Origin of the sequence: Mesorhizobium sp. M0954 (genome assembly GCF_040319155.1) — a bacterium.
In the GTDB taxonomy this organism is placed as follows: domain Bacteria; phylum Pseudomonadota; class Alphaproteobacteria; order Rhizobiales; family Rhizobiaceae; genus Mesorhizobium.
On sequence record NZ_JAMYNR010000040.1, the window covers coordinates 1 to 48,660 of the forward strand.

At 57.6% G+C, this 48,660-nt stretch carries 44 protein-coding genes and 11 pseudogenes; 37 read left to right on the plus strand and 18 right to left on the minus strand.

Annotated features, from left to right (window positions below):
- Positions 1-217 (plus strand): annotated as a pseudogene (locus NKH93_RS34415) (hypothetical protein); the annotation flags it as partial.
- A 32-nt stretch (positions 218-249) separates the two neighbouring features.
- Here the strand turns inward: NKH93_RS34415 and NKH93_RS30995 are convergent.
- A pseudogene (locus NKH93_RS30995) lies at positions 250-532 on the minus strand (helix-turn-helix domain-containing protein); the annotation flags it as partial.
- A gap of 651 nt (positions 533-1,183) precedes the next feature.
- Between NKH93_RS30995 and NKH93_RS31000 the strand changes: the two are divergent.
- The 4 genes and pseudogenes from NKH93_RS31000 to NKH93_RS31015 form a co-directional block, all read left to right on the plus strand.
- The gene (locus NKH93_RS31000) at positions 1,184-1,459 is read left to right on the plus strand and encodes a hypothetical protein (RefSeq protein WP_352974926.1); all 276 of its coding nucleotides are present in this window, start codon (positions 1,184-1,186) and stop codon (positions 1,457-1,459) included.
- An 87-nt stretch (positions 1,460-1,546) separates the two neighbouring features.
- Positions 1,547-2,476 (plus strand): 2-oxoglutarate and iron-dependent oxygenase domain-containing protein, encoded by a 930-nt coding sequence (locus tag NKH93_RS31005; protein ID WP_352974927.1) that lies wholly within the window; start codon positions 1,547-1,549, stop codon positions 2,474-2,476.
- A gap of 410 nt (positions 2,477-2,886) precedes the next feature.
- Positions 2,887-3,280, plus strand: a pseudogene (locus tag NKH93_RS31010) (transposase); the annotation flags it as partial.
- 163 nt (positions 3,281-3,443) lie between these two features.
- Positions 3,444-3,638, plus strand: a pseudogene (locus NKH93_RS31015) (IS630 family transposase); the annotation flags it as partial.
- A 129-nt stretch (positions 3,639-3,767) separates the two neighbouring features.
- On the opposite strand, the gene NKH93_RS31020 reads toward NKH93_RS31015, so the two are convergent.
- Positions 3,768-4,565, minus strand: coding sequence for a CmcI family methyltransferase (locus tag NKH93_RS31020; protein WP_352974928.1), 798 nt, complete (start codon positions 4,563-4,565; stop codon positions 3,768-3,770).
- Positions 4,566-5,343: 778 nt separating this feature from the next.
- Here NKH93_RS31020 and NKH93_RS31025 point away from each other — a divergent pair.
- The 4 genes and pseudogenes from NKH93_RS31025 to NKH93_RS31040 all read left to right on the plus strand — a co-directional run.
- A complete protein-coding gene (locus NKH93_RS31025) occupies positions 5,344-5,703 on the plus strand; it encodes a hypothetical protein (protein ID WP_352974929.1) in 360 nt (119 codons plus the stop codon).
- Positions 5,704-6,238: 535 nt separating this feature from the next.
- Positions 6,239-7,153, plus strand: coding sequence for an NAD(P)/FAD-dependent oxidoreductase (locus tag NKH93_RS31030; RefSeq protein WP_352974930.1), 915 nt, complete (start codon positions 6,239-6,241; stop codon positions 7,151-7,153).
- Between the two features lie 12 nt (positions 7,154-7,165).
- A complete protein-coding gene (locus NKH93_RS31035) occupies positions 7,166-7,384 on the plus strand; it encodes a hypothetical protein (RefSeq protein ID WP_352974973.1) in 219 nt (72 codons plus the stop codon).
- A pseudogene (locus tag NKH93_RS31040) lies at positions 7,348-7,721 on the plus strand (integrase core domain-containing protein); the annotation flags it as partial. The gene NKH93_RS31035 and the pseudogene NKH93_RS31040, both read left to right, overlap by 37 nt.
- Positions 7,722-8,213: 492 nt before the next feature.
- Here NKH93_RS31040 and NKH93_RS31045 read toward each other — a convergent pair.
- A pseudogene (locus NKH93_RS31045) lies at positions 8,214-8,904 on the minus strand (IS6 family transposase).
- Positions 8,905-9,473: 569 nt separating this feature from the next.
- Between NKH93_RS31045 and proX (NKH93_RS31050) the strand changes: the two are divergent.
- The 7 genes from proX (NKH93_RS31050) (at position 9,474) to NKH93_RS31085 (ending at position 17,483) form a co-directional block, all read left to right on the plus strand.
- On the plus strand, positions 9,474-10,505 hold the full coding sequence (gene proX, locus NKH93_RS31050; protein WP_352974931.1) for a glycine betaine/L-proline ABC transporter substrate-binding protein ProX: 1,032 nt from the start codon (positions 9,474-9,476) through the stop codon (positions 10,503-10,505).
- Positions 10,506-11,074: 569 nt separating this feature from the next.
- Positions 11,075-12,187 carry a mandelate racemase/muconate lactonizing enzyme family protein gene (locus tag NKH93_RS31055; RefSeq protein ID WP_352974932.1) on the plus strand — a complete coding sequence of 371 codons (1,113 nt, stop codon included), beginning with the start codon at positions 11,075-11,077 and terminating at the stop codon, positions 12,185-12,187.
- 413 nt (positions 12,188-12,600) lie between these two features.
- Positions 12,601-13,542: a LysR substrate-binding domain-containing protein gene (locus NKH93_RS31065; protein ID WP_352974933.1), complete on the plus strand. Its 942-nt coding sequence runs from the start codon at positions 12,601-12,603 to the stop codon at positions 13,540-13,542.
- Positions 13,543-13,851: 309 nt separating this feature from the next.
- The gene (locus NKH93_RS31070; protein ID WP_352974934.1) at positions 13,852-14,700 is read left to right on the plus strand and encodes a 3-methyl-2-oxobutanoate hydroxymethyltransferase; all 849 of its coding nucleotides are present in this window, start codon (positions 13,852-13,854) and stop codon (positions 14,698-14,700) included.
- 5 nt (positions 14,701-14,705) lie between these two features.
- Positions 14,706-15,719 (plus strand): sterol desaturase family protein, encoded by a 1,014-nt coding sequence (locus NKH93_RS31075; protein ID WP_352974935.1) that lies wholly within the window; start codon positions 14,706-14,708, stop codon positions 15,717-15,719.
- Positions 15,720-15,853: 134 nt separating this feature from the next.
- Positions 15,854-16,177 carry a 2Fe-2S iron-sulfur cluster-binding protein gene (locus NKH93_RS31080; RefSeq protein ID WP_352974936.1) on the plus strand — a complete coding sequence of 108 codons (324 nt, stop codon included), beginning with the start codon at positions 15,854-15,856 and terminating at the stop codon, positions 16,175-16,177.
- Positions 16,178-16,244: 67 nt separating this feature from the next.
- Positions 16,245-17,483 carry an NAD(P)/FAD-dependent oxidoreductase gene (locus NKH93_RS31085; RefSeq protein WP_352974938.1) on the plus strand — a complete coding sequence of 413 codons (1,239 nt, stop codon included), beginning with the start codon at positions 16,245-16,247 and terminating at the stop codon, positions 17,481-17,483.
- A 41-nt stretch (positions 17,484-17,524) separates the two neighbouring features.
- Here NKH93_RS31085 and NKH93_RS31090 read toward each other — a convergent pair.
- Positions 17,525-17,967, minus strand: a pseudogene (locus NKH93_RS31090) (helix-turn-helix domain-containing protein); the annotation flags it as partial.
- A 326-nt stretch (positions 17,968-18,293) separates the two neighbouring features.
- Between NKH93_RS31090 and NKH93_RS31095 the strand changes: the two are divergent.
- Positions 18,294-19,424 carry an alcohol dehydrogenase family protein gene (locus tag NKH93_RS31095; protein WP_502896528.1) on the plus strand — a complete coding sequence of 377 codons (1,131 nt, stop codon included), beginning with the start codon at positions 18,294-18,296 and terminating at the stop codon, positions 19,422-19,424.
- Between the two features lie 12 nt (positions 19,425-19,436).
- Positions 19,437-20,552, plus strand: a complete 1,116-nt coding sequence (locus NKH93_RS31100) for a mandelate racemase/muconate lactonizing enzyme family protein (protein ID WP_352974940.1) — start codon at positions 19,437-19,439, stop codon at positions 20,550-20,552.
- A gap of 417 nt (positions 20,553-20,969) precedes the next feature.
- Here the strand turns inward: NKH93_RS31100 and NKH93_RS31105 are convergent, their stop codons facing one another.
- Positions 20,970-21,218 carry a hypothetical protein gene (locus NKH93_RS31105; protein ID WP_352974941.1) on the minus strand — a complete coding sequence of 83 codons (249 nt, stop codon included), beginning with the start codon at positions 21,216-21,218 and terminating at the stop codon, positions 20,970-20,972.
- Here NKH93_RS31105 and NKH93_RS31110 point away from each other — a divergent pair.
- Together NKH93_RS31110 and NKH93_RS31115 are read left to right on the plus strand one after the other, a co-directional pair.
- A complete protein-coding gene (locus NKH93_RS31110) occupies positions 21,151-21,348 on the plus strand; it encodes a proline racemase family protein (protein ID WP_352974974.1) in 198 nt (65 codons plus the stop codon). The genes NKH93_RS31105 and NKH93_RS31110 overlap by 68 nt on opposite strands.
- Positions 21,266-21,661: a proline racemase family protein gene (locus NKH93_RS31115; protein WP_352974943.1), complete on the plus strand. Its 396-nt coding sequence runs from the start codon at positions 21,266-21,268 to the stop codon at positions 21,659-21,661. Before NKH93_RS31110 ends, NKH93_RS31115 begins: the two co-directional genes overlap by 83 nt.
- Here NKH93_RS31115 and NKH93_RS31120 read toward each other — a convergent pair.
- From NKH93_RS31120 to NKH93_RS31145, 6 genes and pseudogenes are all read right to left on the minus strand, one after another.
- Positions 21,590-21,799, minus strand: a pseudogene (locus tag NKH93_RS31120) (IS21 family transposase); the annotation flags it as partial. The gene NKH93_RS31115 and the pseudogene NKH93_RS31120 sit on opposite strands and share 72 nt — an antisense overlap.
- Before the next feature lie 174 nt (positions 21,800-21,973).
- Positions 21,974-22,162: a hypothetical protein gene (locus NKH93_RS31125; protein WP_352974944.1), complete on the minus strand. Its 189-nt coding sequence runs from the start codon at positions 22,160-22,162 to the stop codon at positions 21,974-21,976.
- Between the two features lie 10 nt (positions 22,163-22,172).
- On the minus strand, positions 22,173-23,510 hold the full coding sequence (locus NKH93_RS31130) for an NAD(P)/FAD-dependent oxidoreductase (protein ID WP_502896526.1): 1,338 nt from the start codon (positions 23,508-23,510) through the stop codon (positions 22,173-22,175).
- The gene (locus NKH93_RS31135) at positions 23,510-24,397 is read right to left on the minus strand and encodes a dihydrodipicolinate synthase family protein (RefSeq protein WP_352974975.1); all 888 of its coding nucleotides are present in this window, start codon (positions 24,395-24,397) and stop codon (positions 23,510-23,512) included. Before NKH93_RS31135 ends, NKH93_RS31130 begins: the two co-directional genes overlap by 1 nt.
- A gap of 1 nt (position 24,398) precedes the next feature.
- Entirely contained in the window at positions 24,399-25,886 is a 1,488-nt protein-coding gene (locus NKH93_RS31140) for an aldehyde dehydrogenase (RefSeq protein ID WP_352974946.1), read from the minus strand.
- A 38-nt stretch (positions 25,887-25,924) separates the two neighbouring features.
- Complete coding sequence (locus NKH93_RS31145) at positions 25,925-26,629, minus strand: GntR family transcriptional regulator (RefSeq protein ID WP_352974947.1); 705 nt, start codon at positions 26,627-26,629, stop codon at positions 25,925-25,927.
- Positions 26,630-26,852: 223 nt separating this feature from the next.
- On the opposite strand from NKH93_RS31145, the gene NKH93_RS31150 reads away from it, so the two are divergent.
- The 8 genes from NKH93_RS31150 (at position 26,853) to NKH93_RS31185 (ending at position 36,116) form a co-directional block, all read left to right on the plus strand.
- Positions 26,853-27,815 (plus strand): GlxA family transcriptional regulator, encoded by a 963-nt coding sequence (locus NKH93_RS31150; RefSeq protein ID WP_352974948.1) that lies wholly within the window; start codon positions 26,853-26,855, stop codon positions 27,813-27,815.
- 96 nt (positions 27,816-27,911) lie between these two features.
- Entirely contained in the window at positions 27,912-28,898 is a 987-nt protein-coding gene (locus tag NKH93_RS31155) for a LysR substrate-binding domain-containing protein (RefSeq protein WP_352974949.1), read from the plus strand.
- A 305-nt stretch (positions 28,899-29,203) separates the two neighbouring features.
- Positions 29,204-30,190 carry an ABC transporter permease gene (locus tag NKH93_RS31160; protein ID WP_352974950.1) on the plus strand — a complete coding sequence of 329 codons (987 nt, stop codon included), beginning with the start codon at positions 29,204-29,206 and terminating at the stop codon, positions 30,188-30,190.
- Positions 30,191-30,204: 14 nt separating this feature from the next.
- Positions 30,205-31,233: a glycine betaine/L-proline ABC transporter substrate-binding protein ProX gene (proX, locus tag NKH93_RS31165; RefSeq protein WP_352974952.1), complete on the plus strand. Its 1,029-nt coding sequence runs from the start codon at positions 30,205-30,207 to the stop codon at positions 31,231-31,233.
- A gap of 71 nt (positions 31,234-31,304) precedes the next feature.
- On the plus strand, positions 31,305-32,354 hold the full coding sequence (locus NKH93_RS31170; RefSeq protein WP_352974953.1) for a quaternary amine ABC transporter ATP-binding protein: 1,050 nt from the start codon (positions 31,305-31,307) through the stop codon (positions 32,352-32,354).
- Positions 32,355-32,464: 110 nt separating this feature from the next.
- Positions 32,465-33,985: a trimethylamine methyltransferase family protein gene (locus NKH93_RS31175; protein WP_352974955.1), complete on the plus strand. Its 1,521-nt coding sequence runs from the start codon at positions 32,465-32,467 to the stop codon at positions 33,983-33,985.
- A gap of 169 nt (positions 33,986-34,154) precedes the next feature.
- A complete protein-coding gene (locus tag NKH93_RS31180) occupies positions 34,155-35,210 on the plus strand; it encodes a GlxA family transcriptional regulator (protein ID WP_352974956.1) in 1,056 nt (351 codons plus the stop codon).
- 288 nt (positions 35,211-35,498) lie between these two features.
- A complete protein-coding gene (locus NKH93_RS31185) occupies positions 35,499-36,116 on the plus strand; it encodes an FCD domain-containing protein (protein WP_352974957.1) in 618 nt (205 codons plus the stop codon).
- Positions 36,117-36,319: 203 nt separating this feature from the next.
- Here NKH93_RS31185 and NKH93_RS31190 read toward each other — a convergent pair whose 3' ends face one another.
- The 3 genes from NKH93_RS31190 to NKH93_RS31200 all read right to left on the minus strand — a co-directional run bounded on the left by NKH93_RS31190 (position 36,320) and on the right by NKH93_RS31200 (position 40,073).
- The gene (locus tag NKH93_RS31190) at positions 36,320-38,362 is read right to left on the minus strand and encodes a hydantoinase/oxoprolinase N-terminal domain-containing protein (protein WP_352974958.1); all 2,043 of its coding nucleotides are present in this window, start codon (positions 38,360-38,362) and stop codon (positions 36,320-36,322) included.
- Positions 38,363-38,492: 130 nt separating this feature from the next.
- Entirely contained in the window at positions 38,493-39,302 is an 810-nt protein-coding gene (locus tag NKH93_RS31195; RefSeq protein ID WP_352974959.1) for an SDR family NAD(P)-dependent oxidoreductase, read from the minus strand.
- Positions 39,303-39,311: 9 nt separating this feature from the next.
- Positions 39,312-40,073 (minus strand): SDR family NAD(P)-dependent oxidoreductase, encoded by a 762-nt coding sequence (locus NKH93_RS31200; RefSeq protein ID WP_352974961.1) that lies wholly within the window; start codon positions 40,071-40,073, stop codon positions 39,312-39,314.
- Between the two features lie 350 nt (positions 40,074-40,423).
- On the opposite strand from NKH93_RS31200, the gene NKH93_RS31205 reads away from it, so the two are divergent.
- The 6 genes and pseudogenes from NKH93_RS31205 to NKH93_RS31230 form a co-directional block, all read left to right on the plus strand.
- A complete protein-coding gene (locus NKH93_RS31205; RefSeq protein ID WP_352974962.1) occupies positions 40,424-40,606 on the plus strand; it encodes a tautomerase family protein in 183 nt (60 codons plus the stop codon).
- Between the two features lie 37 nt (positions 40,607-40,643).
- A complete protein-coding gene (locus NKH93_RS31210) occupies positions 40,644-41,891 on the plus strand; it encodes a M24 family metallopeptidase (RefSeq protein ID WP_352974963.1) in 1,248 nt (415 codons plus the stop codon).
- Positions 41,892-41,911: 20 nt separating this feature from the next.
- Positions 41,912-43,291 carry an amidohydrolase family protein gene (locus NKH93_RS31215; RefSeq protein ID WP_352974964.1) on the plus strand — a complete coding sequence of 460 codons (1,380 nt, stop codon included), beginning with the start codon at positions 41,912-41,914 and terminating at the stop codon, positions 43,289-43,291.
- The gene (locus NKH93_RS31220) at positions 43,292-43,759 is read left to right on the plus strand and encodes a response regulator (protein ID WP_352974965.1); all 468 of its coding nucleotides are present in this window, start codon (positions 43,292-43,294) and stop codon (positions 43,757-43,759) included. It begins immediately after the preceding gene.
- Between the two features lie 99 nt (positions 43,760-43,858).
- Positions 43,859-44,749, plus strand: a complete 891-nt coding sequence (gene purU, locus NKH93_RS31225) for a formyltetrahydrofolate deformylase (protein ID WP_502896527.1) — start codon at positions 43,859-43,861, stop codon at positions 44,747-44,749.
- A 370-nt stretch (positions 44,750-45,119) separates the two neighbouring features.
- A pseudogene (locus NKH93_RS31230) lies at positions 45,120-45,370 on the plus strand (DDE-type integrase/transposase/recombinase); the annotation flags it as partial.
- Between the two features lie 234 nt (positions 45,371-45,604).
- Here the strand turns inward: NKH93_RS31230 and NKH93_RS31235 are convergent.
- Positions 45,605-45,943, minus strand: a pseudogene (locus tag NKH93_RS31235) (IS66 family transposase); the annotation flags it as partial.
- Here NKH93_RS31235 and NKH93_RS31240 point away from each other — a divergent pair.
- From NKH93_RS31240 to NKH93_RS31250, 3 genes and pseudogenes are all read left to right on the plus strand, one after another.
- A pseudogene (locus tag NKH93_RS31240) lies at positions 45,934-46,071 on the plus strand (ATP-binding protein); the annotation flags it as partial. The pseudogenes NKH93_RS31235 and NKH93_RS31240 overlap by 10 nt on opposite strands.
- A 145-nt stretch (positions 46,072-46,216) precedes the next feature.
- Positions 46,217-46,489 (plus strand): hypothetical protein, encoded by a 273-nt coding sequence (locus tag NKH93_RS31245; RefSeq protein ID WP_352974968.1) that lies wholly within the window; start codon positions 46,217-46,219, stop codon positions 46,487-46,489.
- A 126-nt stretch (positions 46,490-46,615) separates the two neighbouring features.
- The gene (locus NKH93_RS31250; protein WP_352974969.1) at positions 46,616-46,843 is read left to right on the plus strand and encodes a helix-turn-helix domain-containing protein; all 228 of its coding nucleotides are present in this window, start codon (positions 46,616-46,618) and stop codon (positions 46,841-46,843) included.
- Here the strand turns inward: NKH93_RS31250 and tnpB are convergent.
- The 3 genes from tnpB to NKH93_RS31265 form a co-directional block, all read right to left on the minus strand.
- Complete coding sequence (gene tnpB / locus NKH93_RS31255; RefSeq protein WP_352974970.1) at positions 46,836-47,081, minus strand: IS66 family insertion sequence element accessory protein TnpB; 246 nt, start codon at positions 47,079-47,081, stop codon at positions 46,836-46,838. The genes NKH93_RS31250 and tnpB overlap by 8 nt on opposite strands.
- Positions 47,078-47,431, minus strand: coding sequence for an IS66-like element accessory protein TnpA (gene tnpA, locus NKH93_RS31260; RefSeq protein ID WP_352974971.1), 354 nt, complete (start codon positions 47,429-47,431; stop codon positions 47,078-47,080). Before tnpA ends, tnpB begins: the two co-directional genes overlap by 4 nt.
- A gap of 381 nt (positions 47,432-47,812) precedes the next feature.
- On the minus strand, positions 47,813-48,660 hold an 848-nt coding region (locus NKH93_RS31265), incomplete at its 5' end, for an IS110 family RNA-guided transposase (RefSeq protein WP_352974972.1).

The window sequence follows — 48,660 nt, forward strand, 5'->3', positions numbered from 1 at the left end:
GTGCTCCCGGTGCCCCTGTCCCGGATGGTCGCACCATACGCCGAAAATCGCTCATCTCCAGCGGGGATCGGATGGCACCGTCATGATCATACCGGTTACGAACGCTATCGAGGCGCTGAACTCTAAGCTGCGCCGCGCCGTCCGCACCCGGGGACACTGGTTCGAGGCCAAGACCCAGTTCGCCGTCGTCTTCGGCGAGAGGTTCGTCAGCCAATGACGAAATCGGCCTCGCGCACAGAATTCCTGACAGTCCCTCGTGCGCGGCCTGCCAGGGCGCGCTTCATCCAGCAGGCCGTTAACGCGCTCCTTCAAAAAGCGCCCACCGCCACTTGCCGACGGTATGCTCATGAACGCCGAGCTCGGCTGCCACCGAATTGCTGGGAAGGCCATTTGCGCACCGCAGAATGATCCGGCATCGTTCAAACATCGACCGCGCCACACGACGCCGGCGAACCTAACGCTCAAGATAGGCCCACTCATCCGCACTCAACACCAGCGGCGAAACCTTCAGTCGCGAGCACAACTCTATAATGAAATGAACTTCAGTCCCAGATGATTAGATACATTGGCGGTATCGTCCTAACAGCCTCGATGGCCACTGGCCGCGCGGTTCTCAAGACCGCCTCAGAACGTATCGCGCCTTGCATCATAGAACTGTGCGGCAAGTCGGCGCGGCGGTCCGTGCCGATGCGGATTTTTCGATTGCGTCTGGACGACAGGGACAGGAACCCTTGATGACGCACGCTTTCGGCATGTCCCAAAACTGCGATTGCCTTCCGTTCTGCGCTCCCCTCGAAAGAGGAAATCACGCGGCAACTGTAATAATGCGGCTCCCGTTTGTGAGTTCAGATCGCACGGTCAGCGTAAATTCGAACGAGTTGAGGCCGATCTTCGGCGTATCGTCCAGGATCTACAGGAAAGTTCCTCTAACGTCACCTTCTTGAGTTCGAGGGATTACGACTTGCTTGCAACGGCTATTAAAGCGGCGTAAAAAAACTGTAGCAATGATATAATAGTATTAACATTATTCTGTGTTGTAACTGGTCGAAAGTATGGTAAATGTTAGAAAGTTATATGGTGGCAAGATAAAATTGTATCCAAGAAAGCCATGGCTTTTCTTGTAAAATGAGGCTCATGCTTACTTCAAGCTAATAGGAGCAGCAGTTACGAGAGATGGCCAGAAATGTCCGACAAACCCACGTTTGTCGACAGGTCCGAGGCAATGTCGACCTTGATGAACCGCTCCAAATACACCAGGGCGAACTATCACAACACGGTCTGCGGCGGTGTCTTCACGCTCGGGCATGTCCGGCCGGATTGGCTGCTCGAACTGGCTCGCGTCACGCGCCCGAGCGGAATTTATCAGGGTAGTATTAAGAGCTATGGGGAGGCCGCATCCTTTGATGACGAGATGAGCCGTCTCCAAAATGCGACCGTGCCTTGCCAGCACAGTGTCTAGACGACGACTGATACATCGCGATCAAGAATGTGGACTGCCAGGTTTCCAGGAGCCCCATAAGGGCAAAGCACCAAAGGAGAAGCGACTATGACCACGCTACCGCAAATATCACTGGCGAAACTGTCATCCGATGCAACGCGACTTGAAGAGCAACAGCGTTTACGCATGGCCTGCGAGGAGTACGGGTTCTTCTACCTTGAGCACGGAATTCCGAAAGAACAGATCGCAGAAGCGATCGACGCTTCCCGGCGTTTCTTCGCGTTGCCGCAGGCTACGAAGGAACGCTACGGTCACGCCTCTCAAGACGTGTACCCCGCTACCGCCCGTGGATACATTCCGTTGCACGGTGAAATGCTACATCCTGAGGCCGGCACCGATCCAAAGGAAATGTTCGACCTCGGAATCGAGAAAGAGGGCGACCGGCGTCCGTTTGCCGGAATCACGCGCCTTCCGGATGACGCGTTGGCTCCTGGTTTCGCTCGAAGCCTACTTGCATTGCAAGCTACAGTGCTCAACGAGGTTGTGCCGCAGCTGGGGGGCGCGCTGGCCGACCTGCTCGATATGGGAAAGGGCTGGTTCCAACGCCATTTCAGCTCGCCGACGGTACTGCAACGCGTGATCCGGTATCCATCGACTGGCGGCACGGCCGGAAAGCATACCGACGGTGGCTTCTTCACGCTGCTGCTGCAGGAGGAACTCCCCACGCTCCCTTTGCAGGTGTGGTTCCGCGGGCGCTGGACGCCGGTGCCGAGTCTACCCGACAGTCTGGTGGTCAATCTAGGCGACATGCTTCAGGCCTTGAGCGACGACCGGTTCAAGAGTACGCCGCATCAGGTCGCGCACAATGGTCCGGCCGAACGAATTTCCCTTCCCTTCTTTATCTATCCCAACATCGACGCTCGCCTGACTTCGCGGCAAGGGAAGCATACCTTCAGCGTCGCAGAAATGATGCTGCGCAACTTCGAATCAGTCTGGGAAAAGGGGAATGGCGCCGGACGCGCGCGAGAGTTGCAGTAGGTGTTCGGCTTTCTGAAGCGTGAGCAAACTATGGCGACCACTCGGCACGTGGTGCCTTGGAAGAACTCTCCCAGAAGCAATTCGTCGCGCGTATAGCGCGGCGGGCTACAACGCCTCGGAGAGTCACGCTGATACCGGCGCATTGCTTGAAATGTGGCACACGAGATCCGCGCCGTACCTTTCAAGCAAGCGCAGCGCCACGGCTTCCATTTGTGCCGCTGCGCCAACGCGATGATTTCGGGCGTGGGAAGCGGAGCGATTAGCCCGGGATGGAACGAGATGATCAGCATGAGGGGAGTATTTCTCTGGGCTGCGGCGCCCGCACGAGTATTCGCGGACCCTGCGGTTAATGTTAGCGAAACCGCGCGAACCCCAGCTTTGTCTCTGGAATATACTCCGTGACTGGAAGGCTGGCGCAAGCGGCTGGCATCAGCGCAAGCGCTGTGCGTCGCATGTGGAAGGCGCACGGGCTGAGCCCAACCGCTGGCGCCAGTTCAAGCTCTCGAACGATCCGCAGTTCGTCGACAAACTGCGCGACGGCCTCTATGTCGATCCGCCGGCTCACGCCATCGAGCTGTCGGTCGACGAGAGGCGCTCGACCGCACCCAGCCCAGCCTGCCCATGAAGAAGGGGGAGGCTCGGCACCATGACCGCGACTACAAGCGGAATGGCACAACCACCCTGTTTGCCGCCCTCGTGCTCGACGGCACCGTCATCGGCAAGAACATGCAGCGGCATCACCATCAGGAGTTCATCCGCTTCCTCAACGTCATCGAGGCGCAAGTTCCGGCCAGCAGGGCCGTCTAGCGTCGTCCCCGCTTGAGATGCCGTGCCGATATAGGCTGTTCGTTCACAGGCGGCTATTCGGAACGAATACGTTTGCCTGATGGGAGCGGTGTGAATCGAGAGGTTCACGCGCCGTTCTGCGAGAGGCCGGTAGGTGAAATTCCTCCGGCCTACTCACCCCGGCCTCTCCACAAAGATGGCCCGCCTGCGTGGAAGAGCGCCGCGCGGCGAGCGCTGCCGGGCCGGCGTGCCTCATGGCCACTGGAAGACCACGACCTTCACCGGAGCGCTGCGGCTGACGGGCATGGCTGCGCCCTTCGTTTACGACAGCGCCATGAATGTCAACGTGTTCCTGGCCTATGTCGAGCAGGTGCTTCATCGATCACAGGACGTGCTCTAGACGGCGCTATCTCCGTGGATCGCACCGTCGATGGGCTCGCAAGTCCCGGCCGAACTGGCGCTGCCTGCGTTGCGAGCCCAACGAAGCTCTATATCAGAGCCAAGGTTACGACTTTCGAAGCCATGCATTTGGAGCACAAGTGACATTAATCCCGAACGCATCGGTGTAATAAGTATCGACTAAGAAACCAGATTCCTCTATCATCTGAAATCCATCGATAATCTCTCTGTTTACTTGGAAAGGATTATCCTCAATTACATAGTAGTCGCCTGGTTTCATAAATTTGTTCAAGTACGAAAATATAGAAAATATTTGCACGTGCGCGTCGTCGATCACAAGCCAAGGATGAGGGAGCCTCATCAGCAAATTCTCTTCGAAGTTGGCGGCATCAGAAAGATCGATTTGATGAAACGTAAGCAGTGGATGCTTTTTTGCGTTATCATGGACACACTTGGTGTACAAATCAAATGAGTGTACTTCACCTTGGTTATCACATAGCACCGACATATTGTCAGCAAACCACAGTCCGCTGCCGCCTTGATATGAGCCGAGCTCTATAATTGTCCTCGGCTGAAGTTCCCAAATTAGCCGTGGATACAGAGCGAGATCAAAAGGAGTCTTCAGAAGTATCAGCCCTTTATAAGTTCTGGCTAAGGCTCCAATTTTTGTGCGCTTGTCAGCACTCCATGGAAAGATAGATGACATCCATGTTCGATCGGATGGCTTTGCAAAGCGGCCAGAATCATCAGCATTTAGGACGTTGCTAATGGTGTCAAACATTCCCAGCCAGTCAGGAATGAACTTTCGCCACGCCTGATCAAGAAGTCCGTCGGGCTTCATCTGATCGGGGTAGTTCTCGTGGGCGGCATCCCAAAAAGCCTTGTACCCGGAAGCGAGTTTCATAGGTCTATCTCCATGTTGCATCTGCCTCCTAATCAAATGCAATCGGCGTGCCACTCGTGGAATGAGGTTGCGCGCGCTTAACGAGAGCGAAAAGCTGCCCGCATCCCCGCTGGAATGTCCGCGCGCTTGTCGGGTCCGGGACATCGGCGTCATCTTTAGCCCGTCTTATGCATTGCGCCCCGATGGCGCGTATCACCAGTGGAGGAAGCTTCCACCCAGATAGTAGTCGATTGGTCTGGTAGCTGACGAGCGGCTCGGTCGGGTAACTGGCCGGGTCGAAGCCTCCTGACAAAGGCCGCCTTGGGCGGTTAAGCAATCCGATGGGCCGTAACTGAGTGAAGCCTGAGCAGGCCTCGAAAGTGATAATGTGGATGCCGACCCGCCTGAATTTCAGGGAAGGCCGCGTGAGCGGGGAAGCAATCGACATGTGCACCCGTTCGATCCGCCGGGGTAATGGGCACGGCAGGTCGGAAGGGTGATGCGGGTAACGGGGGGCCGACGTTCCTGGACTGACAACCAGTCCGTTTGCACCTACAAGCCGGCAAGTGATGGTGGAGATGAACCCGAATATCAAACGTATTAACACGAGCGTCTGCCTGCAGGTCTACAAACGCGGAAGCGTAATCCCTACAGACTGATCGGAAAGCCGCACACGCTTATCCGCCGCGATAATGCAGTTCGGCCGCGAAGCGATCCCCCGAAACGCCCTGCCTGCGCGGTGCAAGTCGTAGACTGCTTGCGAAACGCCCGCCGTGGATTGACCGGACAGAGGGTTAAAATGGAGGCTCAGACATCTACCGTCGTGTTTTCGCCGAAAACTGTCCCGGCGGCGGTAAGCGCCCGGATCGGCTTCATCCTTTTGAATTCCGACGAAGTGGGTGAAGGCGCCTTCCAACTGCTGATGCCGGCAGATGTCGCGGTCTATACGACCAGAACAGCGTACAGCCATGCGGGTGGCGGCTTCACCACGCCGACCTCGTTTACAGAAATCGCCAATACGCTTCCTCCCAGCAACCGCTTCGACGTGTTGGCGTACAGCTGCACCAGCAGGCCGGTCGCGCTCGGCATACCGACGCTGCTCCGTGAGCTCGAGCGGGCCTGCCCAGATGTCAAGTATACGTCCCTGGAATCGCGATGATCGAAGCACTCAAGCACGTCAACGCGAAACGTATAGCATTGCTCACCCCGTACGGATTTGACTTCCACCAGAAGTTCTTGCCCTTCCTGGCCGGAGCCGGAATCCATGTCGTTGCGGATGGAGTCTTCGACTGCAAGACCGATGTCGAGGTTTGCGAGCTAGCGTGGAGGAGATCCTCAGCGCCGCCAAGGCGCTTGTCAAACCATCAGCTGCTGATGCGCTTTTCCTGTCATGCACGTCGATGCCGGTTGTTCCTCACCTTGCACGCTTCGAGCAGGAACTTGGTATTCCGGTAATGTCCGCGAGGATGGTCAGATAGCAGAGGCTTCCTGTCCGCTGATGACCATAAAGCAGGGTCGCACCTGCAGAAATCGCTTCCGCGACGCGTTCTTCCGCTCTTATACGGCGGAAATCATCGGCCCGATGTCGGTGTCTCCAAGCAGCGGATCCCCGACTTTCAGCCGTTTACTGCCGTCAACGCTTTATCCTGCAATTGACGCTTCGATGATCGAGGGCGCAGTGTTCATCCCCCGGGATGGGCAGACAAACCCGATCGACACCTGCATGGCGTCTGGCGGCGGGTGCCAAGCAGAATGGGGTCCGCATTTTCGAGAACCAAGAGGTAAAAGACCTTTGGCGGACGCCGGAAGGCCTTTACCAGCTCCAGACCGACCATGGGGTCATTGAGGCGGAAACCTTGGTTCTGGCCTGCGGGCTCTGGACACGTGACCTGGCAGCGCGGTTAGGCGCACGCGTCCCTCTGTACGCCGCCGAGCATTTCTACGTGGTCACCGAACCGATGGACTTCATCCGGCCCAAGCTCCCAGTCCTGCGCGATACCGACGCCCATGTGTACCTTAAGGAAGACGCAGGCAAGCTCCTGATCGGCGCCTTCGAGCCCTGGGGCAAGCCCGTCGCGATGGAGCGCCTACCGAACACGGCTTTTATCGAACTCTGGGAGGATTGGGACCATTTCGAGCTGCCGATGACGAAGGCCATCGAGATCGTGCCCGAGCTTGCCAATGCCGGAATTGCGAAGTTTTTCAATAGACCCGAGAGCTTTACGCCTGACCTGTTGTTCATGATCGGCGAGGTACCGGGTCTGAAAAACCTCTTTGTTTCGGCTGGCTACAACTCCGAAGGTATCGAGTACGGTGCCGGAGCTGGGAGGGCGTTGGCCGAATGGATCGTCGCCAAGTCGCCGCAGATGGATATCAGCTTCGTCGACGTGGCCCGGTTCCCACCCCCGTTCAGATCAACAAGCGCTATCTGCACGATCGCACGGCGGAGGTGCCCAGCCTGCACCATAAGATGCATTGGCCGAGTCATCAGCCGGACCTCGCGCGGGGTCCGCAAGAGCGCCCTCCATGATCGTTGGACGAGACTTGGCGCAAGTTTCGGTGAGGGTATGGGCTGGGAAGGTCCGATCTGGTTCGCCGGAGAAGGCTAGTCCTCCGAGAACATCCATTCGTATGAGGAACCCAACTGGTTCAAGCACACCGCTGAAGAGGGCCGTGCGGCGGGCGCCGATGCGGTGCCGTTCGACCAGAGTTCATTCGGCAAGCACTTTGTCCAAGGCCGGGACGCCTGCCGCTTTCTGCAATGGCTTTGCGCCGGCAATATCGACGTTGCAGTCGGCAAAGGCGGCGCTTCCGTGTGCTCAACATTGTCGACGACGTGACGCGCAAATGTTTCGCCGCGATTCCGGACACCTCGAACTCCGGCCGTCGGGTTGCTCGTCAGTGACGGAATTGATCGCCCAGCGCGGCAAGCCACGCATGATTGTCTCCGACCACGACACGGAGTTCACGTCGAACGCCATCCTCGCATGATCGAAGGATCACGGGATCGAATGGCATCACATCGTCGCGCCGGGCAAGCCGATGCAGGACGGTTAGGTCGAAACCTTCAACGGTCGCATGCGCGACGAGCTGTTGAACGAGAGCCTGTTCTTCGGCCTCAACCCCGCCCGCAGCGCCATCGCCGAATGGCGGGAGGACTTCAACACCGCAAGGCCCATTCCTCTTTCGGCTAACAGACCGCGACGGCATATGCCAAGGACATCACCGCACCGGCTCAGACGCTGTGATGATGGAAGGCTCTGCGCCTCCGCCGGTTGCTTAACCGCACCAAGTGGCGTAGCAGAAACGGCCCGGACTCTAATCGCCGCCGGATGACAGTTCAGTGCCAGATCAGGGCTAGAAATCCCGCGATGATCCCGACAGAAGGCATGCGTGTGTGGCTTGCCACAGGCGACACTGAGATGAGCTGCATTAAGCAATTATGCCGAATTTAAATGTCAATAAGACATGGCAGCGCACATCGCCAAAGATATTCCCGCCGCCCGAATTTCCTGCTATATCGGCATGATTCAAATCACTTCCGGGCGAGACTATTATCTTCGGCATATTAATAGCCCATGAAACGCATTCATTTAAATTGATGATAATATCGGAACTGGTTTTATTGCAACGGCTGAATAGGGGCGCAGAGGCCTGATGCGAGGTCAATCAGGCGGCGCGGATTTGGAACTGCTCGGCCAGGGACGGATTCGGATTGAAGGCGTACCTCGCCTGTCGGTTGCGCATCATGTGAATCATTTCGATGCCGGAAAGGATGGTGGAGGCGCTGGCCGTCGATTTGAAGCCGAGCATCGGCCGGACTCGGCGCTTGATGCGCCAGGTCCTGCTCGATCCGATTGTTCAAATACTGGCTCTTGCGGATGCGGATCGGCTTCAGCCGGCGCCGGGCGCGATCCTGCAAGCGATTTCTGGTGTCGCAGGAAACGATCGTCTCCTGGTTGGTCTGGCTCCCGTCGATGACGACGCGATCCGGTCGGCCATGACGCTCCAGCGCCTTTCTGACGAAGCCCTTGGCCGCCGGCAGGCCGCCCCGCTCGCTGAACCAAAACTCGACTGTGTCACCGACATGTCGATGGCGCGATAGAAATACATCCACTGGCCGCGGACCTTGATGTAGGTCTTGTCGACATGCGCTTTGACGGTCACGCTACGCTTGCGCCGGTTGAAGCGCTCGAGCAACAAGGGCGAGAAACGAACGGTCCAGCGGTGAATGGTCGTGTGACCATGATGCCGCGCTTGGCCATCATCTCCTCAAGATCGCGCAGGCTCAGATTGTAGGCCAGTACCAGCGCATGCAAAGCAGGATCATGGACTGGTCGAACTGACGGCCGTTGAACATTGTAACCCTCCGAAAATGATCAAAGGCTCCTTGCCACAGCGCTGGTAATCAAAAGGTTGCAACAGATCCGATCCACACCGTGCTCACCGACAACGGAAAACATCATTTGGTCATTCCGGATACTGCACTTGGGCGGGACGACGTCCAGGTCTTCCGCAATGCTGATGACACAGGTCGCAGATCTCAACCCGGTCGGCCAACGTCGGCTGGGGAAGACAGCAGGGCGACACCAGCTCCACACAGCGCGACACCAGGTGGCATCAAGGCCTGACATGCGCCTGATAACATTTAGTCCTGCGGCACATGACTTTTTATACCGTTGTCTCGCAGCCCCCCCGCCGCTAGCGTTTGAAAAACGTAAAGAGGGAATACCCTCGGGCTGAGGGCCCAGGCCTTACCCAATCCGCCATGGCGAAGAGCAGACACTTTGCCCACGTAGCCTGGCACAAGCGGAGTCCAGCTGCGCTCTTCACAGGTGTTATAAAGACCTTCAAAGGCCCTCCGGCGGGACGCGAAGGATTGAAAAATGGCCGGCAACGCGTGTCTAGATAACAACAATGGGAGCGATTATGAGCGATCGGCTTAAAATACAATGGGGCTTTCGGCGGCTTGCCGCCGCCGTGACAGTGCTTGGCACTTTGGCCATGTCTCCTGGATACGTGGCTGCCGAGGACCTACCGGGAAAAGGCGTGACCGTTAGGCCCGTCAATCAAGGCGTCGCAGAAGAAGCATTCGAAAATGACGTGGTAGAACTGGGTCTCAAAGATTTGGGCTATACCGTGGCCGAGGCCGCCCAAACCCAGGTTCCAGTTGCCCATATAGCGGTGGCAAACGGTGATGCGGATTACTTTTCGCCGCACTGGTATCCCTTGCATACCGCATTTGCTGAGAAGGCTGGCGGCGATGCCAAGGCTCATCGGGTCGGAACACTCGTAAAGGACTCAACCCAAGGATACAACATCGACAAGGCCACAGCCGACAAGTATGGCATCAAGACGATTGATCAGTTGAAGGACCCCAAGATCGCCAAACTGTTCGATGTGGATGGAGATGGTAAAGCAGACCTCTATGGCTGTGAGGCGGGCTGGGGATGCGAACGCATCATTGAACGCAACCTTGATGCATATGGCCTTCGGGCTACCGTCACGCACAAGCAGGGCTCGTATTTCGCTTTGATCGCTGACGCCATCCAGCGAATTCAGTCCGGTAAACCAACCTTATACTACACCTGGACCCCAGTGTGGATAAACGGCGTTCTTCGCCACGGCAAAGAGGTTGTGTGGCTGACGGTCCCGTTCACGGCGTTGCCCGACGAACAGGCTGGTGCGAACACGATGGTTCCAGGCATTGGGAACCTAGGATTTTCCGTGAATGACCATCACGTGTTTGCCAACAACGACTTCCTTAAGAAAAACCCCGCTGCAAACAAGTGGTTCCAGCTAGTCACAATCCCCATCGAGGATGTCGACGCCGAAAATCTTCTTATTTACAAAGGTGAGAAGTCCGACGATGGTATCCGCGGTCATGCCGAGGCTTGGAAAGAAGCTCACCTCGATCAGTGGAATAACTGGATAGCTCAAGCAAAGCAGGCAGCTAAGTAGCCGCTGGACCACGAAAAGCATGCTCGCCCGGTAGGCTTTACGCTGCCGGGCGGCACGTCTCAATCGTGGAGCGTACGCTTGAAAGCGCATGCCACTGAATTCAAGGATGTTTGGAAGGTCTTCGCGACGAGTTCGAAGTTCGACCTTGCGAGTGTCCAACGCGACGAACTTTCGAAGGCCCCACTCCTTGAGAAACATGCCTGCGTGGCAGCCGTCGCCAGCGCTAAGGTCGGAAGCCGGCGCGCGATTTTCTGTGTCATGGGGCTGTCAGGAAGCGGAAAGTCAACGCTGGTCCGACACTGAAAAAGGGGGGAGATACGCCGTTGCCGGCGTGATCGCGGGACCTACAGTCGAATTGGATGTCCCCGCATTGTAAGGACTTAAGTTTCTTAGGGTGCAGGTTCAAGACGACATCGTCTTCGAAAATATCATAAGAGACGTCGAGTGGGCGAGATACATTCAGGAAAAACCTACGCGTCGAAAGAAATGGTCAAAGCTTAACAGGATTTCACATGCAAAACGGTGAGCGGCAAAAATCGTCCGGATGTGCCCTTGGAAAGGAAATTACTATGTCCGACTGCACCATCAAGCGCATCGATGTTTTCAAGGTAGATCTCCTATACGACGGAATTTATTATTTGTCAGGTGGGCGTGAGTACAGCGTCTTTGATGCAACAATCGTTCGGATCACGACACATAGCGGACTCGAAGGTTGGGGCGAAAGCACTCCCTGGGGCTCTAACTATATCGCTTCCCACGCGCTTGGCGTTAGGTCCGGCATCGCAGAAATTGCACCTCATCTGATTGGCCTTGACCCACGACGTGTTGACCGCACGTATGATGCGATGGATGCAGTCCTTTTAGGCCACGAACATGCGAAGACAGCTATTGATGTGGCTTGCTGGGATCTCTTTGGAAAATCGGTCGGGCTCCCCATATGCGAGTTGTTGGGCGGCCGCACTAACGTAAAAATGCCGGTCATCTCGTCTATCCACATGGATGAACCGGAAAACATGCGTCGTAGCGTAGCTGAGCATCGTGCAATGAGTTATCTAGGGCACTCTGTGAAGGTGGGCGGCGAGCCGGCTGAGGACGCGGCCAGAATCGCGGCTGCTCTCGCAGATAAAAAGCCCGGAGAATTCTTTATTGTTGATGCGAATGGAGGGCTAACGGTTGAAACTGCGCTACGAATGCTGCGGCTTCTCCCGCATGGGCTTGACTTCGTACTTGAGGCACCATGCGCGACGTGGCGGGAGTGCGTATCTCTGCGCAGACGGACCAATATACCGATATTCTTCGACGAGTTGGCAATAAGCGACACTTCGATCGTTCAACTGATTGCTGACGATGCCGCAGAAGGAATAGGTTTGAAGATCTCTAAAAATGGTGGGCTCACTAAAGGGCGCCGCCACCGCGATATCTGTATTGCGGCCGGTTACACAATGAGCGTTCAAGAGACCGCCGGTTCAGATATAGCATTTGCTGCCATTGTGCATATGGGACAAACCATTCCGGAGAGGTACCTTCGCTGTGTGCTTGAAAGCCGCGGCGTGTTATCTGGGAAAACCGCCGACGGCCCTTATGATGTCATCGACGGGCGCATCGTCGCACCAGATCTGCCTGGCTTGGGAATTACACCTCGTCTCGATTTCCTGGGCGATCCCGTTGCAAGCTATTCCTAAACAGCTTGCGAAAACTCATCGAGGGTCCCGTTGAAGACCCAATGAGCGCCAGGCGTTCTAGCGTTGGCGCTCAACACTAACGGCTTACCTGGATTGCAGCGCAACCTAGGGGTTGCAATGTTGTCCTGCATTGCGTGCGCTGATAGCTGGCCTACAATCTAAGCCTGCGCGATCTTGAGGAGAAGATGGCCGAGAGCGGCATCACGATGGATCACGCGACCAGTGACACTTTCAATCCAAATTCGTCCCCCGGCCGAGCCGATCGAATCCTCGCCGGCTGGTTGACCTTGCGTCGGGCCTCTGCGCTCCTATAGCCGTTGCAATCAAACCGCCGCTGTGGGCCAACGTTGTCGGTCATCTGAGGATGGCCTACAGAAGCAAATGAACTCAAATTGCTGTGGCACGACAGGGCGATGCGATCAAAGACGATTTACCGGAACATCCAAAGACTGTTGCCGACCTTCGAAGCAGCTGCCCGTCGCGAAAGCTTTACGTTGGCGGGCGAAGAAGTGGGCTTGTCACAGAGTTCGGTCAGCAAACAGATCATGGAGCTCGAAAGCAGGCTGGGGCAGCCGCTTTTCGCCCGAGTGCACAAGCAAATTTCGTTGACGCCTGCGGGCCATCGGCTCTTGCTTGCTTATTCTGCGGCGGCATCTCAGGTCATTGACGCCCTTGAGGACTTGATCCAGGATCGGTCGAGGCAACAGATTGTACTCTCGACTTCTACCGCCAATGCTACATTCATGCTGTTGCCCCGGGTGGCCGAGCTCAGGGAGTGTTTTGGCGGCGGAGAGATCTTCGTCTTGACCGCCGATCCTCAAGGAATCGAGCCAACCGGGCAGGTGGATTTAACGTTCACATTCGGCAAGCCTGATTTTCCGGGCCTTACAATACGACCATTGTTTCCTGACATCATGACGCCGGTTTGCTCTCCTGAGTTCCTGGAAACGCACGGCCCGCTCCAAAAAGTGACCGACCTGCCGACCTGCGAACTTCTCTACATGCAGGCTCAACACCCATCGTGGGTGGGCTGGCGTCAATGGCTGCGCGAGTTTTCCTTAGAGCCACCCACTAACCACCGAACCATGGGATTCAATAACTACTACAACATGATCCAGGCGTGCCTCGCAGGTCAAGGCGTGGCCCTCGGATACCTCCGGGTGCTTGGCGAACTGCTTGAGACAGGGCGTCTGGTGACGCCACTTTCCGAGTCCCTACAAACGGAGGATAAGTATCACATAGCTTGGCCTTCCAATCGACCTCCGGATTTTCCGATAGAGCGGTTCGAGGAATGGCTGACCCGCCGTTATGGCGGGCCTATCAAAAGCTTTTCGCGGAGCCTGCCCGGCGATTAAGCATCCGGCGGTTCTCTGCATTTCTTAATCGTTGATGGTCAGCCGGAACGTCATCCGGGTGTATGAATGCTGCCCGGCTCGACAACCCTGCATGAGGCGCTTAGCCAAAAATCTCTTGGCACAGCACATGGTTCCTCCCAACATTGCCGTGAAAACGGGACCTTGTTGAGCCATAAAGGCTGCTCTTGCATTCTCTGGTAGAATGCAAGAGCAGCCCAACTTTCATTTGATTTCTGAAGCTTGCACCGACATCGTTCATTCGATGAGAGATGCTGCGGCGGCTAGAGCTGCTGCGAGGAAGATGACGTAATGCGCAACATATTCACATTTGGTCATCGGCCAGCCCAAAGAAACTGGACGGTCGCAGACTTGCGCGCCAACAAAGGCAAAGTAAAGCTGACCGAGGTGACAGCCACAAACCGCGAACAGGCGGCGCGAGCTGCCGCCGCCGGCATCGATACCCTGATGACGCGTTCGCAAATGCTGAAAGAGGTGCGGGATGGAGCGCCCACTACATTCGTGACCGCCGCCCTTATGCTCGTGGACCATCCAACGGAAAAGGACGTGCTCGAAGGAGCAATGCGGGCGATGGATGAGGGGGCCGACGCGCTTTACACGAGCCGTAGCCTCGATACCATCAAGATGCTTGCCGATCTTGACTTTCCGGTTATGGGCCATGCCGGGCTCATTCCGCCCTACAGCACATGGATCGGCGGATTGCGTGCCTACGGCACCAAGGCCGATGAAGCAATGAAGCTTGTCGAAAGATTCCGTGCGATGGAGGCTGCAGGCGCGTTCGCTGTCGAGGTCGAGTTGGTGCCCCAGGAGGTGCTCGAAGCGATTAACAAGCAAACCAGTCTAATCACTTTTTCGATTGGCTCCGGCTCTGGCGGGGACGTCACGTTCCTGTTTTCGGAAGATATCTGTGGTGAGACGAGGAATCCTCCGCGTCACGCTTTCGCGTACGGCAATGTGCTGCGGCTTCAGGAACAGATGGAACGCGAAAGGGTGGAGGCTCTGAGCGCGTTCCACTCCGCCGTGCGCGATGGCTCATTCCCCTATCGCGACGTCACAATCTCCATGAAACCCAACGAGCTGGATGCGTTTCGGACTCGGCTTGGCGAAACGGCCCCCCTGGGCGCGCAAAGCAAAGGATGACACACATGACACACGATGCGACGAAGCCTGAGGTCACTATCCCTGGAAAATCGACCTGGAACTACCATCCAGGCCTACCGCTTCAGGATCGATCCCTCTTCAACCTCAAGCGCGGCCCACTCGAGGGGCTCAAGCTTCTCTGGAATTCGTGGCTGCCGATTTCAGACAGACTGATCGTGCTCGGCGTGTCCTTCCTGACCTGGTATTATCTTTCACCAACGTTGGAAACTGCCCGTACATTCAGCATCGATTGGATAGCTGCGGTCTATCTGCGCAATCTTGCTCTGATAGTGCTCCTCGCTGGCGGAATGCATCTCTACCTTTATACGTTCAAGATGCAGGGTAACCGTCTGCGATATGACGCCCGTCCGTTTCATAAGAAGAACGCGCTATTTACCTTCAGTAGCCAGTTCCTCGACAACGTGTTCTGGTCAATCGCGAGCGGCGTAACGATCTGGACAGGGTATGAAGTCATAGGCCTCTGGTGCTATGCCAACGGCTACATGCCGATGCTAGACTTCACGACTCATCCGATCTGGTTCGTCCTCTGGTTTGTGTTTCTGCCGCTCTATGGGGTGTTCCACTTCTACTGGATTCACCGCCTGCTTCATTGGGGCCCAATCTACAACCACGTCCATTCGCTGCATCATCGGAATGTCAACGTTGGCCCGTGGTCGGGCATGTCGATGCATCCCATCGAGCACCTTACCTATTTGACGTCAGTTGTGATCCACTTCGTCCTCGCGTCCCATCCAATCCATTTTATCTTCCACCTTCAGTCTAAGGTACTGTTGGCCGTCAGCTCGCATGCTGGATATGAGTCGATTACGGCAGGGGAACACAGTGACGCAGGCCTGAAGGTTGGCGACTTCTTTCACCAGCTGCATCACCGCTACTTCGAATGCAACTATGGCGAACCAGAAGTGCCTTGCGACAAGTGGTTTGGCACCTTCCACGACGGGTCGGAAGAAGCAACTGCCCGAACACGCATTCGGACCAAGGAGATGCGCAAGAAGTGAGCCACAGCCTGGGCCAAGTCTTGCGGCCCTCCTAATTCCTTTCGGGCGAGCTGACGAACACTGTTGGTTCCTGCAGGAAGGAATTCCAAGCAACCTGTACGTCCGTACTCATAGACGACCCATAGGAGGTCATCATGATCCAGATCACCTACGTTGAACACAACGGCCGCGCGCATGTCGTTGACGTCCCTCAAGGGGCGACCGTCATGGAGGGGGCACGGGACAACGGCATTCCCGGCATCGAGGCAGACTGCGGAGGCGCCTGTTCTTGCGCGACCTGTCACGCCTACATCGACCCTGCATGGGTCGGGAAGCTCCCGGCCAAACAGCCGATGGAGAAAGACATGCTGGACTTCGCCCACGAGCCGGACCCTGCCCGCTCGCGTCTGACGTGCCAGATTAGGGTCAGCGAGGCTCTGGAAGGATTAGTGCTGCACATGCCGGAGAGACAGGCCTGAGACGAGTACCGACGTGACGGTCTGGTTCAGGATCGGTCGGTCCATCTCAGCCACAGGGGAAGAGTAAATGTCAGGCATTGTCATCATAGGCGCAGGCCAAGCGGGAGCCTCTGTTGCGGCGAGGGCACGGGCGCTCGGCTTTTCGGGTCCGATTACGATGATCGGCGACGAACCTATGGCACCCTATCAACGCCCTCCCTTGTCCAAAGGATATCTACTCGGCGAAACCAGTCTCGAACGCCTTTTTCTCCGAGCCCCGTCGTTCTGGAAAGATAACGCTATCGACCTAAAGCTCGGCGCGCCCGTCATGGCAATCGACCGTGAGACCAAAACGGTAAAGTTGGGCGAAGAGAGCGTTCGATATGACCAACTCGTCCTGGCGACAGGGTCCAGCGCTCGAAGGCTGCCCGCAGCAGTGGGTGGCCAATTGGATGGAGTGTACACGATCCGAACGCTGGCCGATGTGGACGCGATGGCGGTGGAATTCCGCGCCGGCCGCAAATTGCTCATCGTCGGGGGCGGCTATATCGGTCTGGAAGCCGCCGCCGTAGGCGCAAAATTAGGGCTCAAGGTCACCCTGATCGAAATGGCGCCGCGCATCCTGCAGCGGGTAGCTGCCCTCGCCACGTCCGACTTCTTCCGGGAACTGCACACCGGGCACGGAGTTGCGATCAGAGAAAACATTGGTCTCGACCGATTGACAGGTGTGGGGCGCGTTTCCGGCGCGCGGCTATCCGACGCAAGCGAGCTAGAGGTCGATTTCGTGATCGTGGGTATCGGCATCGCGCCAAGAACGCAGCTTGCTTCCGATGCGGGTCTTGTCATCGACAATGGCGTCGTGACAGACGCCTTCGGTCGCACTTCCGACCCAAGCATCTGGGCGGCGGGAGAATGCGCTTCCTTCTCCCTTGGTGGAGGCCGCATCAGGCTAGAGAGTGTCGGACACGCGATAGATCATGGCGAACTCGTTGCTCAGAACATGGTCGGTGCATCTGGTCCATACGAGGCGCGGCCGTGGTTCTGGTCAGATCAATACGACGTCAAGCTCCAGATCGCCGGTCTCAATGCCGGGCATGATCGGATCGTAGTGCGTGAAGGGGACGGGAATTCGCGGTCTGTGTGGTATTACCGTCGGGCCCAACTGCTTGCGCTAGACGCGATGAACGACCCGCGGTCCTATATGGTCGGCAAACGCGTCATTGAAGCTGGCCAGACTATCTTGCCGGAGCAGGTTAGCGACACATCCATAGACGTCAAGTCCCTCCAATCACTCGCCATCAAGGTCACCCGCGCATCAGCGGCATGACCGCGTCGCGCGCCAAAACGGAATCAAACCCAGGTGCAGCGGTGCAGCAGCTTCCCGGTGGCATCATCGATATAGACGAGCAGGGCGCTTTTGGACCGCGGTTCTCGAACCACCAATGATGCGAGCCATCGATCTGCACCAACTCGCCGAGGCTAGTGGCGCCGGCCCCGTGGCTGGTGAAGCTTCGTTTTGCGCTCCCGGCGGTCGGGCCGAAGTCCCCCAAGCGGCCGCGGACCAAGTCCAGCGCGCTGTTGCGGAAATCATCGTTTATGGCGTCGATTGCTTGGCTGGCGTCGCTTGCTTGGCCGGCCGCGCTTCTTCGACGCTAGGCCGCCGGCGCCGTCCTGGTCAGAGGCCTGCAACAGCCGGCGAACCTGACTGCGGCTGAGATGAAGGAACTCCGCCGCCTGGACGACGCTCAGCTGGCGGGACGATGCAGCTCATTTTGCGACAAGGTGACCAAGGCATGAGGGAAGTGTCGCATCTCTAACCGGTGCAGCTGTCGCATCAGTAAGAAGCTGTGTGGGTTCTCGCGGAAATGCGACCTGGCAGCGAGGCAGGTTAGCGGGTTCAAGACTCGCATTGGGGCGCCTCGACCCTGCGAATGCCGACCTGGGTCTTGCAAGCGGGCAAGGGTGAAAAACGCCAAAATGGTGGGGACCTTAGGTCCCGGCACGGCTGACCTACCGAACCCCATACCTTCGATAACATTTAGTCCCACGATGCATGACTTTTTATCCAGTTGTTATGTCCCTTCCCCGGCTCTAGCGTTTTCGGCGTCGACACGCGAAACCTTCGAGTAAAACTATGATGAAAAGCGCCTTCGCTAACTCTTCGAGCGGCTCAGGGATTGAAATTCCAGATGTGATGACTGGGGTATTGCTCACAGGGCACGGCGGTTTCGACAAGCTTGAATACCGGCAGGATATTCCCGTACCGACGCCAGGCCCGGGAGAGGTTCTGATCCGTGTGGCCGCTGCCGGGATCAATAACACTGACATCAACACACGAATTGGGTGGTATTCGAAGGGTGTGAACAGCGCTACGGAGGCAGGCGCAAGGCAAGGCTTTGAAACCTTGCAAGACACCGACGCAACGTGGTCCGGTGTTCCTATGTCCTTTCCGCGAATTCAAGGGGGCGACTGCTGTGGCCGCATCGTCGACGTCGGAGACGGCGTTGATGCCAGCCGGATCGGTGAACGCGTCATAGTGCGAAACATCATTCGCTCGTATGCAGATTTCAGGCCGATGGAGGGCTGGGTGTTTGGATCTGAGTGTGATGGCGCGTTCGCCCAATACACCAAAGCTCCGTCACACGAAACCGATAAGGTAGAATGCGATTGGAGCGACGTTGAGCTCGCTTCGGTTCCAGTCGCTTATTCAACCGCAGAAGCCATGTTGCATCGTGCCGCAGTGAAGCGAGACGAGCATGTGGTAATCACCGGCGCCTCAGGCGGGGTCGGATCCGCTGCCATCCAGCTGGCGAAGCGCCGTGGGGCTATTGTCACCGCGATTGCAGGGGCTAACAAGCTCGAGCAATTGCGCGGACTTGGCGCCCATCGCGTCGTGCCGCGTGGTGAAGATCTGGTCAAACATCTCGGCAAGGAGGTCGCCGATGTTGTCATCGATGTTGCTGCGGGACCTGGCTTCGCAGCTCTCCTCGACGTTTTAAAGAAAGGCGGACGATACGCGGTCGCGGGGGCTGTCGCCGGGCCCATCGTCGAGCTTGATGTGCGTACGCTGTATCTGAAAGATCTCACTTTCTTTGGGTGCACGTTTCAACCCGACGAAGTTTTCACTAACCTGGTTTCTTATATTGAAAACGGTGGGATTCGGCCTTTTGTCGGTAACACATACCCGCTGAAGGATATCGTCAGGGCCCAGAAAGACTTTCTGTCGAAACGTATCTCCGGGAAACTGGTCCTTGTCATACCTAACTAGAAAGAGATCGTAATGTCAGACTTGAAGATTGCTCAAATTGACGTGTTCAAGGTTGACCTTCCGTATTCGGGCGGCGTCTATCTATTGTCGGGAGGTCGTGAGTACGGGACGTTCGACGCGACCATGGTGCGTGTTAAGACACAAACTGGGCTTGAGGGATGGGGGGAAAGCACACCATTTGGCTCGAATTACATCGCGTCTCACGCACTGGGTGTGCGATCTGGGATCGCCGAAATTGCTCCCTGGCTTATCGGGCTCGATCCTAGGCGGGTTGACCGCATTAACGATGCAATGGAAGCGGCGCTCCTTGGTCATGAGCATGCCAAGACAGCTATCGACGTCGCATGTTGGGACGTTTTCGGAAAGTCCGTCGGTCTTCCCATATGCGAACTATTGGGTGGTCGGACTGACCTAAAAATGCCGCTCATCTCGTCTATCCGCATGGATGATCCGGAAAACATGCGTCGTAACGTAGCTGAGCATCGTGCGAGGGGTTATCGAGGCCATTCCGTAAAGGTCGGCGGAGACCCAGCCGAGGACGCGGCTCGCATCGGAGCGTCGCTTGCTGACAAAAAACCCGGCGAATATTTCATTGTCGATGCCAACGGTGGAATGACAGTCGAGACGGCCCTTCGTATGATACGCTTGCTACCGCACGGCCTTGATTTTGTGCTAGAGGCGCCGTGCGCGACGTGGCGCGAATGCCTCTCGCTACGCCGGCGTTCCAGCGTTCCTATGATTTTCGATGAACTGGCTATGAGCGACGCATCGATCGTTCAATTGGTCGCTGACGATGCGGCAGAGGGATTTGGCCTCAAAATCTCCAAGAATGGTGGTCTGACAAGAGGCCGTCGTCACCGTGACATCGCAATCGCAGCCGGTTACACAATGAGTGTCCAAGAAACGATTGGATCGGACATTGCATTCGCTGCAATTGTGCAAATGGGCCAGACGGTTCCGGAAAAATATTTGCGTTGCGTGGTTGACCTTCGGGCCATGGTCGCCCGAACAACGGCTGATGGAGCCTTTGACATAATCGAGGGTCGCGTGACGGCCCCGGATACGCCTGGCCTGGGTATCACACCAAGGCTGGAAGTCCTAGGAGAACCAGTCGCCAGCTATTCGTAGACAAATGCGGCACGGGCGCCCGGGAGAACCTTTTGATTATAGGCCTTCGTGCTGTTCAGCCGAGGTACTAGAAATTTGTCAATCGGCCGTACCTTATAGACGGTTTTACGGGCGAGGCTACCATCATCTTCGGACGGTTTCTCCAACCACGGTACGCTAGACACTGATAGCGATAAACCGAAAGTCGTTACTACAGACTTCCCGGTCGAATTGAGCACGTGCGGTTGGCTCCGCAAAGGTGACGATTTTCTAAGCCACGCATATCCGGCAAGTATAGGTTACTATGCTATGTCTAAGGCGTTGGCTTACCCAAAACGTCAAATCAGTGCCAGCTTTAAGGCGTACGACTGCCACTGCGAGGGAGACGTGGAGAAAGTTGTCATCTCTGGACTGCCCGAACTGCCAGAGGGCACGCTTTTAAAAAAATGAAATTTCTCCGGGACCACCACGACGACATACGCCTATTCTTTCTTCGCGAGCCCGTGGCAGAATGATCCAAAGCGTCAACTTGATTGTGCCGTCAGAAAATCCTGAAGCGGTAGCTGCATAAATCATCGCCGAGGCAGAAGAATACCCGGAAAGGTCCGGCGGCAACACGATCAGCGCGGCAACCACAATGCTCAACACCGGTATGGTTCCGGTCACCGGCCCGGTTACCCGGTTCAAACTTGAGGCGCCTGCCGGCCTCATAGAGATCGAGTGTGATACCTCGGATGGAAAACGGAAAAGTCGTCCGGTTCGGTTCATCAATCAACCTGCTTTCGCTTACTGCTTACTGCTTGAACAGGAGCATTGACCTACCTGGTTTTGGCGAACTGATGGTGGACGTTGGCTATGGCGGGATGACGTATGTTATTGTTGATGCACACCAGTTTGGTTTCGATCTTCATGCATCCGAGGGGCGTCGGCTTAGCGACTTGGGACAGGAAATCAAAGCTGCCGCTGCCGAGCAGACACCAGTGTCCCAGCCGCTGAACGCCGAGTTGCCGGGCATTACACAAGCCATGTTTTTGAACCCCATCACCAGGTCTTCACACCAGCGCTGCATCGTCGTCAAAGCCAGCAGGCAGGGGCCAGCACGACAGCCCCGCCTCCCGCGCCCGCAGTAAATAGGTCGAAACCGAGGTCTTGCCGATCTTCAGTCGCTCTGCCATCACGCGCGCCGAAAGACCCTGTTCATGGGTCAGGCGCAGGATCGTCCGGATATCCCTCACACTCGTTCGTCTCGCTTGCTTCCGTCTTGGCATGGGCTCTCTCGGTTCGATGATGAGAGATCCAAAATGCCAGAACGGAGCAGCCGAGGACCGACCGTCAAATCCACCCCGGAAAACTGTCCGGGACTTAGCGGAATCACTGTCCAGGAGTTAGTGAAAACGGTGTCCGGGACTTACTGAAACACGCAGTCAATTTTGCACGCCGATTCACAGCCTCCCGTGACGATATGGCGGATCGATGCCGGCGCCAGCGGCAGCGCCACCAGCAGGAAACGACCAGAACAGAACGAGGTATACCGACTGGGTCTCGGCCGCCAGCTTGGCTCCGACATACCCGGAGCTCCACATGGCCACGAGCCCGAGATCCAACAGGGTGAACGGATGACGCCTGTTCATCGAAGGACGCCTATTCGCGTCCCGCCCGCCATTCCCTGTAGGCCAGGTTCAATCGTGCCCCTACGTCGGTAAAAGGGCGCGGTGGTAAGGTCTGCGGCTTCTCAAACGAGCGGAAAATATCGCCGAGCTTTGACCGGTGACCGACCAGCAGTTCGGCCGTCGCGATACCCGCCGAGGTAGACTTCGTTCCACCTATGCCATTGCATGCGCACGCAGCAAAGATGCCGTGCGCAACCTCGCCAAACAGCGGCACCGTGTTCCGCGTCAGCGCCATAGCGCCGGCCCAGCGATACTGCATTTTCAGGTGACGCTGATCTGGAAAGCGGTCCGCGAACTTACGGTCGTGCAAATCACCAGCGCTTTTGATCGTTGCCGCCCCGGCCTCGATGGTCGGATGGTAGGTGTAGCGTGAGCGTATCAGGATGCGGTCGCCATCAGGACCGTTAATGCGCCGCACCGTCGTCCCCATCGGGGCAGCGGGTGTTGCTCCCCATTTGCGCAGTCCGCCTATTGCTGCGGGCGCAAACGGCTCGGTCAGCGAGGCGTGCGTAAAGACATGGAGAAGCTCACCTTTTCCGAAGCCGAAGCTTTCTGCGTGGCCGTTTGTCGCCAGGATGACCCGCCCTGCCCTAACCTCTCCCTTGGGCGTCTTGACCGTGCAGCCGTTTGAGGAGCTTTCGATAGAAAGAGCGGGCGTCCGCTCGTACAGCCGCACAGGTTCCTGAAACACATCCGCAATGGACCTCACAAGCGCCGTCGGCTGCACCATGACCGCACCGGGTGTGAATAGCCCTGACTTATAAGATCGCGTCCCGGTGACGTCCTCAACCTCGGCAGCGTTTAGAAGCTGATTTGGTTCACCCAAGGACTTGAGCTGCAAGGAGTAGGCTTCAAGGTGCTCCGTACCGACATCAGTCATGGCCACGCTATATTTGCCGCTGGGATCAAAGACTTCCTCGTCCCACCCATGCGCCTCCGCCAAGCGTGCGTAATGTTGAATGGCCGTCCGCGCGACCAGGATCTCATTGTGGCTTTTGGCTACGGCATCCGCCCCGAAATTACCCGACGAGATGTCGTGAGGCAGGTCTATAAGGAATCCTGAATTCCGGCCGCTGGCCCCGTGTCCGATTTCGTCGGCATCAATGATGGCCACGGACAGCTTAGGATCAAGATCGGTAAGTCGCACAGCGGCTGCGAGCCCTGCGAAGCCTGCGCCGATGACGACGACATCGGCAGTGATTGCGTGATCAAGCGCCGGCGTCGGCGTCCGCGCCGGGAGCAAGGCCTCCCAGCCGGACTCCACGCCATGGGCGGGAAGGCGACGCGCCCGGTAAGTCTTGCTGGCCATCATACCGCTTCTTGTTCAATCAGAGGGCCAAGGGCCGTCCGAAGCGCTGAAATGCGGTCCGACGAAAGGGGACGGAACGGCTTCCGCGCGCTGCCGCCCCCATATCCGGTGAGCTCCGAAGCCGCATAAACGCTCGGAACATAGTCACCGTCCCAGAGAAGCGACATGACCGGCTCGAGCAACTTCCAGAGCGACTGCACGTCGTCCCACCGCTTCTCCTGGGCGGCTCTGACGATAGCAACGCATGTGCGCGGGGCGATATTCGCACCGCCCCAAATCAAGCCGGAGCAACCGGCGAATAGGGAGAACGGCACCAGCGGGTCGGCCCCGTTGATGACATTGAGACCGGTATCAATCAACCTGACCTGGCCGACCAAATCGCCGCTGCTGTCCTTAACGGCCTGGAATTCGGGCAGTTCGCAGAGCCTGCGAAGCAACCGTGGTGTGATGCGTACTCCCACCGCTTGGGGCACATTGTATCCGATAATAGGCAATCCGACCCCCGCGACTTCGCTGTAGAAATCGAAGACGCTGTCGTCGTCTGAAGGGCCCTCGAAGAACGGTGGCAGGACCATTACCCCGGCTGCCCCGGAATCCTTCGCAAAACGCGTTCTTTCGACGACGTCGGCAGTCAGTAAGGCAGATGCCTGGGCGACCACCTTAGCCCGCCCAGCAACGACACGCGCACCGCGCTCAATGAGAGACCTCGATTCCTCCGGTGTCAGGTAAGCGTGCATACCTGTGCCGGAGCTGAACACGAAGCCGTCGACGCCAGCGCCCAGATGCCGTTCGATGAGCTCCTCGAACCGCACAAAATCGATGCGGCCGTTTGCGTCGAACGGCGCCGTGATCGCGAGATTAAGGCCGGAAAAGGCGAATGATGACATTTCAGAAGCCTTCATTTGAGCTGCTCAGGTCGATCCAGAGCGTTTTGGTCTGGGTATACTGATCATGAGCGTGCAAAGACTTGTCCCGGCCGCCGAATCCCGACTGCTTGTAGCCGCCGAAAGGGGTGGCAGCGTCCCCCTCCCCGTAAGAGTTCACGGTGACGGTCCCTGCCTTGAGAGCCCGTGCGGCACGCAGGGCCCGTGTGCCGTCAGCCACGAAAACGGAGGCCGCGAGGCCATATTCTGTCTCATTGGCGAGTGAGACTGCCTCCGAGAGGGAGCTGACCCCGATCACGGACACAATCGGGCCGAAGATTTCCTCTCGCACGTGCTTGGCATCGTGGCGGTCGAATTCAAGAATCGTGGGCTCGATCGTGGTGCCGTTGAAAACCTTTCCACCCGTCACCACCCTGCCCTCGCCCCCGAGATAGCCGCTGACTTTGCCAAAATGGGTGCCGGAGATCAGCGGGCCGATGCGGGTGTCCGAGTCCAATGGGTCGCCCACAGTCCAAGACTTGGCGACTTCCGTCAGTTTTTCGAGGAGGCGGTCCTTGACGTCATTGTGGACGAATACGCGCGAGATCGCCGAGCAATTCTGGCCCATATTCCAGAAAGCGCCGTTGCCAATATGAGCGGCCACCGCATCGAGATCGGGGACGTCTTCCATGACAATGCAAGGGTTCTTGCCCCCCATTTCAAGCACTACCTCTTTCAGATTGCTTTCGGAGGAGTACTTCAGGAAGCGGCGACCGGTCTCGGTGGAGCCTGTGAACGAAACGGCATCAATATCCGGGTGCCGGCCGATCGGTTCACCAACTCCCGGGCCGTCACCAGTCAAGACGTTGAAGACGCCAGCGGGCAAACCGGCGTCCAGAGCGAGTTCTGCGACCCGCAATGTGGTGAGGGACGTCTCCTCAGCGGGCTTGACGACGATCGTGCATCCTGCAGCAAGTGCGGGACCAATCTTCCATGCAAGCATCAAGAGCGGAAAGTTCCACGGCAGGACCAAGCCTACGACACCGATCGGCTCGCGCACAATGAGACCGATTGATGCGTCATTCGCTGGGGAAACCTGATCGTAGATTTTGTCGACGGCTTCGGCATGCCATCTGAGGCTGTTAATCGCCTCGGGCACATCAATGTTGATGCAGTCGCTAATGGTTTTGCCGCTGTCCAAGCTCTCCATAAGGGCGAGCTCCACCCCGTTTTCCTCAATGATAGAAGCCAGCTTCAGAAGCACTTTTTTCCTGTTCGCCGGCGGCAGCTTCGACCACCGGCCATCCTCAAACGCCCGCCGGGCCGCGGCGACTGCCTTATCCACATCGGCCGCGGAAGCTGCCGGGAGATCGGCCAAGACCTCGCCCGTCGCGGGATTGAGGGTCGAGAAGGTTTTCCCCGAGAGCGCGGCCACCGGCACGCCGTCCACAATCATCTTGTTGGGCAGTATGAGTGCGCTTGCCTGCGTCTTGTAGTCGACTTTGTTCAGCATTTCGGTTCTCCCTTGTGTCCCATTGACACTGACAATAGCTAACCTTCGAGTTCGCCCTGCATGCCGCTGGGCACCGCGTAGAGCGCCACGTCGCTTCGGAACACTTCGAGATGGGCGCGCACCACGTCACCTGCGCGTTCTGCATCGCGGGCTTCAATGGCTTCGATCATCTGATCGTGCTGCAGAGCAGCGGTTTCCTGGTCTCTCTGGATGCGCGGGCCGCCGTTTTGGCGGTAAAAGATTTTGCCGATGCGGGCGTGGTCAATAAGAAGCTTCTTGAGACTGGGGAGCAGGTATGGGTTGTGCGCCATCCTGCCGATGTTCAGGTGGAACTGGTGATTGAAGATCACCCTGTTCTCAACGTGACCGTCCGCTATGGACTGCCGGAATCTCTGCTGGGTCTGCTTGAGGACTGCGAGGTCCCCCGCGTTGTGGTTGACCGCCGCGAGCTTCGTCGTCCCAACGTAGATCATGGGGGCGACAATGAGAAAATCCCGAAGTGTCTGATAAGACATGATGGATACGCGCGCAGCACGGTTGGCCTCAAGGTCAACGTAGCCCTCGCCTGCCATCTGCCGCATCAGCTCGCGGACCGGCGGGCGGGATAGGCCGAATTCTTCGCTGAGGGCGACTTCGTCGAGAACCGCACCAGGTTCAAGCTGCATCGTCAGGATCCGATGCACCAGCGTTTCGGCGAGAATGCCCTTTCGGTCCAATGACGGTGCAGGTTCATCAAAGATCATTGAAGCTCCTCAATTTTGATTGTAGACATATTGTAGACAAATAGATGCGTCAAGATAGGTAGACGATATTCCGGCAGCGCGGCGAATTAGACGGGCTGTCGGCTTCTCCCCGAGCTGGAGGCAGATTGTGTTTCATTCAACTGCGTGTCGCAGACAGGTTCGCTCTGTTCGACTGAAGGTCGGGTTTATCCTGGCCCGCTGTTTCACTTTGACCGCCTTTGCGATGTTCATCGACACCCTACGGCTCGCAAGTGACGAGGCCGACAGGTCGGGCCGGGTCGACGCGGACTGGGAGGTGCTGTCGCACACCCGGCAGCTCGTCACATCGAGCTGTGGCATCCAAGTCTCGCCAACGTCCTTGTTTCTGGACCCAATGGAGTTTGATTACATCGTCGTCATCGGTGGGCGATTGAGCGGCGACCAGGCGGTCGACAACGAAACCCTTCAATACCTTCGAGACGCCGCGTCCAAAGGCGCGCGCCTGATCGGCATCTGCACGGGGACTTTCGTTTTAGCGGAAGCGGGTCTCATGGCCGCGCACGAGACCTGTGTCAGCTGGCTTCACTATCTCGATTTCCGGGACCGCTTTCCGGATCTCCAGGTTCAGGCGGACAGGATCTATAACCTGGACGAGAAGCGGGGCTCCTGCGCAGGCGGTAGCAGCGCTGCCGACCTTGCAGCGGAATTGGTCCGAAGGCACATCGGCAACGCAGCCGAGCGCAACGCGCTCGAGGTGCTCCAGATCGACAAGGTCCGGGGTGCCGAATGGGTTCAACCGCGCCGGCCCTTGACGATTGAGACGAACGACCCCCGGCTTCGTGCGGCCCTGATCCTCATGGAACAGAACGTCGAAAACACGTTCCCGGTTTCGAGGCTGGCTGCAGCACTGGGGATTTCCCGTCGGCAGCTCGAGCGTCTGTTTTTCAAAGAGTTGGACAGCTCCCCAGCTCTGGTCTACCGCCGTGTGCGGCTCGAGCACGCGAAGCAGCTGCTTCGAAAGGGGAGCACATCTTTGATCGAGGTCGCGATGGGCGCCGGTTTCGAGAACGCCTCTCATTTTTCCCGAGTCTTCCGAAAAACTTACGGCCAATCGCCTTCTGTTTGGAGGCGTTCGGAGAGTACCTCGCAGCTTGCCTCTAAAGCCAAAAGCGTGGCCCCTGCCCTGTTGGGCGGTAGCCTCGCGTAAGGTTCGGGGCGACGGGAGACATATTGAGGATAAACTGTATGATAGGCTCTTGGACGGTCTCGGGGCCGAATGGCCTTAGTTGGGTAACGATAACTCATGTCTAATTATCGACGGCTTCCGCTGAGCGCGCTGCGCGCCTTTGAGGCTGCGGCACGGCATCTGAGTTTTACCAAAGCAGCCAATGAGCTGTCGGTGACCCAAGCCGCCGTAAGCCGGCATATCCTCACGCTTGAGGACCACCTCGACATCCAGCTCTTCAACCGAGGCAACCAGAAGGTATCGTTGTCTCCCGCAGGAGAGGAGTTGTTCGAAGCAGCCACCCTGAGCCTTGCGCACATTGCAGCAGCTTTTGACAGCGTCAAAAGAAGGGAAAAGGCCCGACGTTTGACCGTCGGGATGCCAATGTCCTTCGCAACGCTGTTTATGAGCCATCGGATCGGTGATTTCGTGGCGAACAACCCAGAGGTCGACCTGCACCTGGTTTCCCTCGAGCGCAGCCCCGCGCCGGCGACAGATGGTTTCGATGTGTCCGTCGTTATGGGATATCTGGCGCGCCCAGGGTTCACGGCCACCGAGCTTTTCGGCGAGGAGGTTTTCCCGGTCTGCAGCAAGTCCTATCAGCCACACTCACCTATTCTGACGCCGGAGGACCTCGTTAACGAGGTACTTCTGGTTATGGACGATCAGCATTGGTCTGCTTATCCATGGTCACCCTTTGACTGGGTGCATTGGCTCGGACAGTTCGGCGTCTCCTCCGATTTCAAACGCGTCATTACGTTCAACAACTACCCGACGATGATGCAGGCTGTGATCAGAGGCCACGGAATTGGGTTAGGATGGCGACATTTGGTCAACGATTTTCTCAATGAGGGCTCCCTGATAAGGCCTCTGCGGGAAAGCTGCCTTACTGGCCGGAAACATCATTTGGTCATTCCTGATACCGCGATCGAGCGGGAGGACGTCCAGATCTTTCGCAACTGGCTGATGGCCCAAGTGGTAGACCTCAATCCTTCGTCGCCGGCGCCAGCAGAAGGTGAGGTAGAGATAACATCCTTTGCTCATGGCGAGAGATCAGGTGCCTGACCCGACGGCCTGGCACGATAACATTTAGTCCTGCGGCGCATGACTTTTTCTACCATTGTGTCGAAGGCGCCCCGTCGCTAGCGTTTTCGGCAACGTTAAGAGGGAATACTCTCATGCTGGGCTGGGGCCCGGGAATAACACGGGAGCCAAGCATCTAGGCTGAGCGAAGGCCGCTCCTGAGGGAAGGCACCCGACCCGCGCGAAACAAACCGTCGCGCCTCGAAAGGCGTAGAATGGATAACCCGTGCGGCGGACGACAATACGCCCTTAGGTATCCCGACTGAGCCGGCTGAAAGGACTTTTTGGTGAAGCCTGAAGACATTCTGGACCCGTTTAAAAGCTGGCACTTACCGTTCGATCAATGGGTCAGCAACGGCTTAGGTTGGATTGTAGAAAACTACCGCCCGTTTTTTCAAAGCGTGAAGTGGCCGATTGACCAGCTTTTGACGACCCTTGCAGCTGTTCTCAATGGCATCCCGCCCGTCATCACAATTGTCATCGTTGGCCTTATTGCTTGGCAGCTTGCCGGTTGGCGGCTGGCACTTCAGACCGGAGGCCTGCTGATCGTCATCGGCCTACTCGGCATTTGGGGTGAGACGATGACAACTCTGTCTCTTGTCTTTACCGCGGTACTATTCTGCACGGTCGTCGGCATCCCCTTGGGTGTCCTTGCCGCCCGGAGCGCTCGAACGGCCGCGATTTGCAGGCCCGTGCTCGATACAATGCAGACGATCCCATCATTCGTCTATCTCGTTCCCGTCGTCATGTTGTTTGGTATCGGCAACGTGCCGGGCGTAATCGTAACCATTGTTTTTGCTCTCCCACCAGTCATAAGGCTGACCACCCTTGGGATTCAGCAGGTATCAGAGGAGGTGGTCGAGGCCATGCGCGCCTTTGGCGCTTCCGACAGTCAGCTTCTGTTCAAGGCGCAACTGCCCTTGGCGTTGCCGAGCATATTAGCGGGTGTCAACCAGACGCTGATGATGTCGCTCGCTATGGTTGTGGTTGCGTCGATGATCGCCGTCGGCGGGTTGGGACAGATGGTCCTGCGGGGCATCGGCCGGCTGGATGTCGGTCAGGCGGCAACCGGCGGACTCGGGATTGTTCTTCTGGCAATCATCTTGGATCGCCTCACCCAATCAGCCATGACCAGCAGCAGGCAATTCGCTCACGTAGCTTGGTACAACCGCGGCCCTGCTGGGATCGTCACAGCTGTGGTCAGAACCCTCGCTGCCCGTCCGGCAAGCCGCGACCAATTGCGAAGTGATCGGCAACAAGTGTCAAATTCATAACAGCGGGAGCAACAATGAGCCAGTTTACATTTACTTCGGCCCTTAGGCCACTCGCCGTCGCCATCACGGTGCTCGGCACAATGATGATGACGTCCGGATATGCGGCTGCGGAAGATCTGCCGGGTAAAGGCGTCACGGTGAAGCCGATGTATAACGGAATCGCCGAGGAACTATTCGAATCCTACGTGGTAAAGCTTGGGCTTGAGAATCTGGGCTATACAGTCGAGGAACCGGCGCAATCCCAGGTTGCCGTTGCCCATGTGGCCGTCGCAAATGGCGATGCTGATTACTACACTCCGCATTGGTACCCCCTGCATATAGCGTTTGCAAACCAAGCTGGCGGAGACGCGAAAGCCCATCGGGTGGGAACCCTGGCAAAAAACTCAATTCAGGGCTACTCGATTGATAAAGCTACGGCCGACAAGCACGGCATCAAAAGCATCGATCAGTTGAAAGATCCGAAGATTGCCAAGCTTTTCGATATTGACGGAGATGGCAAGGCAGATCTCTACGGCTGTGAGCCCGGGTGGGGGTGTGAGCGCGTCATCGAGCATCAGCTGGATGCTTACGGGCTGAGGGACACGGTAACGCATAACCAGGGCGAATATTTCGCTTTGATCGCTGATGCGATCGAACGGGTCAAAGAAGGCAAACCGGTATTGTACTACGGTTGGACGCCCACCTGGATCAACGGCATTCTTCGCCATGGCGAGAATGTTTCATGGCTCACGGTACCCTTCACGGCTTTGCCCGATGAACAGGCCGGGGCAGATACGACAGTCCCCGGCGTAGGGAATCTCGGCTTTACTGTGAACACGCACCACGTGTTCGCCAACACCGCGTTTCTTGAGAAAAATCCCGTCGCTAACAAGTGGTTCGAGCAAGTCCAGATTCCGATTGACGACATCGACAGCGAGAACCTGCTGATTCACAAGGGCGAGAAGTCGAATGAGGACATTCGTCGGCATGCTGAAGATTGGAAGAAGGCCCATCTCGACGAGTGGAACAAATGGATCGCCCAGGCCAAACTCGCTGCGAAATAACCATCAAAGGATAGAACTCGTCCGGCAGAATAGCCCTGCCGGACGTTAGGCCTGAAACCTGGAGACGGATTTTGACTACGCACGCCATCGAGTTCAGGGATGTATGGAAGGTTTTCGGATCGACTGCAAAGTACGATCTGGCTCGCATCCAGAAGGATTATCTTTCAAAGGACGCTCTCCTTGAACAGCACGGCTGCGTCGTTGCGGTGGCCGGCGTTTCTTTCAAGATCAAGGCTGGAGAGATCTTCTGCATCATGGGTTTGTCCGGAAGCGGTAAGTCGACCTTAGTCAGGCATGTCAACCGGCTAATCAAACCTAGCGCTGGCCAGATTATTGTAGGCGGTGAGGACATTAATCTGAAGTCCGAGGCGGAGATGCGCCAGCTGCGGGCTCAATCGATTGGAATGGTATTCCAGAACGTGGCGCTGCTGCCGCATCGAACAGTGCGGGACAATGTAGCATTAAGTCTAGAGCTACGTGGCGTTCCAAAACGCCGGCGCTACGAGGTCGCCGAGGAAAAGCTGGAGCTCGTGCAGCTCGCCGGTTGGGGTGGTCGTTATCCGGACGAATTGTCCGGGGGAATGAAGCAGAGGATCGGATTGGCCCGTGCGCTAGCGGCTGACCCGGCCATCTTGCTGATGGACGAGCCTTTTTCGGCGCTCGACCCACTTATCCGTCGGGAGCTGCAAGACCAGTTCAAGGAGCTGTCAAGCAAGCTTCGGAAAACAACACTTTTCATCACACATGACTTGGACGAGGCGGTGCGCCTGGGTCACCAGATTGGCGTCATGAAAGACGGCAAAATGCTGCAGATCGGTTCTGCGGATCATATCATTGGAAACCCGCAGGATCCGTACGTCGAGAAGTTTGTCCAGGGAAGCAGCCGTCTCAAGCTGCTGACGGCTGCGTCGGTCATTTCACCCCTCAGCGATTATTCGAGTGCCGGAGGCACGGCGATCGCCGACGCTCCGAGGGTGAGGTTGAACTTTGCGGTAGAGGAGCTGCTGGCGTTGTCAAATAAAAATGGCAACAAGCCGCTAGTTATAACGGATGATTCCGGCGCCGACGTTGGGATCGTCACTGTATCCTCCCTGCTGAAAGGCATTGAGGAGAGGCTTTAGCGGCCCGACACTCGTCTGACATAACCGTACTTCATGACGTAGATGACTATTTATTGTTAGTTATCTGCTGATCGCTGAGCTATGTTCTAACAGCAACTGAGGATTAAGCTATGTCTGCACGACCCGGTGGCCGGGACGCCCGGCAGAAGATGCGTTTGGAGCGGGCGGTAACATATATGCCCCCGATGGACCGCGGCCTGCCTTACATGGATTTGTTAAGCGCGGACGAACTGGAGCGTCTTCATGACTACTCCATGCAGATCCTTGAAGAGATTGGCATTGAGTTTCGTGACGACGAGGCCATTGCGCTGTGGCAGGCTGCCGGCGCCGACGTCACCGGACAGCGTGTCAGGATCGACCGTCACCTGTTGATGAATCTCGTGGCGAAGGCTCCCGAGACGATTACTGTCCACGCCCGCAATCCGGCAAAGACAGTCACCCTCGGCGGTCGAAGGACGATTTTCACTCCAGCGTACGGCTCCCCGAACGTGCTGGACCTGGAAGGCAAGCGACGAAACTCGACGATCGCCGATTTCGTGAATTTTGCAAAGCTGGCCTATCAAGCGCCGGCCATGCATATGACCGGCGGCGTCCTTTGCGAGCCGATGGACGTGGCCGTTCCCAAGCGCCATCTACACATGAATTACAGCCTGATCAAATATTCGGACAAAGCGTTCATGGGTGCCGTTACCTCTCGCGAGAGGGCAGAGGACACTGTTTCCATGGCCAAAATTGTTTTCGGCGACGAATTTGTCCACAACAACACCGTCACGGTATCGATTGCGAATTGCAACTCCCCGTTGGTGTGGGACTCGACGATGCTCGACGCAGTCAAAGTCTATGCGGCGAGCAATCAGGCGATTCTGTTCACCCCGTTTGTCCTGGCGGGCGCCAGCACCCCGGCGAGTACCCTCGGCGCGGTTGCGCAGCTCAACGCCGAGGCGCTTGCCGGCATAGCCTTTGCACAAGTTGTGCGGCCGGGAGCCCCCGCAATTTATGGACAGTGGCTGGCCACGGTCTCCATGAAAACCGGTGCGCCTATGGCAGGAACGCCGGAGATCGACCACATGAACATGTTGGTCGGTCAGCTGGCGAGGCGCTACAAGCTCCCATGGCGCTGCAGCGGCATGTGCACGAGTTCCAAGCTCGTCGATGCCCAGGCGGGGTATGAGGCGGCCCGTAATATGTATGGCGTGCTGATCGCTGGCGCGAACTTTGTACTATCTACCACCGGTTATCTCGAGGGAGCACTCACCCAGAGCTACAGCAAGTTCATGCTCGACGCAGAGCAGATGGTTATGTTCTACAAGCTGGGTCAGGGCTTGGTGAAAAGCGAGCTGGATGAGACACTCGATGCGATCCGACAGAGCGAGCCCGGCGGCCATTATCTCGGCACCGCCCACACACTCAAGAATTTCGAGCAGGCTTTTTTTGTGCCCGATCTGATGGACCACGACAGCTTTGAGCAATGGTCGTTTGCAGGCGCCAGGGACGCCGACACGCGGGGGCGCGCCGCGGCAGCGAAGGCGCTGAGGGAGTATCAGGCCCCGCCACTCGACGAGGCGATTGATGAAGCCTTGCTCGAGTTCATGAAGCGGAAGGAACTCCAGATCGGCGACGCAGTCCTCTAAGCGGCAGCCAGAGGCCATAGGTACCGAGTCGCGCGAGACACGTGCAGTGTCGTCGAGGGGGCCATGCGCAGCCGGCACGGATTGCGACACGTCCCAGTTAGCTGAAGTCACACCAAGGCTGTCCGGTCCACATGCCGGCAATCCTCTCCGAAAGGTATGGAAGAAGCTGATGAACGCACCTCCCGACATGAATGCCATGAAGGCTTTGACTACACTCGACAGCCACATTCGCGGCGGACAGCCCGTCGACCTGGTTGTTCTGGTCCTGCCTGGCTTTTCGCAATTGGCACTCCACGCGTTCATCGAACCGTTCCGCATTGCCAATGTGCTTTCAAAGCTGGAGTTGTTCCGGTGGCGCATAGCGGGACTTGACGCACGGCCGGTCGTGGGCGCGAGCGGGCTGTCGGTGGACGTAGATATGACCCTCGATGACCTGGATATTTGTATCGGCGGCAAGGCACCAAACCACCTGGCGATCATCGCAGGGGAACCCGTGAGCCGGCGTCTGCCGCCCCAGATAACTAGTGTCTTGCGGACATTTGCACGCCGCGGGATTCCAATCTCGGCACTTGGCACAGCAACCTGGCTTCTGGCGCAGACAGGTCTGCTAGCAGGTACGCGTTGCACGATCCATTGGTCGAGACTGGCCGCATTCTCGGAGATGTTCCAACAGACGCAGGCGCGGGATGCGCTATTCGTAAAGGACGGACAATTTGCGACCTGCGCGGGGGAACTGGCGGCCTTCGACCTCGCCGTCGACCTGATCGCGGGCCATGTCAGCGGAACAATCGCCCAGGAGGTCTGCCGGTACGCAACGGTTGACGGGCAACGTTCTGGTTCGAACCGTCAGACGGGACCAACCGGCCTTGCGTTCGCCGGCGCGAGCGACAAGCTGCTGATGGCAATGCGCATCATGGAAGAATACGTGGAAAACCCTTTAAGCATGGCGGAAGTCTCCCGACGCGTTGGCATATCACGACGTCAGTTGGAGCGGCTGTTTGCAGCCCACGTCCACATCCCTCCGGTGCGCCATTACCTGCGCGTGCGTGTCGAGCACGCCAAACGTCTGATCGAAGGCACGAGCTTGCCCATTATCGATATCGCAATAGCCTGCGGCTTCGTCTCTGCTTCGCACTTCGCAAAGTCCTTTAGAACCTTCCATGGCGTGTCACCTCAGCAATGCCGTGTTGCGCTACCAGCGTGGGTCGGGCCCGGCCTTGGTTGACACAGCTATTAACGACCGGCGGAGAGCTCCGCATTCATTCTCCGTCTGGGCCTGCAGCCCCATAGTCTGCTTTGACGTGCCTAGGCGGAATTGATTAGAGCGTCCACTGCTTCATGGAAACGGCAAACCGCGTTAGGCTTTTGGAGCATCGGACAGCTATTGGAGTCATTGTGGCTTATGAATCTGCCGACATGAGCGAAAACGCGGTCAAAAGCACACTCCGCCAGTACGGTCTATCAACAGCTTCGCGAGGATCTTCTGCGCGGCGTATTTGAAAGCGTAAGCAAATTGCGGGTCGAATGGTCGGTCTCTCGCTACGGAGCCGGCACTTCGCTGTTCGTGAAGCTCTCAACTGACTTGCCTCCGAAGGTCTCCTGGGTCGTCACGACCAGCGCGGTTTCTTCATTGCTGGTTTGCGCCCAAGAGTTGGAGGAACTGACTCGCACGCGCTGCTGGCTGGAGGAGCCGGCGCTGCGTGAATCCATTGTCAGCCGAACCGGCGAACGGGAAGAGCAGCTGGTGCTGGCATTGCACAGGCTGGCGCGCGCCCAGCGTCGCCTGCCGGAGGATCCCTCCTCCAACACTCCGGAATGGGAAAAGCTGCACCGCACCTTTCATCGGGTCCTGGTCGCCGGTTGCCGCTCGCGCTGGTTGACCGATTTCTGCGACCAACTTTCCGACCCAGCCTCCCGCTATCGGCTGATCTCCCAGGATGAATCCGAGCGCGACGAGATCGGCGAGCATCGGCTGATCGCCGAGCCCGCCGTGGATGGCGACGCTGAAGGCGCCGTCGAAGCGCTGCTTAACCAATACCGTCTTACGGCGGCCAAGTGCATGGAGCGCTTCGAGGTAACCTGCGACCCGCGCGCGAGTGCCGCCAAGCAGCTGCACAGCCTAGGTCTCTGAGCGCCTCGCCACCGGAACTGAAAGTTCGGAAGGGACAGCCCGATTTTCGCTTCTGCTTGGCAGGCCGACGCAGTTCCTTTTTGGCGGGTTGCTTGCGCTATAACAATTTCAAGGAAACGTGCGCTCCGTTTCCGTCCGGAATTTCGTCAACACAGGAAATGAAGCAGTTCATGGTTTCCGTGAAACAGTGAAACTGTCGCAGGCTAAACCGCTATCCTGGGTCTTCCCGACGCGACCGCCAACACCTGTGCCTCGATGAAGAGACGCTGACCTTCCACGGTCGAAACCCGATATTCGGTGGTGACCTCAATCTCGGCGCTGTCGGTGCCTGCATCCCAAGCCGTCCCCGCAACGAGGGCGCGGACATCGGCCTCCGCGGCAGCGATGGCCGATGGTTCATCGAGGAAATCGCGAACTCTACCCCCAGAGGCAAGGCGGAAGAGTCCTTCTTTGGGTTGGCTGACCTGTGCCTCGGCCGACACGCGCACCTGCCCGACGACCGCGCCCAGTGCATTGGCGACATCGGTATCTTCCGGCACGACGCAGTCATTGCCGATTAGGGTTGGTAGGCCGGCATAGTGCAACCGCGCAGAGGCGCCCAGGCCTATGACCGGGCGGTCGAGCGCGACGCTTAACCGGGCGATGCCGGGATGTACGTCGACCGCGCGTTGGACCAGCGCATGTGCCACCGTCGAAGCGCCATCGAGCCCGTCCTCGGTGAAAGCCGTCTCAAGAATAACCTCGGCTGACCACCGGGTCAGCGTCAGCAGCACGCGCTCCGAAAACGCCTCTGGGGACAAAGCAATGGGGTGGCCCCGGCCGTCACGCTTGCGGGCGAACAATTCGGCGCCAAGCCGGGCAGCGACGGGGTCCCAATTCGCCTGTTTGCCAAGCACATGGGCAGCATCCGAAGGGGTAAAGCCGGCGACATGCACCAGTCCGCGCGACACCAGTCGGTTGAGCGTGGCGTTCTGGGCGTTGGAGGTAAGGAGGTTATCCAACGCGACGGCCATATTGCCGATTGCCTCATACAGTCGGCTCTCCGGCGCGGTAAGGCCTGTGGCAAGCCTGTCTGGCACACCTGTGCGCACCGCGAAACGGCCATCCATGCGACCGGGATTGGGAGTCCGCAATTGCCGGTCGAGCTCGGCCGTAACAGCCTCGCCATGCGTCATGCCGGCCAGCGCCAATGGCACCAGGCGGCGCGGCCCAAGCAGGATTTTTGGAATTAGCGCGCCTTCCTCTAATGCCACTTCGGAATCGCCGCCAAGGCCAAATGTGCGCATCGCGACAGCCTCGACCATCGTGCGGAAGCCGCCGACTGTGGCGCCCTCCGGGTCGAGGCGCGGCCGGCCGTTGTCGAGCACGGCTACGTCAGTAGTGGTTCCGCCAATGTCGGAAACGACGGCATTGTCGAGGCCGGTCATATGATGGGCGCCGACCAGGCTGGCGGCCGGGCCGGAGAGGATGGTCTCGATCGGCCGCTGGCGGGCAAAGGCCGCCGAGACCAGAGCGCCGTCGCCGCGTACCACCATTAGCGGCGCCACGATCTTGCGCTCTTCAAGAAACCCCTCGGTTGCCGCAACCAGCCGGTCGATCATGGAGATCAGCCTGGCATTGAGCAGTGTGGTAAGCGCCCGACGAGGGCCGCCGAGCTTGGCTGACAGCTCGTGGCTGGCGGTGACGGGCAGCCCGGTCCTGTCACGGATCATGTTGCGAGCAGCAATTTCATGCGCGGGATTGCGGGTGGCAAAATAGGCACAGACAGCAAAGCCGGATACCGAGGCACCGAGTGCCGAGAGTGCCTCTTGCAAACCTGACAAGTCAAGTCCGGCGGTGTTGCCATGCACATCATGGCCGCCGGGGCAGAAAATCACCGGGTCGGTCCCAAGTGCGGCCTTCAGCCCGTCGCGGGCAAGGTCGGACTCGGAGAAGCCGATCATGATCAGCGCCACCCGACCGCCCTGCCCTTCGACCAGCGCATTGGTGGCCAGCGTCGTGGACATTGAGACCAGTTTGATCTCAGCAGAATTGGTGCCGGCTTTGCACAACACCGCGTCGACTGCGCCAGAAATGCCGACCGCCAGATCGTGCCTCGTGGTCAACGCCTTGGCCTTGGCCAGCACCTTGCCCTTGTTAGATCCCTGTTGCGGGCCTTCCGTTTCTGACCACAGCACTGCATCGGTATAAGTGCCGCCGGTATCGATCCCGAGGAACACCGGCTTTGCCTTTGTCTTCGAACTCACTTCGGATAGCCGTTCGGTGGGAGTTCGTAAGACGAGCCTCGCAGGCCGGCGGGATCCTTGTTTTTTAACAGAGAGTCCCGCCGCGAGCAGCTTAAACTGGCGCATGCCGTCTCGAGTAGCCGGCGCACCGTTATGCCTGAGCTTTCGTCAGCTTGGCCCGGTACTCCTCGTCCAAGATTGCAGGCAGAGAGATTTTCTTGGTGCGTGCGCCGTCGACGGAGATCATTTCACCACTTACAAAAGTGGAATCGTCACTTGCCAACCAAAGGACTGCATTGGCTATCTCCTTGGGAGCGCCAATTCTACCCACGGGATGCAGCTGCCCCAATTCGCGCTCAATTAGGGCTCGATCCGGATGCATCTCAACGTATGCGCGATTCAGATCAGTGTCGATCCAGCCCGGGCAGACGGTGTTGCAACGGATACCATCGGGACCAAGGTCCACGGACAGCCCAAGGGTCAGTCCATGAACCCCGGCTTTCGAGGCCGCATAGGCTGTGTGCCACGGGTTGACCATGTACCCTTCGACCGACCCGATATTGACGATGGTCCCCCCGCCCTGACGTCTCATTTCAGGGACCACATATTTAGCCATTAAGAAGGGTCCTCGGAGATTAACGGCCATGAGCCGGTCCCACTCTGCGGCTGTCTGGTCATCGAGGGTCTTGTGCATCACCAGACCGGCATTATTGATCAGGATATCGATCCGACCGAACTTCTGGAGGACGTCATCGACGAAAGTCCGGATCGACACCTCTTTGGTCACATCAAGGGTGAGAGCCGTAATTCCCTCGCCGCCCGCACCGGAAGAACGATCGTCGCGCAGGTCGCCGACGACGACAATGGCGCCCTCTTCGGCAAGCTTCTCCGCGATCGCCCGCCCGATGCCCTGATTGCCCCCAGTGACGATGGCGACCTTGCCTGATACCCGACTACCCAAAATGTCCTCCTATCCTGCCGTGAAGCCGCCATCGATTGGAATAGCGACGCCTGTGATGTGCCTTGCGCCGTCACTTGCGAGGAACAGAGTTAGACTTGCGATTTCCTTGGGCGTAGCCACGCGGCCCTGTGGTATCGAATCGACATTCCTCTGCAGGATTTCATCCGCGGTGACAGGTTTATGGTGGGCCGACACAAGCATTGGGGTATCGACGGCGCCGGGACAGACCGCATTAATGGTGATCTGCTCCTTGGCATGATCAAGGGCCATGGCCTGGGTCATGAGAACAACCGCACCTTTGGAAGCGCAGTAGGCAACTAGCCCGGGACAACCGACCAGACCAACATTCGAAGCGATGTTGACGATGCTGCCGCCGCCGGTGGTCCGCATGGATTTCACGGCGGCTCGGCTAAAGTAGAATACCCCGCTGACGTTGGCCTCAAAAGTCTGCCGCCAGTCATCATTGCTAGTGTCAACCGCATTGCCACGCCGGATGATGCCGGCGCTGTTAACCAGCACGTCAACCTTGCCAAAGCGTTCGACGCAAGAATTTACCACCTCGTCCGCAAAGGCGGAGTCAGCCACGTCCCCCAGTATTAGCTGCGCGGTGCAACCAAGCTTTTCGACGACCTGGAGAGCCCGTTGACCACGTTCTCGGTCGCGCCCTACCAGCAGCAGTGTCGCACCAGCAGACGCAAACGCCTCCGAAATGGCGCCGCCGATTCCAGATGTTGCGCCCGTGACGATAACAATCTTCTTGGAATGGGTCATATGCTGGTTGCCTGTCTACGATTAGCCCGACGGAACCGCCGCCCGGCACATTTCCTGATCTAGGGCCCCAGACCGCCTCTTCGCAAGCGACCAAAAAGTCATGCCTCGGACAAGCTGAAGTCATGGCCCCTCGGCAGCAGACCTCAGCCAAATTTCAGGCTGCATCCTCATGACTCCTGGTTATCCGGTTCGACAGTAATACTCATTTGAATGAAAGCCCGCCGCTGCCTATAGCTCGCTATCGCGGCCCTCTGCGTGGCCGCGCATGCTGCCTCGACCGGCCCGCAATAAGCGAAGTAGTCCTGACAAGCTATGATCAAGCTCATCCGCAGACCAACTAGGAGCGTGTTATGCCAGTCATCCACATTGAAACGTTTAAAACTGATGACGATAAGAAGGCCGAAATTGCCGCAGAAATCACCAAATTGCTCTGCGAGAAGTCGAACCTGAAACCAGAACAAGTCCACGTTGTGTTCGACGAATACGCGCCGAATAATTGGGCCACCGGCGGCAAACTCTGGTCCAGAATGTAAGGCGTGGGCCCGAGCCATCAAAGCAAGCGAGGAACCCATGAACGACACCAAATTGGTTTCACCAGATCCTGACGGGTCCCTGCTTCGCGACAACTGGAGCGATTTGCGACAGTTCCGGCCGATGCCGGCATTCGACAGTCAAAGGCTCGACAAGTACCGCAAGGAACGCCTGATGGCTGCGACGCGCGCGTCGGACGTCGCCATGTGCGTCCTGGTGAGCCCTATCAGCCTTCGCTATGCGATCGATTACAACGTCTATCCTCTCTTTCAATCCCATATACCCGTCACCTACCTCTTCATGCCTGTCGACGGGCCGATCGTTCTGCATGCCGGGCTTGGGAATGAATCTACCGCCGATGTGTCGCGTCCAGGACGGCCGATTTCGTTTTTCGAAGGCGGCGGCGAGCTGACGGAAAACGCCCGACTGTTCGCGGATGATATTGTTCAGTTTCTGAGCGAGATCGGTTCTACGAATCGCAGGGTAGCGATTGAGTATGTAAACCCGAGCATTACACTAGCATTGCTGCAGCGCGGAATCGAGGTTATCGACGCCGTCGACATTGTCGAAGGTGCACGTGTTATCAAATCGGCTGATGAGGTCGAATGCATTCGGTGGGCATGCGCCGTGGCTGAGCATGGTATCGCCCGCATGCAGGCCAGCATGGGACCTGGCGTCACCGAAGTGCAACTCTGGGGAATTCTCAACTACACCAACCTCGCCAACATGGGCGGCTGGCACGAGGGACGGATGCTCGCATCTGGACCTCGCATCAATCCATGGCTTCAGGAAGCCACCCAGCGAGCCATCGAGCCAGGCGACTTGATCGGGTTCGACACCGACATGGTCGGCCCGTTCGGCTATTTTTGCGATGTCTCCCGGACATTCTATTACGGTAAAGACCGCCCGAGTGCACGTCAGCGCCAGCTCTATCGTTATGCCTACGACGAGTTGCACGCCAACTTGAAGCTTATTCGTCCCGGCCTTACCATGAAAGAACTTCAAGAGAAGGCTTGGCCGGTGCCGGAAGAGTTCCACGAGCAGGCCTACACGTGCTTGATGCACGGGGTCGGAATGTGTGACGAATTTCCGCAAGTTAAGCCGGTATTTAGAGGATCAATTGCCTTTGAGGCGACCCTCGAAGCTGGCATGGTCGTTTGCGTTGAATCCTACATTGGCGCCGTCGGCGAACGTGACGGGGTGAAGCTTGAGGAACAGGTGCTGGTGACAGCGGATGGGTATGAACTCCTGTCGTCCTACCCGTTCGAAGATCGCCTGCTAGACTAGGCCTACAAGGACGAATCCGGTTGACTCGGCATTCGGCGGCAAACGCGAAACCGCCGGGAGCCGAGTGCTTTCGGCCCTGTTCAACACTCGAAACGATCGGCTCTGAAGCCATGACTTGGATCCATGAACAAGTGGGCGCGACCATTCTTGCCGACACCCACGAGCACCTCGTTGAAGAATCCAGACGCGTTTTGCCTTTGAACGACTGGCTCCTACCGTGTGATGACTGGTCACTGCTTTTCAAAGAGTACCTGCAGGACGATCTCTATTCTTCAGGAATGAGCCAATCGGAGGCACGCCGATTTTACGATCCTGAGGTTTCAGCAGTAAAAAAGTACAAAATCGTCTCTCCTTATTGGGAGCGCGTTCAACATACCGGTTACGGGAAGAATTTTAGCATTACAATTCGCGAGCTTTATGGCGTCGATTCGTTTTCGCTGAAAAATATTCATCTTTTAGATACTCGATATCGTGAGGTCAGAAAGCCCGGCTTCTACGAACACATATTGAAGCAGGTCTGTAACATATCGATATGCCAAGTGAACTCTCTAGAACGAGTCTTCATGGAGACGGCTCAACCATCGCTCTTGCAACAGGACCTCAGCATAAAGGAGATCACCCAGTGCAGTCTTGCCGACATTGTCAAGGTCAAGTCGGAACTAGGCGTCGAAGTCGATTCTTTCACGGACTGGTTGGCGGCGATCGACCTCTATTTTGAGCGCTTTGGCAGGCGCGCAGTCGCGATCAAATACGTAGGTGCGTACTATAGGGCTTTGAACTTTGCTCATGTCGACCGACATGTTGCTGAACGCCACTTTTCGACACTGGTGGCGCCACGTCCCTTCATCGGCGTCGAAGGTGCCCAGGCCCTCGAAGACTATCTCTTTCACTACTGCATAAAGAAAGCACAAGATTACGGACTGCCCGTGAAAATCCACACAGGATATCATGCAGGCTCGAATTTAATGCCCCTCGGAAGAGTGCGCGACAACGCAGCCGACGTCTGCAAATTGTTGCAGTCCTATCCAGATGTCCGATTTGTGCTCATGCATATCGGTTATCCGTATCAGGACGAATACATCGCGCTCTGCAAACACTTTACCAACGCCTATATCGACATGTGTTGGGCATGGATTATCAACCCGGAAGCCTCGGTTCGATTTCTGACCGAGTTCCTGGTCTCGGCGCCCGCCAATAAAATTCTCACGTTTGGCGGGGATTTTACGGTGGCGGAAAACATTGTTGGCCACAGTGTAATCGCGCGTAAAGGTATAGCTGAAGCCCTTTCGGCATTGGTGCACCGAGGTTGGATAGAACGCGGTGCAGTGCCTGACCTGATTACCCGCCTCATGCACCAGAATGCCGAGGAACTATTCTCCAATGTAACCGGTCCGACCTGAATGAGATGGCGGGAGACCAAAGCGGAAGGACACGCGCTCCTAAACTCCTCCATTTTCATAGGAGAGGACGACTTTTCCCTGGCTTCCGAACTGCGGGACGCATTCGTCAAGGCCGGTGCTACTGTCAACTATCCGGCAGACACTATCGAAGATGCCTTGGACGTCATCATGTCGTCGGCTGTTATTGACGCAGCCGTCCTCAATGTGAACCTGCAAGGCGAGGCGACCTTCGCGGCGGCTGAACATTTGCAGCGACGCCAAATCCCATTTGTATTTCTGCAGGGCTTCAACGCTTCGAATATCCCTGAAACCTTCAGGAATACGGCGAGGTTCGAGAAGCCAGTCGACGTCGATCGGATGACGGAGGTGATGGAAGCTCTTGTCTCAGCGCATAAACCTCCGTCACGCTTAGCGAACGAGGTTGATGGTCGCGCAACGGACACCTGGTCGACGAGTCGCGACTGCTAAAAACGATTCTGCATCTGAGAAATTATTTTGGTTTTTCATCAAGTCCGCCGGGGGGCGGTGTTAAAGCATCCCATGCCCATTAACGCGTTGGAGCCATCTGTGACTAAAAACAATTACATCCTCACCGTCTCTTGCAAATCGACACGTGGCATCGTCGCGGCCATCTCAAGCTATCTCGCTGACAACGGCTGCAACATTACGGATAGCTCTCAGTTCGACGACCTCGAGACCGGCCACTTTTTCATGCGCGTCGGCTTTTTGTCGGAAACGGGCGTTGAGGAGGCCGAGATACGCGAGGGCTTTGCCGAGATCGCGGCAGCATTTGCGATGGAGTACGAGTTTGACCGAAGTGACAAAAAAACCAGAGTTTTGCTCATGGTCTCTCGCTTCGGCCACATTCTCAACGACCTGCTCTACCGCTGGAAGATCGGTGCGATGCCTATTGAGATCGTGGGCGTCGTGTCTAACCATCTCGATTATCAGAAGGTCACCGTCAGCCATGACATACCCTTCCATCACATCAATGTAACGAAGGACAACAAGGTCGAGGCTGAGGCCCGCCTGATGGAGGTGGTCGAGCAGTCCGGCGCCGAGCTCATCGTTCTTGCCCGCTACATGCAGGTTCTGTCGGACGCCGTGTGCAAAAAGATGTCGGGCCGGATCATCAACATTCACCACTCGTTCCTGCCGTCTTTCAAGGGGGCTAACCCCTACAAGCAGGCTTATGAGCGCGGCGTGAAGCTGATAGGGGCGACAGCGCATTACGTGACAGAGGATCTTGACGAAGGCCCGATTATCGAGCAGGACGTTGCCCGGATCACCCATGCGCAGTCGGCTGAAGACTACGTGTCGATCGGCCGAGACGTGGAAAGCCAGGTGCTTGCCCGCGCCGTACACGCGCATATACACCACCGCACCTTCAAGAACGGCAAAAAAACAATCGTTTTTCCGCCTAGCCCCGGCTCCTATGCCTCCGAGCGTATGGGCTGATCAACGAGCCGCCGTACCAATCGGAAGCGGCTGCCGCTTCCGGCGCCGTTGAAGGTGTGGTCGCGACGAAACGTGCCTCACCTGGGAAATCACAACAGTGTGTCGCCCGCGTTATGCCAGGACGCCCGTCGAGAGTTAGCTCTATGTGGCAGAATGTCCTTTATGTCATTTAGGGGCCATGCTACGCTGCGGAATGCATTTACCTTCGAACTGGAACGACATTGTCACTTTGGCACTGCTAGGCGCGGCGTAGTGAACACTTGGCAGTCGATCAGCGCAGGCGGAGTCAAGCTACGCGCTGGAGGAGCACGTGATGTTCAAGGGCCGTCATTTCGACCAGTCGGTGATCCTCCTGTGCGGGCGCTGGTAGCTGGCCTACAATCTGGGCCTGCGCGATCTGGAACAGATGATGGCCGAACGCGGGCTTGAAGGTCGACCACTCCACCGTGCATCGCTGGGTTGCCAACGTCTCGCCGCAGCTGCTGGAGCGCTTCAACCGGCGCAGGCAGCAAGTGGCATATGGACGAGACGTACATCAAGGTCTGCGGCCAATGGATGTATCTCTACCGCGCCATCGACAGCCTCGGCGACACAGTCGAGTTCTTCTTCGGCGAAAACCGCGTCGCCGTTGACGACGTGATTGGACAGATCGAGTAACACTTCTCGGGAGAATCACGGCCCCCCGACCCCCGACCGCAACGGGCCAGCGCCGGAAAGCGCCCAAGCATGAGAGCTCGGAACCCGAGGCGATCGCCTCGGACCGGCATACAGCAGACTTCCGCTAGAATGCTGTCGAATACGGAGGAAGCAGCAGGGATGCTAGACTTACAGTCGTAAGCGGGCAGCTGAGGCCGTTCAGCTCTGGTAATTCCAGGGCATGAGGGCGTCGATATCGCTGTTTGGCCAGCCATTGGCGATGCGCTCGAGGGTCTGGGTGAGCCAGGCGTGCGGGTCGACCTGGTTCATCTTGGCGGTGGCCAGCAGCGTGGCGATGGTGGCCCATGTCCGTCCGCCGCCGTTGCTGCCAGCGAAGAGGCTGTTCTTTCGCGTAATTGTCTGCGGCCTGATGGCACGCTCGACGGCGTTGGAGTCGAGCTCGATGCGGCCGTCGGTGAGGAAGCCCTCGAGCGCGGCACGCCGGCCGAGTGCATAGCGGATCGCCTCGGCCGGCTTCGATTCTCCCGACAGCTTCGGCGTTCGGAGAATGGCCCGCCGTCTTCGGCGACGCCAAGATGACGACAGCGCTCCTCGACCGTCTCACCCATCATTGCGAGATCATCGAGACCGGAAACGAGTCCTGGCGCTTCAAGAACCGCGCCTGATCACCCCATCAGCTGCCAAGCGCTATCCGCGCTCGCCCGGGCTGCGCAACCCTGACCAGCTCCGCCCGGGCGAACGCTGATCGCTGCGCACTACATAATGGGGGTCAAAATTGGACGCCGATCGGGGGTCAGTTTTGGAAGCCGTTTGACACTCTGGGCGGATCCCGACACACCAAACCGCGAACGCAAGCGACTCCTTGCCCACATCATCGAGGATGTCACTCTCGTCAAGCTGCCGGCGGAAGGAACCACCAAGGTTCACGTGCGATTCAAAGGCGGCAAGATCCAGACGCTCACAACCTTGAGCCCAAAATCTTCCGCCCAGCAGGTCAAGACGCAGCCCGGCATCGTCGAACTGGTCGATAAACTCCTCGACGACCACATCTATTCCGAGATCGCAGAACTGCTCAACCAGTAAGGATACCGTCCCGGTGAGGCCGCACGCCGCGGTCGCCACAACGCCCGCTTCACGGCCTTGCGAGTTGCCTATCTCGTTCACCAATACAAGCTGCGCTCTCGCTATGACCGCCTGCGGGAACGTGGAATGCTGACAAAACAGGAAGCGGCCGCGCGTCTCAATATCCACGAGCACACCGTCACCCGATGGGCCAAACATGGCCTCATCGCCAGCCACGCCTACAACGGGCACTATTGCCTGTACGAACTTCCCGTTTCGGATCTACCGCAAAAACAATGCAGCCGATGGAACCGGCTCGTCGATCGCACTGCCGCACGAAGGCAAAATGCCAGCCAGGCAAAAACTCTCAACTGAAGACGAAAGGGACGTAGTATGAATGCAGATCGTTGGCATACAGCGACATGCCGAGCCCATCATGCCAGATAATCTTGACCAGGTTGCCGCTGCGGCCGCGGAAGACATAAAGATCGCCGGCATGCGGATCCCGGCCCAACGTCTCCTGAACCTGCAGAGCGAGGCCTTGCATTCCGCGACGCATATCGGTCCGGCCGACCGCCAACCAGATCCGCACCTGGCTCGGAACCGGGATCATGAAATGCCCAGCGCCTTCACCATCGCCGCCGCCAGTGTCGGCGGCGTGGTCAGCGGTATCCGCAGCCGCACCTTGCCGGCGATCTCCAGCTCGATCACCGCTGGTGGCGCCGCCGGCACCGAAGCGGCGACAGGCTCATCGGGAACCACGACAACTTCGGCAAAGCCCGTCTCGCGGGCTCTCACCGTGCGGCGCCATTTATAGATCAGGCTGGTTGCGACATCGTACTGACGCGCTACCGCCGCCACTGTTGACCCGGGCGCGAATGCCGCGGCCAGGATCCGGCACTGATCCTCTTCACGCCAACGACGACGACGCTCAGGCCCGGTCAATAACGTCACATGGCTCATGCTGTGCTGCTAACTACGCTCGTAAGGGCGACCTTAAGAGCGCAGCCTCGCTACCGTGCCATGCTCGCGCAAGGCGGCCCTCGCCGGAGGCGTACGAATTCCCGAACTCCGGAAGGGTAGTGCGTCCGAGGATAGTGATGGGGTTGTCTAATCGCCGCTGGGACGTCAAGCATGTAATTGCGTCGAGACGACGCTGCCGGGTGCATGGTTGTCTTCGCGGTCGACATCAGTCGCCGCATGATGGAGCTCCGCGGACGAGCCTTCAATGTGGACGACGCACTTTGCTGAGACAGCGGTGCAACCCCATCAGCGGAATGGCTCGGCTCACGTCCCGGCAGGGACGTCTCAGGCGCTCAGATCCTGAACGCTATTCGCAAGATTTCATGCTGTGGCGCCTGCATTTCGATCAAAGAACTCACCGGTCTTGAGCATCGAATGCATTATCACCGCCAGTTTGCGCGCCACAGCCACGGCAGCTCGTTTGAAGCCAACCCTCTCCCGGAGCTTGAGGCCCCACGTGCGCAGGCTGCTGTCGATCGAGCTGCGTGTCAGGATGACCGCCGCAGCCTCATAGAGAAGTCCCCGCAAATGTCGATCGCCGCGTCGGGATATATGGCCGTCATAATCGACTTCTCCCGATTGGTAGCGGCGAGTTGTCAGGCCGATCCAAGCGGCAACAGAGCGGGACTTCTTGAAGTTGCCCGGATCTTCAATGGCAGTGGCGAAAGAGGTTGCGGTAATGGCGCCGATGCCGGGGATCGACATGAGTATGCGGCATGCTTGGCTTTGACGTGCATCTGCGACAAGCTGGCGCCCAAGCTCGGCGGCACGGATGCGAATGCTGCGCCAGGCTTCCAACATCGGTAGGACGACAGGAGCAAGCTCGCTCTGATCGATAAGAAGGCTCCGGACATTCTTTTCGAATGTAGTTCCCTTACCGGCGGGAACGAGCAAGCCGAACGTTTTCATGATCCCTCGGATCTGGTTGGAAAGCTCGACGGTGATCCGGACCAGCCGAGTGCGTGCTGCCACGAGCGTGCGGGTCAACATACTGTCGAAGCCTTTCACGCGCACCTCGCGAAAGAATCCTGCTTCAGCAATGTCAAGCGAAGTGAGGATTTGACCCCCAGGGCGAACTGAAGATTTGACCCCCTCATTGTTTTGCGGTTTCGTTGGTGCTGAGCGTCGTTCCGGCCTTCTGCAATATGGCGGAACGACGCGTTTAGCGA

Bases quoted from the DNA above. Each gene is read 5' to 3' on its own strand.
- NKH93_RS31205 (WP_352974962.1), top strand. From the start codon at position 40,424: ATGCCAGTCATCCACATTGAAACGTTTAAAACTGATGACGATAAGAAG.
- NKH93_RS31020 (WP_352974928.1), bottom strand. From the start codon at position 4,565: ATGAAACTCGCTTCCGGGTACAAGGCTTTTTGGGATGCCGCCCACGAG.
- NKH93_RS31025 (WP_352974929.1), top strand. From the start codon at position 5,344: ATGGAGGCTCAGACATCTACCGTCGTGTTTTCGCCGAAAACTGTCCCG.
- NKH93_RS31130 (WP_502896526.1), bottom strand. From the start codon at position 23,510: ATGGCCAGCAAGACTTACCGGGCGCGTCGCCTTCCCGCCCATGGCGTG.
- NKH93_RS31250 (WP_352974969.1), top strand. From the start codon at position 46,616: ATGCTGACAAAACAGGAAGCGGCCGCGCGTCTCAATATCCACGAGCAC.
- NKH93_RS31055 (WP_352974932.1), top strand. From the start codon at position 11,075: ATGTCCGACTGCACCATCAAGCGCATCGATGTTTTCAAGGTAGATCTC.
- NKH93_RS31070 (WP_352974934.1), top strand. From the start codon at position 13,852: ATGCGCAACATATTCACATTTGGTCATCGGCCAGCCCAAAGAAACTGG.
- NKH93_RS31220 (WP_352974965.1), top strand. From the start codon at position 43,292: ATGAGATGGCGGGAGACCAAAGCGGAAGGACACGCGCTCCTAAACTCC.
- NKH93_RS31145 (WP_352974947.1), bottom strand. From the start codon at position 26,629: ATGATCTTTGATGAACCTGCACCGTCATTGGACCGAAAGGGCATTCTC.
- NKH93_RS31135 (WP_352974975.1), bottom strand. From the start codon at position 24,397: ATGTCATCATTCGCCTTTTCCGGCCTTAATCTCGCGATCACGGCGCCG.
- NKH93_RS31155 (WP_352974949.1), top strand. From the start codon at position 27,912: ATGTCTAATTATCGACGGCTTCCGCTGAGCGCGCTGCGCGCCTTTGAG.
- proX (WP_352974931.1), top strand. From the start codon at position 9,474: ATGAGCGATCGGCTTAAAATACAATGGGGCTTTCGGCGGCTTGCCGCC.
- NKH93_RS31150 (WP_352974948.1), top strand. From the start codon at position 26,853: ATGTTCATCGACACCCTACGGCTCGCAAGTGACGAGGCCGACAGGTCG.
- proX (WP_352974952.1), top strand. From the start codon at position 30,205: ATGAGCCAGTTTACATTTACTTCGGCCCTTAGGCCACTCGCCGTCGCC.
- NKH93_RS31085 (WP_352974938.1), top strand. From the start codon at position 16,245: ATGTCAGGCATTGTCATCATAGGCGCAGGCCAAGCGGGAGCCTCTGTT.
- NKH93_RS31115 (WP_352974943.1), top strand. From the start codon at position 21,266: ATGGAAAACGGAAAAGTCGTCCGGTTCGGTTCATCAATCAACCTGCTT.
- NKH93_RS31095 (WP_502896528.1), top strand. From the start codon at position 18,294: ATGAAAAGCGCCTTCGCTAACTCTTCGAGCGGCTCAGGGATTGAAATT.
- NKH93_RS31175 (WP_352974955.1), top strand. From the start codon at position 32,465: ATGTCTGCACGACCCGGTGGCCGGGACGCCCGGCAGAAGATGCGTTTG.
- NKH93_RS31000 (WP_352974926.1), top strand. From the start codon at position 1,184: ATGTCCGACAAACCCACGTTTGTCGACAGGTCCGAGGCAATGTCGACC.
- NKH93_RS31180 (WP_352974956.1), top strand. From the start codon at position 34,155: ATGAACGCACCTCCCGACATGAATGCCATGAAGGCTTTGACTACACTC.
- NKH93_RS31200 (WP_352974961.1), bottom strand. From the start codon at position 40,073: ATGACCCATTCCAAGAAGATTGTTATCGTCACGGGCGCAACATCTGGA.
- NKH93_RS31100 (WP_352974940.1), top strand. From the start codon at position 19,437: ATGTCAGACTTGAAGATTGCTCAAATTGACGTGTTCAAGGTTGACCTT.
- NKH93_RS31125 (WP_352974944.1), bottom strand. From the start codon at position 22,162: ATGAACAGGCGTCATCCGTTCACCCTGTTGGATCTCGGGCTCGTGGCC.
- tnpB (WP_352974970.1), bottom strand. From the start codon at position 47,081: ATGATCCCGGTTCCGAGCCAGGTGCGGATCTGGTTGGCGGTCGGCCGG.
- NKH93_RS31140 (WP_352974946.1), bottom strand. From the start codon at position 25,886: ATGCTGAACAAAGTCGACTACAAGACGCAGGCAAGCGCACTCATACTG.
- NKH93_RS31030 (WP_352974930.1), top strand. From the start codon at position 6,239: ATGGGCAGACAAACCCGATCGACACCTGCATGGCGTCTGGCGGCGGGT.
- NKH93_RS31075 (WP_352974935.1), top strand. From the start codon at position 14,706: ATGACACACGATGCGACGAAGCCTGAGGTCACTATCCCTGGAAAATCG.
- tnpA (WP_352974971.1), bottom strand. From the start codon at position 47,431: ATGAGCCATGTGACGTTATTGACCGGGCCTGAGCGTCGTCGTCGTTGG.
- NKH93_RS31005 (WP_352974927.1), top strand. From the start codon at position 1,547: ATGACCACGCTACCGCAAATATCACTGGCGAAACTGTCATCCGATGCA.
- NKH93_RS31065 (WP_352974933.1), top strand. From the start codon at position 12,601: ATGCGATCAAAGACGATTTACCGGAACATCCAAAGACTGTTGCCGACC.
- NKH93_RS31210 (WP_352974963.1), top strand. From the start codon at position 40,644: ATGAACGACACCAAATTGGTTTCACCAGATCCTGACGGGTCCCTGCTT.
- NKH93_RS31080 (WP_352974936.1), top strand. From the start codon at position 15,854: ATGATCCAGATCACCTACGTTGAACACAACGGCCGCGCGCATGTCGTT.